Consider the following 51,238-nt stretch of genomic DNA (forward strand, 5'->3'; position numbering starts at 1 on the left):
TCCATGTGGACAATATGATTTCATCGTCTGGAAACTGGCTCCTGGTGGTGGCAATATTAGCCATCATGCCACTGCAAATTTTTCCCTCGTCCAGCACCCGTCCCTGAAAAATGATACTGATATTCTCCATGACTATGCCCTGAGTGAGTTTATTTTTTTTCTGAGCAATTTCACTGCCCTTTTATAGTGTTCTGTTATAGTCACTCCCGGAAATATCATCGCCAGATTATTGAGTAACGCCCAATATTCACCAAAATGCTGAATCCGAAGATAGCGGGTGCTCATATTAAAAAATGACCATAATTCGTTTTTATAATCCTCGTGTTTCGCTGAGACAATAAAAACCATTACCTGGCGGTCCGGTGTTGAATCATCAAGCACCAGCATCTTGATAAGTGTAATCAGATGTTCACGATAAGTATCATATTCTTTATCATTATTCACTTTTACAAAAATAGCATGGGTAGTGCAATGTAGATGGATAGCGAAATTTTTGACCTTCTCCATGTCAAAACCTAATAACAACACCTGAGACTGTTGTTTATTAATGGCCGGAATCCGGGTTTGCTTACCGCCATTCATCCATAACCCGTACTCTTCTTCACTGACACCTTCAACCTTTAACTCCATTTTTTCCCCGGTAATTTTCTGTAAGGCGTACTGTTATGCAACAAGATCACCACCTCTCTCACCGGCATCGGAAAATAGGCCCCTTTATACAGATATTTCAGATAACAGGCAGAGAACCATAAACTGAGTTTGCTGAATACATTTTCTCTGATAAACCAGTCATTATTACTTTTGTAAAATGGCGAACAGAACCAGGAGTGTGATAACTGATTATTAAGAATAAAACTGCCGATCAGGGCACTTTTTTTAGTCGCCGGACTGGCGGAGGAGTTCATTACCCGTAGCAACTGAATCAGCTCATTGGGTGCAATCTCCTCACAAAGAATCAACCGGCTGAAATCATTAATAAACTCACGGGTTTGCGAGAGTTTCACGGTAATTTCTTTGATAACTTTTTTAATCAGCATAAAACGGGACAAACCACTCATCCCCGCCGAGGAGATAGTCTGCAGTAACTGACCACTGGCCCCATATTTTCCGGCAAACTGATAAATACGTTCACGAGCCTGTTCTGCGGTGATTCTGAACAGTGGTTTCTTCGGTAAAAATGGCACCATTTCTAACAGGCAACGGCTCATTCTGTCCCTGCCCTGATAATCTTTTACCGCGACATAGCCGTAATAATGGATCACTGACCGGGCATTCATACTTTGTGTAATGGCCAACGGATTAATCACCGTAGGGATTCCATAATGACTGGCCCGGATTCCCTGTTCAATATCCTCATAGTCATTCCAGAATAGTTGTTCATTTTGAGGACAATGTCGCCAGACTGACTTTTTGCACAGGCTAAGACTGCCGGTCAGGTAGTCATGGCCATACTGACTCCTCGCCGGATGCTGATAGCAGTAGAAAAGCTTACTGATCAGTGCGGTATCCTGTCTGGTTACCGAATGAATATCCAGTTCGCGGGACAGGTCCTGTTCTATCGTATTGAAATCAGAGTATTTCCTCGGCAACACATTGTATTTATCTGCAAAATAGAATGACTGAAAGCCACAAAACGGATAGTAGTCACCGAAACGGCACACAGCATCATAGAAATTTAGCGGCAACATTACCCTGTCATGAATAATACACAGATTGGCGAACCGGGCTGCCTTGGCCAGTACATTTTTCTTTCGGGTAATGTGTACCGGAGGCGCAGTTATCTCCTGGCCTACAATCCGCACCTGGTCAAAATATAAGAATTCCGGGTGTGGATTACCACAGAGTATAATTTCGTACTCAGGCAAATTTAGTTGCAGAATACGTTCAACACAGGCGTTGAGAAATACCGGATCCTCCGGCCCGACCGGGATACAGAAACTCCACTGCTCAAGTCCCTTGTCCTGCTCTGCTGCCAGGGGGTGATGTTTGCTGTAAACTTTGAACCCTTCCGCAGGGGCCATTTCACTGAATGCCTGAGCATAATAATCACGCTCCAGCAGAGTTTTACAGGGAATCTGCTCTTTGATGTAAAGCCGGCATCCCACCGGCATCTGATGGGTGATATCCCAGAGCAGGTGCGCATACAGGGCCGAATCATTCTGTATATTAATCAGCGCAACATGCTGCACATCCGGTAACATAAACCGGGAACTACCGTTGACCACAGCCTCTTTATCCGTAGGACAATCGTGGCAGGTCGAAAAACTGATGATTGTCAGTGCATCGGGATTGTCTTTCAGAGCCAGTTTCGCACTGTAGCTTCGCTCCAACGTACGGATATTGAGTCTCTTGTCATGTCTGTAACGAATAATTCTCATGCTAGTGTGATTCACCTGCCATCCCGAAATTAATGGCCTGGCAATAAACCGGCAGACGACAAAATGCCTGCAGGTCTGCGGGGGTACCCAGCCCGTACATGCCCTCCATCTCACTGCCAATATTGACCATCCCCAGAGGACCACGGCCTGCAGCCAACATATAGTTGTAGACCGGAGCCACGTAGAATTCCCCCTGACTACGGTCGTTATTTCGGATCATCTGTTCTGCAAACCGACAAAAATCACTACCATACCGGTAGTTATAAATACCAACCGTTGCCTGATCAGAAACCACCTGTTTTTCTGTTACCGAGACTACATTTCCGTGACTATCACAGCAGGCATATGACCATTTAGGATCACTGGCTGTCATTGTCATTATCAATCCATTCAGCGAACGGTCTTCCATCTGTTGCAAATAATGATTGATGTTGGTATCCACCCACTGATCTGAATTCGCGATCATCAGCGGCTGAGAGTTATCTATGAATGCTTTTGCCGCCAGCACCGTACAGGCAGCACCTTCTGTAATACCTTCCACAGGGACAATAATCGCTCCCGGTGCAATATGCTGAAGTATCTGTTCCAGCCGGTATTCTCTGACATGAGAGGATTGGCAGATAAAAATAAACCGGTGTGCTGCCGCCGGACGAAGGTTATTAACCACGACCTCAATCATTCTTTTGTCATTCAACATAATTAAGGGTTTAGGGTCGCTGTAACCGGCTGCAGAGAAACGGCTACCTCGCCCGGCCATAGGAATAACAATATTAATCATTATTTCTCTCCCGCAGGATATTTATCTGCACTTGCAGCCGGTAATTTAACCACCACTGTCGTCGTATCTTCCTCTGCAAAAAAGTCAGTCACCTCTCCCGGCTCAAGAGTAATGATATCTCCGGATATAAAATCCCCTGCGGTCATTCTCACTCGCCCTGAGATTATCATCGTGATTTCGGTAGCAATTTTATGATAATGAGCAGCCTCGTAATCACCGGCAGAATAATGCTTCACTGCAACTTCTACCTGGTCAGTCTGAAACACCGCGGGATTAAATGGTCCGATAAACCAACCTCGAATCATCTGCTGTATATTTTCTTTTTTCATAGTTTTACCGGTACCAGGATATTCCTTATCAACATACCCGGAGAGCAGCTAAATATAATTTTATTAGCCCCTAAAAATAGAACCCATCGCTTAAAAATAAGAATATTTCAGATGTAGCTTAGGTTTAAGCTCAGTCTAATTCCTTTTTAATGCTATGTAAAACACATGTGGCAGAATAAAAAACCAATAACTATATAACTAACGATATCAAAATCTAAATACTCCAATACCCTAAGAGTTAATCGCCACTATTTTTTTTAACTTAAAATAAAAGATCGTTTATTTAAATAATCGATAATTTAACGACAGGGTTTAATTAACCAAAATATTCATTGCAAAACCCCTTCCTTTCTCTAAACCTGACACCTTTAAAATCGAATAAAATAATAACTTCCTCTAATCACTAATAATGAAATATTCCGAGTTACATTTATACAGAATAAAATTACCGGTTAATTTTATTGCTAATAACTGATGAATTTTTGCGCTACAGACTAAACCAGACACCGGGGAGGTGAGTGACACTCTGACTGGCTCTGGTCATTTATTCGGCCGGTCAGATGCAATATCAGGTCCCGGCATGCTGGCATAAAATTTTTTAATTATTCCGGAGCCGATATCTGAGTTTGTTGCTTTCTGAAAAGCCGGCATTCCTTGTCCCGGGGTGGCTACCATGAGTCTACGGTCTTCTGATCGCAAAATGTTAGCTCGCCGCCAGCCGATGGCTGCTCATCCCGGTACTCCGGCCGCAATACAGCACTGAACGGCTGTCATCAGAATATTCACTTGTACTTCATCATGTTTTACGCACAATTGTGACTCGTTATCGGTGATCTCCCGGAACTCCCTGTCGGGGATTTTTAATCTGAGCGCCAGGGATCGTTTATTTTCAGGAACAGCATGAGCAACAATCAAAGACAAACCGCACTGACTCAACAAACTGCATTATTTTCATTGATGTTTTTACCGGGGATCAGTTGGTCAAGCTGGGTCAGCCGGACCCCCGCGATGCGGGATATTTTACAGGCTTCAGTTGAAACGATGGGCATGATCCTGTTCGGCTTTTCCTGCGGTTCGATGGCAGGAATTTTGCTGGCGGGTAAACTGATTAACCATTATGGTATCCGCCCGGTGATGACTGGCGGATATTTTCTGCTGCTGAGCGGATTGCTGGTATTAGCGTTAAGTCTGAATCTGCAGAGTGTGGTACTGGCGTTCTCTGCTCTGGCGCTGTTTGGCTTTGGTACAGGAATCGCTGATATCTGTATCAATATCGAAGCATCAGCATTTGAACGACTGCAAAAAAAACCAATAATGACGATTCTGCACGGTTTTTTCAGTTGCGGTACTCTCGTCGGAGCGTTAGCCGGAATGTTGTTGACTCACCTGCAACTTGCTCCTGAATGGCATTTCACCCTGATTTTCGTACTGGCAGGCTTATGTGTATTACCGTTGATAAAGCGGCTCGGCTGGCACAGTGAACAAGAAATCATCAGTAATACACATCATGACAGCTATCTGACGCAGGTTGTCAGTGCACTGCGTGACAAGCGCCTGCTTTTGCTGAGCGTAGTCATCCTGGCCATGGCGCTGGCTGAGGGTGCCGCAAATGACTGGGTGCCCCTTCTGATGACCGATGCATATCATTTCAGTCATTCCAGTGGGGTATTGGTCTATGTCGGTTTTACTGCAGGCATGACCCTCGGACGCTTTATTGGTGGCAGTTTTGTTCGCCGTTTCGGCCGGGTGTTAATGCTGAGATTCAGTGCTCTGTCAGCAATTACCGGTCTGCTGTTAATCGTTTTCTCTGCCAGCCAATGGCTGGCTGCGGTCGCCGTATTGCTATGGGGAATTGGCGCATCACTTGGGTTTCCGCTAACACTGTCGGCCGCCGGGGAAGGCAACAACAGCAATATTCGTGTCACTATCGCTGCGACTGTGGGTTATGTCGCTTTCCTGGCCGGACCGCCGTTGCTGGGGATAACAGGTCAGCATGCCGGCCTGAAAATGGCGATGCTACCGGTTCTGCTGATGGTAACGCTGGCTTTTTTCTGTACCTCTGCAGCCAGCCATCCACCGAAACCCTCCCCCTGAGGTTATGACCTTATTGCCCTGGCGGCCAAAAGCCCCTGTGAATTGTCTCTTTGTGTCATGCCATTGTTAGCTATTCGCAGGCGGCAGAACCGCCCGGCTCAGCCTGAGATCAACCCACTTTTCCGGCCCGGATAATCACCGGCCAGTTGACTGGCCGCAGTGTTTGCGGGTCACCCCATAACATCTCAATATCCCGGCTAAATTGCTGTAAAACCGTAGCTTTCCCCGCTTCGCGTGCCCGGGTCACCGCAGACCAGGTGGAGATATATCCCAGCAGTTGTTGCAGGGTCCACTGATAGCTGATGCGCAACGTCGGAGTGGGAAGTTCATCAAACGGGAAGTAGATGTCGCGGTAGCCGTTATCCACCCGTTGCCTTTCTGGCGGCCAGTAAGGACCGATTTCATCCTGATAAAAACGCAGAAACCGTTCATTTAACAAGGGTTCCAGCTGTAATACACCGTAGCTTATCAGCGCAATCACGGCCTCCGGGGCCGCGACTCGTTTCACTTCCCGGTAAAACTGTTCCAGCTTAAACCAGTGGGCGGCCTGGGCCGCAGTAATCAGGCTGTACTGTTTAGCGTCCTGTGGCAGAGTTTCAGCGGCCGCACAGTGGTAAGTCACCCGCTCATGCAGGACAGCACTGTGAATCTGCGTCTCACTGGGATCGGTGCCGGTAACCGACTCAAAATAGTCGGCCAGCAGACAGGTGAGTTGTCCGTTGCCACAGCCGACATCCAGTGCGGACTGTCTGTCCGGTGCCAGAGTCGCCAGAAAAGCCGCCAGTTCTGCAGGATAACGGGGACGATATTGTGCATAATCACTGCCACCGGCACTGAACCAGTTACGATCACTTACGGTTGATGGCATGTTGTTCTCCTGTGACTGACAATGCTGCACTGGCAAGTGCGATTCTTTCCTGAAAACCCCGGGTTTCAAGGCAATGGACCAGTGTTTCCAGAGAACGCATCACCGGCCATCCTGCATCCTGTTCCAGTGTGGCTATCGCCCCGAAAATGGCCTCCCAGTGACTGAGTAATCTTCTGGTCAGCGCCTCCCCCTCTGGCGTCAGGGTGAGTGCTGAACTTCGGCCATCACTGAGTTGATGGCGGCTAACAATCCCTTCCTGTTCCATCAGAGCTACCGACTGACTGACGGCTCCCTGAGTCAGACGGGTAGCTGCCGTGACGTCCTGAATAGTCACGGCTCCTTCATGCATAGCCCGCAGGACAGGCGTGAACCGTGGCCGATAGCGGATATTCATATTCCGGTAAGTTTCTTCAGAACCTTTATCCACTAATTCAGCCAGATATCGGAGTAACTCTCCCAGGCCGGGTTTGATTTTCATACACTGTTCCTCGCTGATGATGAAAAATACATTAGTGCTAATGTATTTTGATAGCAATAGTCCGTGGTGTTTTTTCATCACCCGCACCAACGTTCTCAGGGAGAATAAGAATTCAGAGGAGAAAAATGGCGCCCCGTATCCGGCGCCATATCGGTGTTACTCGCTGACGCTGTAGCGCTCCAGCCGGTGTGAATAAGGGGCCGGCAGGCTACGGGCTGGCAGATACCCTCTGGTTCATCCAGCGGACGAGATGGCTACTCTCTTCCAGGGCACAACAGGCCCTGGAGTGGCTCAGTCAGCGGATCTGATTACTTCCCAGCTTTTGCCGCTTTTGCGGCAGCCACCAAGCCCTTCAGCCAGTCCTGATGACCATTAATCATCGGGTCAGGTTTAGTATTCGCCAGTTCAACGGCAGGCTTACCATTCTGTGTTTCCTGGGTCAGGATACGTACCCGGTTATCCGGCAGATCTTCCACCAGCCAGGCATGCAGTACGTCCAGACGTTCATCAGTACCTTCTTCACCCGCCCAGCCATGCCATGATACACGGGCAGCTTCACCTGGCGCTGGCGCCACATATTCGGTCACTTTAGATTCCACCGGGAAACCGAACGTTTCGAAGTAAAAACGGACGTCCTGCTCCAGTTCCGGGCCTTTGTTGTCATAAAAGCGGGTATTCGCCGAGTTTTGGTAATACTCAGGCCAGTGTGCCGGGGTAGTGAGTAATGGCCAGATATCTTCCGTCGTCAGACCCGCCACAATCACTTCATTAGAACAGTAGTTATCAGAAAAACCAGGCACGAAACCTTCCGGCCAGTGAATTGCATTCATTTTCATCGTCGGTCTCCATCATAAAAAGCTACGCATTCTGTTAGCGGACAACAAAATTATCTGACTGATGAAGAAATAAGGCCAATCACTATTTTTTATTTCAGATATCACGAAATATAATATCTTAACCCGGCGTTGGTTGTAATTTTATGGCCGGCTGACTGGCTAAATCCTCCGCCGCATGCTTTGATAACCGCTGAATTCTGAGTTTCCTGTCATTCCAGAGAGCTATGAAAACCGATATCCGTACCCTTGATCTTAATCTACTGAAAACACTGGATGCGCTGCTGGATGAGCGCAGTGTGACCCGTGCCGCTGAACGGTTGTCTCTGACACAACCGGCGGTCAGTGGCATGCTGACACGGTTACGTGAGTGTTTTGATGACCCGCTATTTACCCGCAGCCAGCGTGGAATTATTCCAACCCTGCGCGCCCTTGAGCTGGCCCAGCCGGTAAAAGCGATTCTGGCGGAAGTCAGCGAACTGTTGCAACCGAAAGCCTTTGATCCTGCCACCGCAGAAATAACGTTAAAAATAGCGGCCACTGATTACGCCCTGCGGGCGGTGATTGTTCCGTTTATGGCAGCACTGCAGTTACAGGCTCCAGGGATCCGTGTAGCGGTGCTGCCGGTGAATAATGAACAGCTAAATGCTCAGTTCGAGCGCGGGGATATTGATATTGCGCTGGTCACCCCCGACAGTGCTCCCCCGGATCTGCATGCCCGCTCTCTGTACCACGAAGACTATGTCTGTTTAATGCGTGAACAACACCCGCTGGCACAACCGAACGCCCTGACGCTGGATGCATTTTGCGCTGAAGATCATGCTCTGGTGTCGTATAGCGGGGGAAATTTCCGCGGTGTCACTGACGAGGCCCTGGACGCTCTGGGCCGTTCCCGGCGGGTTACCCTGTCGGTATGCAATTTTTTGGTGCTGCCGGAAATTTTACGCGTCAGTAACCTGATCAGTGTGGTTCCACGCCGGCTAACGCTGAATCTGCCAGGCCTGAAAGTGTTACCGCCACCGCTGGCAGTTAAAGGCTTTACCAAAATGGTCGTCTGGCATGACCGCACAGATCGCGATGCCGCCCATCGTTGGTTACGGGAATTGCTGTTTGATATTGCTATCTGATGCCGTTAAAGCGCCTTTTAGAGGCTGGCACTATACTACACAGCTGACCATCACGAGCAGCCCCATTATTCTGTTACTTCCTCCCCCCCACCCGCTAAATTCCCTTACCCGCCAATAGCTTTACCGGCTTGTTCCTCCGGGAGCTTGACCCATTTACCCTACCGATGAATACTGTATATATAAACAGTATTTATCGGTGGGGAAATGACCCTGGTTATCACTATCAATCACAGACTGAGAGACGGATTATCCGCCATTCTCTTGCACAGTTATCCGGCCTGGTATGTTATCCGTCAGTTTATCCGGCTGAGGGAAAAGTACTTCTTTCTGTCACCAACATCACGGAGGGCTTATGTTCGCGCTGGTTGATGTCAATTCATTTTATGCCAGCTGTGAGAGCGTATTCAGGCCGGATCTGCGGGGAAAAGCCGTGATCGTGCTGAGTAATAATGACGGCTGTGTCATTGCCCGAAGTGCCGAAGTGAAAAAACTCAATATTCCGATGGGCGCTCCGTACTTCCAGCTAAAAGATGAGATAAAAAAACATAATATTCATGTCTTTAGCTCTAACTATGCCCTGTATGCCGATATGAGTAATCGCGTAATGTCGATCCTGGAAAGCATGGCCCCTTCGGTAGAAATCTATTCGATCGATGAAGCCTTTATGGATCTGAGTGGCATACGCAATTGTCGGGACCTGGATGAGTTTGGCCATGAAATTCGCCAGAGGGTGAAGCAGGAAGCACACCTGACCGTGGGAGTTGGTATTGCCCCCACCAAAACGCTGGCAAAACTCGCTAATTATGCAGCAAAAAAATGGACAAAAACCGGCGGGGTACTGGATTTATCCAATGCCGAACGTCAGCGTAAACTGATGTCGCTGGTGCCGGTAGAAGAAGTCTGGGGCGTTGGCCGCAGAATTAGCCGCAAACTGAATACCATGGGAATTATCACCGCTAAAGATCTATCTGAGCAAAGCACCTGGATTATCCGCAAACACTTTAATGTGGTACTCGAACGTACTGTCCGTGAATTGCGCGGCGAACCCTGTCTGCAGCTGGAGGAGTTTGCGCCGGTAAAACAGCAAATCATCTGTTCGCGCTCTTTTGGTACCCGTATCACCGAATTCATAGCCATGCGTCAGGCGGTCTGTGCTTATGCCGAACGTGCCGCAGAAAAGTTGCGCGGTGAACGCCAGTACTGCCGGCAGATTACCGTATTTATCCGCACCAGCCCTCACACTGCCGGCGAAACATTTTACGGCAACCAGGCAACAGGAATACTACTCACCCCTTCTAACGATACCCGCGATATTATTCATGTCGCGATGGATATGCTCGAAGGTATCTGGCGCGACGGGCATCGTTATATGAAAGCCGGGGTGGTGCTGGGGGACTTTTTCAGCCAGGGAGTGTCACAACTCAACCTGTTTGATGAACATGCCCCCCGTGCCAACAGTGAAGCGCTGATGCGTGTGGTTGACGGGCTGAACCAGAGTGGTAAAGGCAAATTATGGTTCGCCGGACAGGGGATTCGTAAAAGCTGGGCGATGAAGCGCGATATGCTGTCCCCTGCCTATACCACACGCTATAGCGATCTGCCGGTGGCGAAGTAACCGGTCGTTATCCTGCCCTGCATGGCAAAGGGATATCAGCGAGAGCAGCCATAAAGGATATTCAGCGGCGGGATGGTATTGGAGATAGCAGTAAAGCATGAGAAAAGGCAGCTTTTTTTACGGACTGGCAGCATCCTTCCATAGCGCTGCCACTCCCCCGCCTTACTGGCCGAAGGTTTTTACCACGTGCCTGACGACCCCGAAAATCTCGAACTGATCGGGATCGGTAATGGCAATCTCCGAATACCTGGCATTCATTGGCCGCAGATGCAGGGAAGGACGCAACATCAGCTGTTTTACCGTAAATTCACCGCTGACTGCAGCCACCACAATATCTCCATGCCCGGCAGTGAGTGAACTGTCAACAATCAGCATATCTCCGTCATCAATCCCGCCTTCCGTCATAGAATCTCCACTGACACGGATAAAATAAGTCGCCCCGGGATGATTCACCAGCAGTTGATTCAGATCGATCCTTTGCTCAACATAATCCTGCGCCGGGGACGGGAAACCACAAGGAACACGGCTGATAAAAAAAGGCAGTTCCAGAATTGCGCGGATCTCCGCGGGCTGATAAAACTTCATAACCGGACTCCCGGAAAATTACTGTATATACATACAGTATCTTTAATCTGCAAAACAGATCAAGATTGCAGGATGGGATTTTTGTCAATTCAATGACTACGAAGGGAATTTTCTGGCAATCCCGCCGGGCAGGCCCGCAATATCAGCTACTGGAGCGAACCACCAGCCGCCAGTCCAGAACCAGCCGCTCAGCATCACTGTCCGGGTGCTCAATTTTATTTAGCAATAATCTGACTGCCTGGCGTCCGATGTCTGCCGAGGGTTGTTCAATGGTGGTCAGTTGCGGGGAAACCATTTCAGCCAGCGGAATCCCGTCAAACCCTACCATGGCGATGTCGCCGGGGATAGAGAGCCCGGCGTCCTGAATGGCGCGCATCGCGCCGGCGGCCAGGGTATCGGAAATGGCAAATACAGCATCGGGCCGGGGAGCGGTTTTTAGCAAATTATCCATGGCGGCTTTACCGGCAGCAAAACTCAAGTCGCTGGCATATTCGATAGCGCTATAGTCATTGTCTGCCTGCCGAAGTGCATCAAGATAACCTGCTTCACGAAAACGGGCATACTTATAGTTCAGATCATGATTGATCAATGCGACCCGCCGGTACCCCTGTGACAGCAGGAAGTTGACCACATAACCGGAAGCCTGATGATCATTAATGCCGACACAAGAAATATCTCCCGACTCTGCATGCTCAGCACACTGAACCCAGGGCATCCGGCCAATCAGGGTGCTCAGCTCCGGCAACCGTGAAGTCGCATCCATGGTAATAATACCATCCACCATTTTCCCCGAAAGTAAGGCCAGCCCCGAACGGGATCGCTGCGGATCGGCTCCGGAATTACACAACAGTATCCGGTAACCATTTTTTTCAGCCTGCTCTTCAATACCTTTTACCACATCGGCACAGAAAGGGTTGCCGATATCAGAAACCATCACCAGAATCATGGAGCTGCGCGAGGTTCGCAACTGGCGGGCCAGCAGATTAGGCTGATAATTACATTCACGGATAGCCGCCAGCACCCGTTCACGGTTTTTGGTTTTTACACTGTCGCTGTTATTCAGCACACGGGAAACCGTGGCAACAGATACACCTGCCAGCCTGGCTATTTTTTGTATCGACATAAAAGACCCGCCATCCTGCGATCAATTGACTGATCAGAGGCTAGCATAAGTTTAAGAAAAACAGCTACGGGTTGCCGAAGATTCCTGCCATCAGGCCATCATGTAGAGCAAACCATCGGGTGCCGGGCCTTACCATACAAAGCCCGGCTCTCAATCTGACCAGGAAAAAATCGTTACCGATGCTGACAATCCCACCGGCGCACCGGTGAAACCTCCGTCAGTTTCTCACGATCCGCTGATGAGACCGTCAGTTACCGCGACAGCATCCAGCCGAACCAGAAAACAGACCAGTGTCGAGGTTCCGGTAGATTCCGCTGCCGGTAATTCCCCCTCCTCACTACAGGCCGCATCGCCTTTATACAACGGAGGGCCTGTCATATCGATTTCCCCCTCCATCACATACAGATATTGCGCAAATCCCGGCCGTGACGGGATAGCTACCTTATCCTTATGTTCCAGCCTGATATCATAAATAAATACCTGCTGGCGAATATCCAGAGGCGCGTTTTCCCCTTCGGGGCCGGCCAGTAATGTCCATTCGCCGGTAATCACTCCCTGAGGGCGGTCCATAAACTGCACCCGTGGTGGCAGATTTGCCGCACAAGGGCGGATAAATATCTGCAACAGTTCAGCAGGAACAATAGGTGTAGACTCCTCATGCCAGCAGCCTTCACCGGCATTCATCATCATCAGCTTTTTAGCTGACAGCGGTACGCGGTTACCCTGCTGATCTTCGTGTACCATGGAACCCTGCCAGAGATAACTGAGTATTTCATCATTCTGATGCTGATGCATACTGACCAGGGCACCGGTTTGCAGATTACTGTGATCAATAATACTCAGCGGCCCCAGAGAGGGGTCATCACGCCCGGGAAGGATATGACCAGGACGCATACGACGAATTCTGAAGGCTCCATATTCAAACGCCGTGTCAGGTTCAGCACGTAATAAGTGAAACATAACGATCTCCATCGCTGATCAGGAATTACCACTGACAGCCTTAATTAAATGATATGCTGCTGAGAAATATCCGGTATCCACACCAATAGCGGTCATCCTCTGCAGAGCAGGGATGGCCGGCTCTGTTCCCGAAGGAGATTATCGTGCCACCTGTTCACCACAATAGCCCGGCAGAAGAGACACAGCAATTGGGTGAAGAACTCAGACAGGTAATTAGTACGTTTGTGCGTGAAGTCAGAAAGGCAACCGGAACCCGGCGCAATTCTCAGCACGAGACTCTGGAACTGCTGGAAACTTCCGGCCCGTTGTCTGTGGCTGAACTGGCACGTCTGCGTGGGGTAAAGCATCAGAGTATGCGACTGGTGACTGCCGAACTGGAGCAACAACAGCTGGTGCTCCGCCAGAAAAATCCGGCGGACAGCCGCGCACAGTTGATCAGGTTAACCGACGATGCTCATCGTCAATTAGCGGCTGCCAGAGCCCTGCGCTCTGAATGGATTAGCCGTGAATTGCATCGAAAACTGGATAAAGCATCACAGGAAGATTTACGTCATGGACTGGCTGCACTGCGTAAACTGCTCGATACCGGGCTGCAGCCGCCAGAAGATCAATAGTGATTTTTCGCCGCTAACCTGCGGCTGCCTGTAGCTGACGAATGACTTCCGGTAAATTGTTGAGTCCCCAGTGGGCGATATAGCGTCCGTCGCGAATCTGCACCATATCAAATACCGAAATAACCACCGGCAACCCCGTCGCCTCTACCCCGCCCAGTGTACCGCTGTGATAACCGCGGATGGTTTTGCGTGTTGAGACTATATCGTTTTCGGCCACCAGCAGTTCCAGGCTGACCTCTAACTGAGAAATCGCCGGCCGCAACACCTGGTCAAAGGTATTCCACAGACTCTGCTTATCACTGGCCATCCCCGGTGGGGCGGTATGATTAATAAACTGATCATCCACCAGTTCATCGAATACCTGCCTGTTCCCTTCGGCAATCACCTGCTGGTTAAAGCGCCTGACTACCTGCTTGTTCTGCTCTGACATTGTCTTACCCCTCTCAATATATACAGTTTAACTGTATATATTGATGGAAAAGAATACAAGCAGATTATCAGACTCCCACTGGTTACATATCATTAATCCCGGACAACGTTTACCTGCACCGCTCCCGAAACTTAGCCCGGTCCGGCAACAGCTTCTGAACTTTTCGGCCTATCTGACGGTGTTGCTGGCTGTAGTCAGACAGCAAACGCTGGCCGACAGAAGACTAAAAGATTGTCAAAGTTCACTGTTATCACCCTCTTCGCCCCACCCTGTCTTTGATTATTGCTTTAAATACAACGACTCCCACAAAGATAAGAATTTCTTAGATCAGATCGGCTTTACAAGCCAAAAGGGTATGTATATCGTATACCATAGTTGATAGACAATAAACGAACATCCCGGGCAGGGTGATATTACCCAATGATGCCGACAGGGGATTTCACCCTTTATGCAGTCGCCCGCGTCTGCAAATCGATTAGCGATGTCCGAACAGACATTGGAGGAAATAAGATGAGCGCAAATATCTTTACCGGCACTATCCCTGCCCTTATGACACCGTGTAATGCGGACCGCCAGCCTGACTTTGACGCTCTGGTGGCAAAAGGTCGTGAATTGATTGATATCGGTATGAGTGCAGTAGTGTACTGTGGCTCAATGGGTGACTGGCCACTGCTGACCGAAGCTCAGCGTCAGGAAGGTGTTGCCCGTCTGGTGGCCGCCGGCGTACCTACCATTGTGGGTACCGGAGCCGTCAATACCAAAGAAGCCGTATCCCATGCCGCACATGCGGCCAAAGTTGGTGCTCAGGGTCTGATGGTTATTCCCCGGGTACTGTCACGGGGTTCCTCTCCGGCGGCGCAGAAAGCCCACTTCTCTGCCATTCTGGCTGCGGCACCAAAGCTGCCGGCCGTTATCTATAACAGCCCGTACTATGGCTTTGCCACCCGTGCCGATCTGTTCTTTGAACTGCGCAGCCAGTACCCAAATCTGATTGGCTTTAAAGAGTTTGGTGGTGCAGCCGACATGCGCTATGCCGCAGAAAACATCACCTCTCAGGATGATGACGTTATTCTGATGGCCGGTGTTGATACTCAGGTGTTCCATGGCTTCGTGAACTGTGGTGCGACCGGAGCTATTACAGGCATTGGTAATGCCCTGCCACGCGAAGTTCTGCAACTGATCGATTTAAGCAAGAAAGCGGCTCAGGGTGACGCTACCGCCCGTCGTCAGGCAAAAGAGCTGGAATCAGCGCTGGCTGTGCTGTCATCTTTTGATGAAGGAACCGATCTGGTACTTTACTACAAATATCTGATGGTTCTGAACGGTGATAAAGAATACTCACTGCATTTTAACGAAACCGATGTACTGAGCGATGCGCAACGCCGTTATGCAGAAACCCAGTACACTCTGTTCCGTAACTGGTACAGCAACTGGAGTGCGCAGCTGAATCAGGCATAATTAAGCCATATGACCGCTTGCCGGCCATAGCAACAGCAGCTCCCGTCTGCACAGAGGAGCTGCGATGTCGCCCGACACCAGCCCTCTGTGTATTTTTTGAATATCAGCTCACCGTTACTGCTCAACGCAGCAATAACAGAGGGGCATTTCACGGTTCCGCAGGTCGTTAAGCCTGGTATTCTCCTGTCCTGACACCTGCAACCGGAACCCGTACCGATAATGATAAGCCGGATAACAGGTATCGCGATGACTGTAATGAGCAATGTCCCGACAAATTCCGCTGTACAGGGGCGCAGCCTGGTGGAAGGAAGTACCGAAGGGACGCTAATTTCTGCCAGTATTGGCCTGAGTTTTTGGGGCGGGATCGACCCTTTCAGCGGTGAAGTCATTGACCGCCATCACCCACTGAGCGGTGAAATAATCACTGGTAAGATTCTGGCGATTCCCAGTGGACGCGGCTCCTGCACCGGAAGCAGTGTGATGCTGGAGCTTATCCTGAACGGTCATGCCCCTGCCGGGCTGATCCTGGCCGAACCAGATGAAATACTGACACTCGGCGTATTAGTTGCCGAGGTTATTTTTGGCAAATCCTTTCCTGTACTCTGCATCGGGGCGGGGGCATTTGCTGAATTGCCCGCCAGCGGTACCCTGACCCGTATCGATGGGAGTCATGCCAGCTTCGGCGATCAGGAGCCGGTCACGCCGCTCTCCCAGCCAGAACCCGTCAGCCATACCACACTGAATCTGCAACCCCATGACAGAGAGATGCTGGAGGGATTACACGGTAAAGCCGCTCAGGTCGCCATGCAGCTTATTTCACATATTGCGGCACTACAGGGCGCAACCGAACTTATCAGTATCACCCAGGCCCATATCGACGGATGTATTTATACCGGCCCTGCCAGTCTGCGCTTTGCTGAGCAACTGGTTGCCTGGGGTGGGAAAGTCCGGGTACCGACTACCCTGAACTCCATTTCGGTGGATAAACGCAAATGGCGTGAACTGGGCGTAAGTAAAGATCTGGGGGAACCCGCCAGCGCACTCGGCGATGCTTACCTGAATATGGGGGCCAGAGTCAGTTTTACCTGCGCACCTTATCTGCTCGACAGCAAACCAGCAGAGGGTGACCAGATAGTATGGGCTGAATCTAATGCGGTGGTGTATGCCAATAGTGTGTTGGGTGCCAGAACCTTAAAGTATCCGGACTATCTGGATATTTGTATCGCACTCACCGGGCGGGCACCATTGACCGGCAGCCATTGTGATGACGGGCGACGTGCAACAGTACAGGTTGATGTACAGAAACCGGCCGGTGCTGATGATTCGTTCTATCCTCTGCTGGGATATCATATCGGGTTGCTGGCCGCGACAGAGATCCCTGTCATTCACGGTCTGGAAGATGCAGCACCCGACTCAGACGATCTGAAGGCCTTCGGAGCAGCCTTTGCCACAACATCAGCAGCACCGATGTTTCACATTGCCGGTGTCACGCCGGAAGCCCCGGATACCGCCACTGCCCTGGGCGGAAAGACTCCACACCGGCATCTGACCGTGTCTGCCGATGACCTGGCACGTTCCTGGCTGGAGCTGGACAGTTCTGAAGAACCCGCTGTCCAGTTGATCTCTTTGGGGAATCCTCATTTTTCATTCACCGAATGTGAGCGTCTGGCCGCATTGTGCAAAGGCAGAACCAAACATCCACAAACCGCAATGGTGGTGACGATGGGTCGCGAGGTCAATATTCAGGCAACAGCTGCCGGATATATTGCGGAGCTTGAACGCTTTGGTGCCCTGATTGTGACGGATACCTGCTGGTGCATGCTGGGTGAACCGGTGATCCCGGTGGCGACATCGACGCTGATGACCAACTCCGGTAAATATGCACACTATGCACCAGGGCTGGTCGGGCGTAAGGTCCACTTTGGTAGCCTGGCAAACTGTGTGGAAGCCTCATGCTCAGGCCACTGGTTACGTGGTGTGCCCGAATGGATTCTGGCCGCACAACGTCCACGTTAATGGTTCTCCTTGCTCCTTGCTCGTTGCGCCGGGCATCGCCCGGCGTTTTTTTGCGGCCGGAATAATTACCCCCCGCTTCTTCCAGGGTCTCTCACGACACACTGAACCTCCTCATGTCCGCCATTTTTTCCCTGTCACCACAGACAAAAAAGAACTCAGAGGTCATTCTCCGATCCTGACGTTTGTGAGTCTCTGAGACAGCTTTTATCTCCGGTACCAGACAGACCCCCGCCTCATTGTCATCAGCTTACCCGTGACCGCTTGCGTAGAAAGGATGAGACTGAGATCAGTTATTCACTGGCAGATATTGCTCAGAAAATAAGGCACAGGACAACGAGTCAGCAACAGGAAAAGATTAACGATGTGCGGAACAAAGCTAAAAAACAGTGGCCGGCAGGAACTGCCGGCCTGAGGGGTCAGGCAACGACCGATTTAAGAAACTCCGCTGTTTCCGGGGTCTGAGGATGACCAATCACCTGGTCAGGAGTGCCAATTTCATGCACTATTCCATTACGGAAAAACGCTACCCTGTCAGAGACATCACGAGCGAAACGAATTTCGTGAGTCACCAGTACCATTGTCATACCATCTTCCGCCAGCATACGCATGGTATCCAGCACTTCACCCACCAGTTGGGGATCGAGCGCCGAGGTAGCTTCATCAAATAGCATATAGTCCGGTGACATCGCTAATGCGCGGGCAATGGCCATACGCTGCTGCTGCCCGCCAGATAAGCGCCCGGGGAAGACCTTGAGTTTTTCACCTAAACCTACATGCTTTAATTGCCGGACAGCCATTTCTTCGGCGTCTGATTTGCTTAACCCCAGAACCTTACGTGGTGCCAGCATCACATTTTCAAGTACGGTCAGATGCGGGAAGGCATTCCACTGCTGGAACACAATTCCAATTTTCTGACGTAGCCGGTTCAGGTCAGTGGTTTTATCATGAACTTCAATACCATCAACCCAGATATTACCGCGCTGGATAGGTTCAAGACCGTTAAGACACATCAGTAATGTCGATTTGCCGGATCCCGACCCACCAATAATCGACACGACTTCGCCTTTTTTAACCGTCATGCTGACGCCTTTAATGACTTCCAGATCACCAAACGATTTATGTACATCATTAATTTCAATCATTTTCCTGCCACCTTTTTTCCAGCATAGAACCCAGCCAGGCTAACACCATGCTCATTACGTAATAAATAACCCCGACGATACACAGTACCAACAGGGGCTCCTGAATACGGGTTACAATAATTTGTGAGGCTCTGAGCAACTCGATAATGCCGATCCACATCACCAGTGAGGTATCTTTCATTAACCCCAACAACAGATTCAGCCAGCCGGGAAAAATGACCCGTGCCGCCAGTGGGAACACAATAAACCGCATATCCTGCCAGTAACTCATACCTAAAGAGCGACTGGCCCGTCGCAGGTTAAGTGGCACAGATAACAAACCACCACGCACAATCTCGGTACAAAATGCCGCGGCATACATCCCCAGCACCAGATAACCAATCGTAAAAATGCTCCAGTCGAGATTAAGAATGCTTTTCAGGGCGTTAAACAGCACGAACTGAATCAGCAGGGGCACACTTTTAAAGATGTCCATCAGCAAGGCTATCGGTAGCGTCGCTTTGGGCATCGTAATACGTGCCCAGCCCAGTATCAGACCGATAAAGGTTCCCATAACGATAGAAGCCGCGGTAAGTTCCAGGGTAGTTGCCGCCCCCTGCAGCAGGAAAACAAAGTCCTGCAGAGTAAAACTGGTAGTAAACATGGGTTATTCCTTAATAACGAAACAGTCGCCAGCCCAGACCGCGGGCACCCAGTACAATGACCTTGGCAATCAGGTAATAAAGCACAGCAGCAATAGAGAAGAGTTCGAAGGTACGGAAAGTCAGTACGTTGAAGTTTTGGGTGACTCCGGTCAGATCATTATCCAGACCGACCACTACCCCCAGCGAGGTCATCAGTACCGACCAGACCATCTGGTTAGTCAACGGATGAAAGACCACCCGCAGCAGTTGTGGCACCACAATTGTCCGGTAGGCCATAAATGCCGGCATGCCCAGCGAACGGGCAGCCCGAACCTGGGTAGACGGAATGGCTTTCATACCACCACGGAATATCTCTGCCAGATAGCCGGCATTATTAAATGCGATCCCACCGATCAGCGCCGTCCATGAGCTGATGTTGATATTGAAATTACCCAAACCGAAATAAAGGATATAGATCTGGAATAATGAAGGGGTGTTCCTGGCGACCGAAATCCATGCCATTGCCACTCCACGCAATATTTTACTGCGGGAACTCCGCATGGCCGTCAGTGCAAAGGCGAGCAGGATACCCAGAACCATGGTAATCACGGCGGTTTCAAGGGTGACTAACGACCCTTGTAACATCTGTGGCAGCACATTAAAGGCGCTTCGCCAATGGAAAGTATAATCAAACATAAAGATCACCTTTGTAGGTTTATTATCTTAGTATTTCGTATACGAACTACTTTACATACAAACTTTATGCCAGGTTGTCACTGGCTAACACAATTCGTTTTCGCGACAGGTATCAGAAAAAATAGTGATAATTTTCAGTAAGTCACAGCAGACCTTTCTCCCCGGGGGGGGGAGCGGGAAAACAGCGGACTCGTTTGGCCAGCCATTGCCACATAAAAAGGACAGCCTGTGCTGTATTCAGGCACACCCACACTTGCCGGTGCGCCAAAATGTGGCAACGGCTATCCTGTCATCCGCCCGCGTTATATCCCAATGCCTGCAGGCCAGGTATCGGTCAGAGCATAGCCTTCCGGCCAGGGATCCTGCGGGTCCAGCATATGTTGATGCGTTCCGGTGACCCAGGCACGCCCTGAAATCGCCGGAATAATCCCCTGTCGCCCCCGGATATCCGTTGTCTCCAGAATACGGCAATGAAATTCTGAACCAATAATCGAGCGGCCAATAAAGTGCTGCCCGGGGCTCAGGATCCCTTTGGCATGCAGTACCGCCATTCGGGCAGAACATCCGGTACCGCAGGGGGAACGGTCAATTTTCCCCGGACGAATCACCACCGCGTTCTCGCCGGTGACAATACCGTTTTCAGTGCTGACCGGGGCCGCCAGCTGACAAAAAGAAATGTGGTTCCAGTCAGGATTCAGAGGATGACAGAATCCCAGTTGCTCATTCGCCGCTTTGGTAATTTTTAATCCGGTTTCTACCAGATCTTTCGCTTCATCAGCGGTGATGGAGAAGCCTAATTTCCGCGCATCGGCAATAGCAAAGCTGTCACCACCATAGGCGGTATCTACCTGAATACTGCCGAGTCCGGCAACGTCTATCCATGCATCCAGATGATCAGCGAACGAAGGGACATTATGGATCTCTACCCGTTGCACCTTTCCATCCTTGCATTCAGCCACCGCCTCAATCAATCCGCCTGGTGCTTCAAGTATCAACCGGGTCTCAGGTTCAGTCATCGGTAAAATGCCGGTATCCAGCAGCACGGTAGAGACACAAATAGAATTTGAACCGGACATCGGTGGCACGTCAGCCGGTTCCATAATGATCCAGCCCATCATGGCCCGTGGGTCTTTGGGTGGCACCAACAGATTAACGTGGCGGAATACCCCACCGCGGGGCTCATTCAGTACAAAATTACGTAATACATTATCCCGCTCAATCCAGCGGGACTGCTCCCACAGAGTCTCTCCCGGCGGAGGAGCGACCCCGCCGACTATCACATCCCCGACTTCACCTTCCGCATGACAACTGACTACATGAACAATTTTTGACGATCGCATCAGGAAACTCTCTCCACATCATTTCTGGTGCAAAATTACCCGCCACTGCTGGCGGGCAAAGGCAGGGCAAGTCAGGTATCAGTAATAGACGCCAGGAACGGTCAGATTCACCGGAGTGCCGCCGACCCATTTTTTATACAGTTCAGCATAACGGCCGGTGCGAACCTGCTGGTTCACAAACAGATTGAGGAAGTGAGTCAGCCCATATTGATCACGTTTCACCGCCAGGGAAACGTAGTCGATGGTGTAAGGTGCGTTACCGGCAATTTTCAGACCTTTATATTTGCCCGATTTAATCGCAGATGAAGCCACGGTATTTGTGACTACTGCGGCATCGATATGCCCCTGAGCAACGGCGAGGATAGTATCATTTTGCGACTGATAAGCCCGGAATGAGCCGGTTCCCCAGTCTTTTACGCTTTTCGCCAGAGCAATGGCTTCAAAAGTACCGCTGGTGTCCCCTACCGGACGGCCTTTCAGATCGTCGAAACTATTGATATTTTTATCATCACGGGTCAATACCACCATCTGGAAAGCGAAGTACGGGATGGTCATTGAAACTGTTTTGGCACGTTCCAGGGTATCGGAAGTACTCGCCACAATCACATCCGCACGACCGGACATCAGCGCAGGAATACGATCAGGGAAAGGCGTTTCAACAATCACCGGGGTCACACCCAACACTTTGGCCAAATCCTTACAGTAATCCACATCGAAACCTTCCGGGTTATTTTTATCATCCCGCATTCCCATCGGAGGGAAATCGAGAGTGACGGCACAACGAAGTTTCCCGGAATCAATAATCGTATCTAATTGATCGGCATTTGCTGCATGAAGAGAAGAAACACTGGCCAGGGTAACTAGCGCTAAAGAGATAATCGTTTTTTTCATAAAGCCTCCGGTGACAGATGTTGGATAACGGATATAGAATTTCGTATACCATATCTATTGCACAAATCGTGCCTGTTTTATATTATTATTAATTTTCAATTAGTTACTTAAAAACCTGTAATACAGGAAGCTACAGGGTAGCGAATTTGTCACCTGACAGTGCATTTCCCTGCCCGACAAGCACCGTGACGGGGCGAAAGTTTGTACGGATTCTAAGCCTGTTGCCCTGTAGCGAAAACAGAAACAGTCATGAGGTTATTTTGTGATCTCATCGATAACGCGAGTTCATACAGATAAGATAACCTTCTGTATTAATGATAACTTTTTTGAAATTCGCCTTTTTTGATAAGCAGAATACCGGCAGTAATGGCATTTTATAGAGGTTTTTTTTGCGGATGCAGACGCAGGTTTCGTAAAAAATAATATTAAATTTAGTAAATCAGGTAATTTTCCGTACGACTATCGTGGAAATACCCGGACAATAATTCAGAACACAGGCTGATACCCAAACTGACAGGTACCCCGGCCCCCCGCATATTTAATGCATTTATTGCAGGGATATATTTATGCAACAGACAGCACGTGCACCATTTTTACGTCGTTTATTGATGAAAACCGGCAAAAAGTTTCTGCGCTGGAATAATGATTTTCAGACACGACATTCGCTCATCGCCACCACCCCGAAGATCGATAATTCAGCTTTTGACTGGGTTCCTTTGCTGGAAAACAACTGGCAGGAGATTCGTGCCGAACTGGACGATCTACTGAAAAATCCGGAGAAGATCCCGTCATTCCATCAGATTTCCCCGGATCAGAAACGGATCTCAAAAGGCGATAACTGGAAGACCTTTGGATTTTATGTTTACGGGAACCGGGTGGACGAAAACTGTGCTATTTGCCCGAAAACGGCTGAACTCATTGGCGCCATCCCGAATATGCGCACCGCTATGTTCTCGATACTACAACCGCACTACCATATTGTTCCGCACAAAGGACCAACCCGTGCCGTTGTTCGTGCGCACCTGGGGCTGATTGTGCCAAAAGAAAAGGAAAAACTGTGGATTCGTGTTGATGACCAGAAGCTGCACTGGGAAGAAGGCAAAGTGGTACTGTTTGATGATTCCTACGAGCATGAAGTTCGTAATGATACCGATGAACTGCGAGCCGTACTGTTCCTCGACATCGACCGCCCGATGGACAAAACCGGCACCCTGGTGAATAACCTGCTGTTTACTCTGATTAAAGCCAGCCCCTATATCAAACAGCCACTGAAAAATATCGCTAAATGGAATCAGAATAACCACTAACTTCTGTACTGGTACCGGCAGCGGATCACGGTTAAATCCCGGGTCGCTGCCGGAGCCGGGTGGGACCTTCCCGCAACCGGCACGTCTTAGCCTCCAGGGGAAGTACTGGATTCTGGTGTGCCGTGCTGCCTCTGGCGTATCCGGTTCACCTCTTAACAATTCTCAAAAAAATTGTGGCAAGAGTAGAATTTCGCGACATCGGTATCAATAAAAGTGCTGAAGAGGTTTCAGGGTGCCCCTTGAGAGTAAGTACACCCTTGTGGGGAATGAATCAAAAATGAGGTTACCCGTCACTGAGGTGAAAGGAAAAATGGGCAGCTATCGCCGCCCACCTGCCCACCGATTTTGGTGATTCAGACCCCGACGCCCTTACTGAGGGGTTTCCTTCAACTAATGAGTATCAATTATTGAAAACTTTTCTCTGCCATCCCGTATCAGGTCTGTTCGGTTGGTAATTATCAACAACAGCACGGGGATCTCTGATACTCTCGGGTATAGCTTCTGGAGATAGTCCTTCCGGCGCATAGCCCCAAGGCCATAATACATTTTTCCAGGAACCTGAGATATGGATGTAACGAGGGGGAATTTCGTCAATAATTTTTGGGTCTATCCGGGCTTCCTTGCCAGTTAAAACATCCTCTGAAACTAATAATGCATGTTGATAATATCCTTTCAAATCCTCTGGAATGTTATTTTCATAAAGCATCGCTTCATCAGAGAAAGGACATCCCTGGTTAATCGCGGCCTTCAACATAAGTATCAATGCCACGTACTGTAAATCTCCTGATACATTTCTCCGGCAAACACCCTGATGATAAGGGGCCGGGAGCAGACCGCTGACAACATCGGTGTTTTCCAGCAGAATATTCCACTTACTGTCTGTTCTTAGCTGGGCGATTTCATCGGTCACTTTCTTTATCGAATCACTAACAATTGGAATATCATATTGAGCCTGAGTGACTTCTGAAACTTCATTCTCAAGGCTTGCATAAGAACCGCCAATATCTGAATGAGAACCAGGCAGTTCTAACTCAAAATAACTGCCGCCCACTCTGTTCAAAGGGAAATTGTATCGGCACTCATGCCTGGCCGTTAACTGAAAAACAGTTTTCGCTGCATCCTTACCCAGCACAACCTTCAGGCCATTGGTATCACCGGTATCATGAGGATCCTCCCATAATGTTCCAAGGCGCCAAATGGACGCAACTGTATCATAAAGTCCAAGAAATCTGACTTCCGGGATTTCACTGATTTCATAACCTTTATCCTGAGTAACTTCCGTCAAAATATTCGTTACAGAGGGGTCTAAAGAATTAACCATATTAACGAAGTGTCTGGCAGTGGCCGCTCCGCGACTAAAACCAAACACATCAAAGGTCAGGGTTAAGGTATTTTTTTCCAAACCTGCCTGCGGAAGAAAATTTTTAATTCGCTCAGCAAGTTGCGCGACACCATTACTATATTTAGCAAACACGCCATACCCTGTAGTCACCAGTGGAACATCAACACCCATGGCTTGTACGAGAGTACTATCACCTGCTCCATTTTTGGTTCCTGCACCTTCGATATAAATAGCTAAGTTATCATCATGATTATTTCCGTAGTTTTTATAAAGCCGGTAAATATTTGAGAACCTGCATTCATCTTTTTCCTGAGCTGTCAGCAGATTATTAGCGTTTTGCCCTGTACCATCAAAGAAGACACCAATTGTCAGTTTAAGCAACTGTTTTACCTTAACTTCGCTTGTAATATGTTCCATAGCTAACTCCATTTATCTTTTATCAAAATCTCCGCAAAGCATTTAATTCACCACAGCAAACTTAGTAATAGTGGCATTTCATCATTACTGAGGACTGAGTGGATGACAGGCCCATGAAAATCATGCCTGGAGATATGCTCGCATATGGACTAGCGCACTGTTTTAACGAATAAACCGGTTAAACTATGATGTCGTTGGCAATTAAGGTGAACAGGAAGGGGGGTTGAGGGCACAGGCCATTATGCTGGCAAGCCGCTACAGCTATCCCCCCGGAGATGGAGTAATTTACGCATCCGCGCATTTTCCAGTGTCACACCGCGGCGTACCGGGAATCCTCGTTCTACCACCACAAAACCCTGCTGCCTGAAAAAAGGTTCTGCGGTTTTGCTCACCAGTGCCGTCAGTTCGCTTAACTTAAGCCGGGCGGCTTCTTTATGAATAGCGTTCATTAACAAGCGTCCAACGCCCTGACGCGGGTACTTACCCGAGACAAAGAAATGATCAATGTACCCGTCGGGCTGAACATCGGCATATCCGGCGATATCCCCGGCGATTTCCACCACAAATGGCTGCAGTTGTCTCATCAACGCGACCCAGTGATGAGCATCAATATCCTCTGAGACCCATGCGGCAATTTGCTGTGGCGTATAGTCACGGGCAGCGATATCACGGATTGAGGAACAAAAGACCCGGAATAAGGCAACCTCATCTCCTTCTCTGAATCGTCGTAACTGCATAAAGTCCTTTTGGTGGCATATTGGTGAAGTACTGAGCGTAAAATCTTAGCGAACTTAATGCCCGGTATACCGGGCTGATACGGTAATACCCTGCTTTAGCTCAACGCTTTTAGGGTGAGGCGCGGATAACAGCAATCAGGACAGAGTTAATGCAGATTACATTTTTCTGAAGGCACAGCCCCCTGAGAAAATATACTCCACAGAGGGCTGGTACTCACCAACCTGTCGATAAAACACATTTATACCGGCAGGAGTTATTCCGCCAATACCCAGACACTGACACTGCCTGCATTGCAGAAGAACTGCCCCTGCCCCTGTTCGTCGGTTTCGACAATCTCTTCGCGATTCTCCAGTAAATCACGCCATTTTCGCTGTGCCAACGCTTCCCCGGTATCAATACTCTTCTCTCCGGCCTCACCGTTAGACATCACCACCACACATCCCTGCTGCTCTGCCGTACCACTGCGGCTGAAAGCGATACAGTTAGGATGGTCAAAATAGTCAGTCTGAGCACCCCACGCATAAGTCTGACGTGCACGGATCAGCGTTTCCAGATGCTCAATCACCGGGAGTTCCACCGTACAAGGGTTACCGTCATTACCGTTGTCTTCATAACTGGCGCCCGTCAGATCCGGATAGAAGATGATGGGTACTCCCTGCTCCCGTAATAAGGTCAACGCATAGGCTAAAGGCTTAAACCAGGGTTCCACCGGGGATTCCAGCGCCTGCAGCGGCTGAGTATCGTGGTTGGCCACCAGCGTCACCGCATGCGCGGCATCCGCCGACACCAGCGTATTATCAAAGATTTTGCTGAGATCGAAATCCGAACCACCTTTTGAGGCGTGATGGAAATTCAACTGGAGTGGTGCATCGAACAGCATGGTTTTATAGTCGACCTGTTGCAGATAGTTCTGCAACACATCGACTTCAAATGACCAGTATTCTGCCACCATATACATCGGTTGTTCCGAATGTTCCTGAATGTGGTCAATCCACTCTTTATAGAACCAGGCCGGGATATGTTTAACAGCATCCAGCCGGAAGCCGTTACATTTTGTCTGATCGATAATCCATCGGCCCCAGTATTTCAGCTCTTCATTCACGGCATTGTTACGGAAGTCTACGTTAGCTCCCATCAGGTAATCATAATTACCAAATTCTGAGTCTACCTGGTCATTCCAGCCACCGGCGGTGTAGTCGTTCACAATCTTGAAGATGCCGTTTTCGTCCGGATTTTCAATATGATCAACGCCGCTGAAACAGCGGAAGTCCCAGATAAACTCTGAATACTCTCCGTTTCGGCCCGGAAAAGTAAAACGGGTCCAGGCTTCAGCATCAATGACTTCATCACTGATATCATCGCGATCGTCCATATTCACGCGATTAACCTGCACCTGCTCTTTTTCATCGGCGCCCATCTTATGGTTGAGTACCACATCCATGATCACACTGATCTTATGATGCTGCAGGGCATTTATCGCTGCCAGCAATCCTTCTTTGTCGCCGTACTTAGTCGCCCGGGTGCCCTTTTGATCAAATTCGCCAAGATCAAACAGATCATAGATATCGTAACCCACTGAGCTTCCACCGGAATCACCTTTACAGGCCGGTGGCAGCCAGACTCCGGTGATACCAATTTCTGACAGCCATGCGGCTTTTTCGGCAGCTTCGGGCCAGAGTTTACCTCCGTCCGGGTAATACCAGTGAAAAAACTGAAACAGCGTAGGATTCTGCATAGTCGTTTTCCCCAAACAAGACCGGTGGATGAAGTATGGTGCAGGATGGAAAAAAAAAGCAGCAGAGGTCAGTAAATTGTGTAAAAAACACCCGATACTGGAAAAATCTGTTTCGCGTTTGCATAGTGGCAGCATGACTACGTCCTGCTCACTGATAAGCATTTCACCATTTATCACAGGATGACTCTGTCTGTAAAAAATGCCAACGGTATAAGAGATGCCACGTACTAACTGGTCTGCCAGTGATCCAAATTGCCGGATATTTTCCAATTTCAGTGACGGAAAAGGTCATTTCTTAAGGATTTTTTTAGTATTAAATAACTTATGCCTCACACTTCGTGCCGGATAACAATTTATTACATAATGTTTCAACCCTTACAGGTTTACTTTCGCTGCTATTCGGGATATTTCATATACCCATAGAAATGATATTAATTGTAATTATCATTTAGAATTGAGCGACGGGGAATTCTGGTGTTAGCCACTTTTGTTATCGCACTGCGCGAAGGGCTGGAAGCGGCCCTGATCGTCGGCATTATTGCCGCGTTTTTACGTAAAAACGGGAAAAGCCTGGTGGCCATGTGGGCAGGCGTAGTGCTGGCCGTGATCCTCTCATTACTGGTCGGTGTCGGCCTTAGCCTGACCGAGCGAGCCCTGCCCCAGGCCAGCCAGGAAGCGATGGAAGCTGTAATTGGTCTGGTCGCAGTATTTTTTGTCACCGGCATGGTGATGTGGATGAACAACCATGCCCATGAAATTAAGCGCCAGCTGGAAAGCGAAGCGGCTGTCGCTATCCGACAGTCCAGTGCCATGGCGCTGGCCAGCATGGCTTTTCTGGCCGTTCTTAAAGAAGGTTTTGAAACCAGCGTTTTTTTACTGGCAACCTTCTCTGTTGCACAGTCTGCCGCCTGGGCGGTGGCGGGTGCCGTTCTGGGGCTGGTCATTGCTATTATCATTGGCTGGGGGATCTATATCGGGGGAGTCAGGCTCAATCTGGGTCGTTTCTTCCGCTATACCGGCATGTTCCTGATTCTGGTCGCAGCGGGGCTGATTATCAGTGCCCTGCGTAGCGGCCATGAAGCGGGATGGCTGAATATTGGCCAGCAGCGGGTCGCCAATCTCAGCTGGGCCATTCCTCCCGGGTCGGTACGTTCCGCCCTGATCACCGGGGTACTGGGTATCCCTACCGATCCAAGGTTACTTGAACTGTGCGGCTGGGGCATTTACATCGTGCTGGTGGGTATTCTGGTCTACTGGCCACGCCATTTGCGACCGTCAGTAACCCGCAGCCGCCAGTTACTGTTTAGCTCAGCCGCCGTGCTGGCACTGACCGCACTGGCACTGTTCAGCGCTTATCCCCGGGCCACCCTGCAACTTCCGGCGACCGCCCCATTACAGGGGGGAGGTAGCGCCACACTGCTGAAACCCTCAACCGGAGGTTATCAGTTACAGATTACGACCCCTCAGCAACAGCTTCACTATGAACTGGCCGACGGACAACAAAAAAGTTCGGAGCTGAAAGGCGTGATATTGCAGCAATGGAATATTACCCGCCAGCCGGAAGTGAGTGGACTCCCTGAGACGCTGACTGTGGATCAGGTCATGGCACTGTATGGTCATCGTATTCCGGTTGGGTTGAGTCCGGCGCAGCATCCTGGTCCGTATAATGTCAGCTGGCAGGTCAACTGCTCAGTCGATGCCGAAACGGCAGGCCAGGCCATCTACAGTGCAGCCGCCCACACCACCACCCTGATGACCCTTTCCGGTGGCGGTTTATTGTCTCCACGCACCTATACCGCCCGCAGTTCAGTGCCGCAGGTCGGTTGTGACTGGCAACTGGATGACCGCTGGCAATCTCAGGTAGATGAAGCCATGCAAAACGTAGTTCAGGCACAGTTGCGTCATACCTTCTGGGCTATTCAGTTGCCGCTACTGTTAGGGTTGCTGGCCATTATTTTACTCATTCTGGCATTGCGCCGCCGGGACGATTCCCGTCAGGCATCTGATGCCGGTTATCGTCCTGTTTCTCCTGAAAACAAATAAAGGATCTATATGTTCAAATCCGCTTTTATTAACAAACCCTCCGTTCTCAGTTCAGCGATCGTTTCGGCGTTGTTACTGGTCTCGGTAGATGCCATGGCTGCCGGCGGCGCAGCGCCGGTGAGCAATGGTGCATCTCAGGTGAATGTCACCCTGACCGGCGCAGAAGGCGGAACCTGTATCGTTGACCATAATAGTGCCAAAGCAGGCCCGGTCACCTTCACCGTAGTCAACAAAACTGCTACCGCCATCACTGAAATCGAATTACTGAGTGACAACCGTATTCTGGGTGAAAAGGAAAACCTGGCACCGGGACTGCCGGCCGCTAAGTTCACCCTGACACTGGATGGCGGCAAATATCAGATTTACTGCCCGGGCGCTAAACAGGAACTGATTAACTTTACCGTCACCGGTAAAAGTGCAGCTAAAGCCACCGGCAGTACTGCTGAACTGCTGAAACAAGGCACGGTCGGTTATGCCACCTATGTTAATGGTGTGGTAGACGCGATGGTCGTGGCAGTTAACCAGCTGAAAGCCGATATCGATGCCGGTGATCTGGAAAAAGCTAAAGCGCAGTATGCCAAAGCTCGTCCGTTCTACGAACGTATCGAATCGGATGTCAGCGGTTTCGTACTGCCTGGTTTCAAAGCGACGGATAACGCCGGCAACCTGGATTATCTGATTGATATGCGCGCCTCTAACCTCGACCCTAAAGTAGGCTGGCACGGTTTCCACGCGATTGAGCGCGATCTGTTCGGTCACGGCAAAATCACCGATGACACCAAAAAACTGGCCGCGGAACTGCAGCAGAATGTCACTAAACTGGACAGTCTGACCAAAGCTCTGACTTATAAGCCGGAAGACCTGGCTAACGGTGCGGCAGACCTGCTGGAAGAAGTTCAGAGCAATAAAATCAGTGGCGAAGAAGAAGCCTTCAGTCACATTGACCTGGTAGACTTTGCCGGTAACGTGGAAGGTGCACAGCAGGCGTTTGAATTCCTGAAACCTGGCCTGAGCAAAATCGATCCTGATTTGACCCAACGTGTTGAAACTCAGTTTGCTAACGTCAATAAAATGCTTGATACCTATCGTGATGGTAAAATTGCCGGTGGTTACAAATACTACACTGCAGACCTGAAAGCCGCTGATGCAGCAAAACTGAGTAAAGCCGTGCAGGCGCTGCAGGAACCGTTATCTAAGATTGCAGAGAAAGTGGCGACCGTCGGAGGTGCCTGAGTCATGAAGGACAAACAGTTTGCGAAGCGTGATACCACGAGTGTTTCACGCCGTCATCTGTTGAAAGGAGCAGTGGCCAGTGCGCTGGCCCTGCCCGGCGTTGCGGCTGCTCAGAATGCAGCCGCCGCGAAAGCCGACCCGGAAGATCGGGTCGACCTTTCACAGCAACATGCTTTTTATGGCCATGGCGGTCAGGCCGGAGTGACGACCCCGCCTCAGCGTCATGTCATGTTTATGACCTTTGATATGACCAGCCAGAACCCGCGTGATCTGCAGATTTTGCTGGCGCGCTGGTCGGCGGCTATCGCCCAAATGATGGCCGGTGAGATTATTGGCCAGGTCGAACCCCAAAGAAACAGCGGAATTGGTATGGATACCGGCGAGGCTCTCGATCTTGCTCCGGCGTCACTGACCGTCACCGTCGGGTTAGGGCCGCGTATCTTCAGCGATACTTATGGTCTGCAACAACATAAGCCACCGTTAATGCGGGAGCTGGCCGAACTGCCCAGTGATAACCTGCAACCGGCACTGAGTGGTGGCGATCTTTCCCTGCAAGCCTGTGCCGATGACCCGCAGGTCGCCTATCATGCTATCCGTAATCTGGCGCGAATCGCCAAGGATACCGGAGCGGCAGCTACCCGCTGGTCAGTGCTGGGTTTTGGCCGGGCTTCGGCCGGGAAAAATCAGTCAACGCCACGCAATCTGTTTGGTTTTAAGGATGGTACCCGCAACCTGACTGAGCAAAGTGACTTCAATAAATTTGTCTGGATTAACGACGGCGGCCCCGCCTGGCAACAACAGGGGACCTACCAGGTGGTGCGCAAAATTAAAATGCACATCGAAAACTGGGATACCGACCGCGTCAGCGATCAGAATGCCGTTTTTGGCCGGCATAAAGTCTCCGGGGCTCCGTTAAGTGGCGAAAAAGAGTTCGATACCCCGGATTTTCACAAAAAAGAGAGCGACGGGACTCCGGTCATCCCAATGACGGCACATATCAGCCTGGCCGCCCATGAGAACAACCAGGGAATCCGGATTCTGCGCCGTTCGTATAACTATACCGATGGCATAAATAACCTGGGAATGCTGGATGCCGGTTTACTGTTTATCAGCTATCAGAAAGATCCGGCCCATTTTGAAGCGCTGCAAACCCGACTCGGTGCCGCCGATGCGCTGAATGAATATATCTCGCATATCGGGTCCGGAATTTTCTTTATTCCTCCGGCGCCGTCAGAAGGCGAATATATTGGAGCTCAGCTGTTTGCCTGACTGTCACTCTGGCTGCGAATCACCCTCTACCCCGCCGAACGGTGCAGATTCTCCCCTGCACCGTTTACCCCAGATTTACCGGAATCGTCACCCGGTAATATGGTGCTGTGGCAGACAAAGTCTTACCGGCTTTACTGTCAACATGCAGGAAGTGCAATGACGTAGTGACAGAGCGGAGTGATTCAGGCATTTGTCCTGCCTAAAAACTATCAGCCAGCGGGAAAAGCTTTCTCCATGCAAGTCCGTCACGGGTATTAGTTAATGGCCGGTATTCGCATCCTACCCAACCCTGATACGCGACATCCACCAGCGCATCGAAAATAAAATTCCAGTTGAGCTCGCCACTGCCAGGTTCATTACGGCCAGGTGAATCGGCAATCTGCACATGCCGGATATGCGGAATGAAGCGGCGTAATTTGGCCGTGACATCCCCTTCACTTCTCTGGGTATGGTAAAAATCGAACAGCAATTTTACGTTGGTCGCTCCGGAGTCCTGAATTACAGACAGCGCCTGTTCCTGAGTATGGAGAATAAATTGCGGGTTATCATGGGGGTTCATCGCCTCCAGAACCAGTTCGATATTCTCCCTCGCGGCCAGTACAGCGGCCGTGCTGACATTTTCCACCAGAGTGGCATAGCAAACCTCATCACTGACCCCCGGCTGGCGAATACCAGACTGAAGATGGATGGTCCTGCAACTGAGGCCGGATGCATATTCGATAGCCTTTTCCATATCTGCGATAAACGCAGCCACACTGTCCGGATGACAGGCCTGACCGGAAGCTTTCACTGAACCCGCCGCACCGACCGGGGTATTAATCAGTACCTGCTGTAATCCGCTGTTTGCCAGCAGTCCCCTGAAAAATGAAACAGGGTGTTCATAAGGCCAGGCAAATTCTGCGGCCTTAAAACCGGCCGCTGCCGCAGCATCATAACGCTGCTCAACAGGAAGTTCGGTAAACAGCCATTTCAGGTTAGCGCTAAACTTTAATGAATGAGCCATAAAACACCTTAGTTTGTGAATATATCACCGACAGTTGTCAGTCGCGATGATACACCGCGTATTCAGACACCTGCCGGAATAATCACTTTATATAAGAGCAAAAAGTTCAGCTGGAATTTTTACTCCATGCTACACGCGCGTTTAGGGGGACGAACCATTCACGTCCCTCGTGGTAAAGCCCCGGGTGGACCTTCATCCATGAACAGTATGATCTATATTCGTGGCCTGCCTTCAGACTATGATAACTGGAAAAAACAAGGTTGTGATGACTGGGGCTGGGATAGTGTCCTTCCATGGTTCAAACTTTCAGAAAAGAATTTATTGCCACAGGATTCTGATTTTCATGGTTTTGATGGCGAATTACTGGTTGATAAACCCCGGGACCCGAATCCACCGTCTGAACTGTTTGTTGCCACGGGCAAACGCTCAGGATTAGCTGAAAACAATGATTTTAATGGTAAATCTCTGGCGGGCGTTGGCATCTATAATGTCACACAAAAAGAGGGAAAGCATTTCAAAGAGCTTTTATGAAATTTGATGAAACATCATATCCCGGAATCAAAGCTAAGATGTATAGAGTGAAAGTGATTATCACTTCGACAGAATTTTCCACGGCTGAAAGTTCTTCTGGTTCGTCCGGTCATAATGTCACCTGTTTTGACTATGAGGTGATGATATCACCTCTTTTCAGGTGGCCAAATTCAGTATGCCACTACACTTCCGCCATTCTGTCCTGTAAGCGGGCATCGACCGGCCAGGTAATGTACTGTTCCAGAACATGGACAAATGCATCTACCACGCCATTTGCTGACTGCCGCGAAGGAAGGCTGTAGGTAATCGTCGGATCCAGTATAGAGAAACGCGGGAACACATGTTCTGAATGAAATGACAGTTTGTCTCCCGTAGCCGCTTTCATCACCGAAGCACCGGAGTTCATTTCAGAACCTGTCGCCGCGAGTGTCAGCACACATCCCAGAGGAAGTGCTTCTTTTATTACCTCGCCCTGACTTTCAATAATATCCCAGGCACTCCCCGCATAGCAGGCCGCAGCGGCAATGAATTTTGTGCCATCAATTACCGAACCACCGCCGACAGCCAGAAGATAATCAATGCTTTCACTTTTGACGACCTCAATCGCCCGACACAACGTTTCATAATGGGGATTCGCCTCTATACCACCGAATTCAAATACTGTCACATTTTTCAACGTGTTTCTGACACTGTTCAGGACCCCGTTTTCTTTTACGCTTCCACCACCATAAACAATCATCACGCGCCGACAGGCCGGAATTTCTATGGCAATCTGCTCAATTTGATTCCGACCAAAATAAATACGAACCGGATTATAAAAACTGAAGTTATTCATTGGATGACTGTTCCTTTTATTAAGGCCTGCATGGCAATCTGAATGGTATTCAGAAACCAAGGTGACATACCAGATATGACATTAGTTAATAAATAACGGCAGTACCGTAAAATTTATTTTTTCCACCGGCAGAGGTAATTCGATAATTGGATGATCCAGAATCCGCTGATTTTCTGGCCAACATCTTTGTTAGCGTATCCAGAGTCGATGCTCCGCTGACGCTGACCTCGCCTTTCGGTTTTTGTGTCACAGACTGTTGGACATTATCTGTAGCCATTGCTGGCAGAGACAGGGTAGAGAATAGAGTGGAAAGAATAATAATTTTTCTGAACATATTTATCTTTCAGAGATTTTAAATAAAATGGTCATCTGATAGCGATAATTATAATGGAGGCCTCGGGAAAGATTAATAACGGAAAGTTAATTCCCTTATGAGAGGAAATCAATAATCATCTCTTTATCCGCAAAATGCTCATCAGGAAGAACATTCTGCTGGTAAATAGCATACAGTCATGAATTGAATTAATATAAAAGGGATAACGTGAAAATGAGGCTAAAACAGTATGGATGATCTTCAGGCATTCCTGAGAGTGGCGAGACAACTCAGCTTTACCCGTGCGGCGGCGGATATTGGCGTCACACCTTCGGCTCTGAGTCACACCATCAAGGCACTGGAAGAGAAACTAGGATACCGGGTGCTGACACGAACCACCCGCAGTGTTGCCCTGACTGAGGAAGGCGAAACGCTCTTCAATGCCATCGGGCCGTTGTATGAACAGATCTATTACGAACTGGAGAAAATGAGTGCGCTGCAGGGTAAACCTGCGGGTACCATTCGCCTCACCTGTTCAGATGATGTTGTTGAATACCTTATCCGTCCGGTGTTAACCCAATTTCTGGAAACCTACCCGGATATCCAGATTGAAATCAGTATAGACTATGGTTTTACGGATATTGTCCGCGAACGTATTGATGCCGGCATCCGATTGGGAGAATCAGTAGACAAGGATATGATTGCCGTCAGGATAAGCCCGGACTGGAGGTTATCTGCCGTCGCCACCCCTGCCTATTTTCTGCGAAATCCAGTGCCTAAAATTCCTCAGGATCTTATTCAGCATAACTGTATTAATATACGCCATTCGGCATCTAGCGGAATCTATGCCTGGGAGTTTGAAAAAGGCGATCATCATTTTACTGTGAAGACGACCGGACAATTTACGGCTAACAGCACCATTCATCAGTTGAATGCAGCACTGGATGGTATTGGTATTGCGTACCTTCCTGACTATATGGTCGAACCCCATCTCACCAACGGAGTACTGATGCAAGTGCTGACTGACTGGAGTCCGACCTTCCAGGGCTTCCATCTTTATTATCCCCATCGTAGACAGGGCTCTCCGGCCTTTATGGCTTTTGTGGAGGCCCTTCGTTACAGGGGGAAATGACCAGACGGTTAATCAACTGAGCTGAACAATCTAAGGTTTACTGACTCTCAATCGGTTATCTGTAATTAGTTCAACATTCCCACACGACATCTTTCACCGGACACCAGAGTGGCCCGCCTGCACATTCCGCGAACTCGCCAGAAATGCTTCATAAATCTTTTCGGGGTCCTGATGGTGTCAGGACTTCAACGCATCTGATGTTATCCATCGTTGGAATATGGCCAGGTGTTGTGGGCCGGAGATATCCTGGAAACATCAAGAGTTGCCGTTGGTCGCTCTGCCCTTGTTGACAATCCAGAATGTAGCCAGAATGACATCTATCATTAATGGCATTCATGATACATAACTCCTCGGCCAGCCCAGAGATTAGGCAGTTGGTTGAATAAAAATTACAAGAGTCGATTACCAGGCATAGGCTTGAGGGGCTTCACCGCCAGGGCCCGGCCAGATTTCATCGAGTTTTTCTAACGTATCTTTCGTAAGTTTGACTGAAAGAGCATTAAGATTCTGCTGCAACTGTTCAACAGTGCGCGGCCCGCTAATTGTTGCCGTCACCACCGGGTTGTGTAATAGCCAGGCTAATGCAACATCGGCCGGTGATTGACCCAGCTCGTCACATAATGCCTCGTAAACTTCCAGTTGAGGTCGTAGTTGATTGATCTGTTGCTGTAAGGAAGATGAGGCTCTTCGGCCATTGGCGATTTTACGTAATACTCCGCCAAGTAGCCCCATACCAATCGGACTCCAGGGAATGAGACCAATGCCAAAATGACGCACTGCCGGGATCACTTCAAGCTCAATAGTACGTTGTGTAAGGTTATACAGAGCTCTGCTCTGATGCAATCCCCAGCAGATTGCGCGCTGTGGCGGTGTATTGCGCCGTAGCGATATCCCAGCCAGCGAAGTTACTACTTCCAACATAAGTGATTTTACCCTCACGGATAAGTTGCTCCATCGCTTGCCAAATCTCTTCCCACGGAGTCGAGCGATCAATATGATGCATCTGATAAAGGTCGATGTGGTCAGTGTTTAGTCTTTTCAGGCTGGCTTCACAAGCGCGTTTAATATGGTAGGCAGAAAGATATTTATCGTTAGGACCTGTACCCATCGGCTGGTACACTTTGGTGGCTAACACAATGTTGTCACGTTTTTTGCTTTTAGCCAGCCAACGGCCAATAATTTCTTCAGACGTCCCATAGCCTTTTTCGATATCAGGAGATTGCGGGCCGCCATATACATCGGCTGTGTCGAAGAAATTGACACCGGCATCGATAGCATGATCCATGATGTTAAAGCTCGACTCCTCATCCGTTAATTCTCCGAAATTCATAGTCCCCAGAGCTATGCGGCTAACACGTAGTCCGGTCCGGCCCAAAAATTTATATTGCATTGTATTCTCCTTTATATCCTGAATGATAAGAAAGCCCAAGGTCAGCGGCAAACGAACTAAATAAACTGAAAGAGATAAACATTGAACCAATCAAGAAAACTTCCCCGATAACTATTAAAAAGACTCCCCCGGGCAGTATTTTCACGCAAATAAGAGTATTTTATAATTATACCGACACACTTTAATCATTTAATTAACATACAAATCATGACACGTGAATCTGGTTAAATTTTAATAAGTAACGCAACTAAAAAATTAGCTTAGTAAACAGTAGGAAAAATATAATTTTATTTATCTCAATGCCATATTGAGACGAATTCACAAATGTGAATTGATTTATTCTCCTACCAATATCAGGCTAAATCAGAGAGCCAGAATTTTTCTGGCTTAGAAAAAACCTTTCAACTCCAGGTTATAAAGTTGATGAATTATGCCAGCAATGGTTATATTTACGTCGCCAGTTATTCTTCTCCTGTTAGTAAAAAAATACTGGATGCATGATTTCCCCCGACATTGACTTCGGAGAAAATATCAATATTTCATTACCACCCTGGAGGCCGTATTCATTAGCAGTAATCGTCATTCTATATCTGATACAAATAACCTGACATCATACAGAGAAAGAAATGAGTGATTCCAGAGGTACATGTAATGCCTCATTCGCGGCAAACATTTCCAGCAGGTAATCCACGGTCACTCTTACGCGAGGAGCGATCAAAGCCCGGTGTGGATATTGAAGCACCATTTCATAGTTTCCCGGGTGGTGTTGCTCATGCATAATAACTTTAAGCTTACCAGATAATAAATGCTCAAAAGCGAGATGCACTGCAGCCTGGGCGACACCAATACCATCAAGGGCTGCTCCGACTATAGCTTCAGGTGCAGAGAGCGTCAAAACAGCATTTTCAGCAGGTATCATCGTCGTTATGCTGCCATCATGAGATATAAAGTTCCAGGGATCGACAGCTCCCCCTAAAAAACGACGCGCAATAAATTTATGATGCGCAAGCTCAGGAAGAGTACGAGGCACCCCATACCGGGAAAGGTAATCAGTTGAAGCTACGAGCACCGAGTTGAGACGGCATACAGGGCGTGAAATCAATGCCGAATCGTGGATATGTCCTCCTCGTAATGCAAGGTCATAACCGTTACGAACCAGATCCACCATGCGGTCATCAAAGTCGACGGCAACAGACAGACCTTTATGGCGTGAAAGAAGTCCGCGGATCAGCGGCATAAGCTGTCCTTGTCCAATTGCCACACTGGTTGAAATACGTACCCGACCCTGTGGTTCTGAGCGTTGTGCTGCCACGTTATTCATAGCAGCATCCAGGGCGGTCAATGCTACTCTCGCTTCGCGCAGGAAAGCGGCACCTTCTTCGGTCAACTTAAGTGTCCGGGTGGTTCGGTTAAACAGGCGCACGCCAAGCTCTTTTTCCAGACTGGCAACATTTTTACTCACTGCCGCTGAGGTAATCCCCTGAGTACGCCCTGCCGCTGCAAAACTTCCAGTATCCGCCGCGTTAATAAAGGAATAAATTTTTCTAACCTGATGTGATGAATCCATACGTTCCTCCAGACCATTCTCGTGTTTTGATTATCCATAGAGTTGCCGTTCATTATCAACTTTAAGTTGATATTTGTTCAACCAACCTGCCACTTCCAGTTGATGCTGTACCAGGGCAGAATTGCTTAACTATTCATCATGCAGGAGAAGAAACATGATTGTTTCAATTGTCTACGATAGCGGGTATGGCCATACCAAAAAACAAGCAGAAGCAGTTGCTGAAGGCGTGAGCAGCGTTGCTAACACAGAAGCACGACTAATCGCCGTGGCTGATGGCCTTCTTGATTGGGACCAACTTGCCGAAAGCGATGCAATCATTTTCGGCTCGCCGACCTATAATGGAACAGTCAGTGCTCGCTTTAAGCAATTTATGGAAGACTCAACCAGAACGGCATGGGTTCCGCAGACATGGCGTAATAAGTTTGCAGCCGGGTTTACGAATTCTGGTTCACAGCATGGAGATAAGCTTAATTCACTGGTGACGCTGTCCCTGTTTGCCGCTCAGCATGGCATGATCTGGGCAGGGCTGGATCTTTTCCCCGGTAAAAGTGATGAAGAACTCAACCGTGTAGGCAGCTGGCTAGGTGCAATGGCCTTTTCAAAAGACGAATCCCCGGAACTTTCACCGATTAAGAGCGATCTCAATACAGCTAAGCATTTAGGTAAACGAGTTGCTGAGCTTACTAATCAGTTTGTCGCAGGAAAGAGCTGAGAATATACAGAAGGTTTTTAATATGAAAATTCTTGGTTATGCCGCTCATTCTGCGGAGCAAGATCTGGTCCCCTTTACTTTCGAACGACGTGAACCGCGGCAGGACGATATTGTTCTGGATGTTCTCTATTGTGGTGTCTGCCATACCGATCTTCATATTGCACGAAATCACGGTGGATATACGCGCTATCCAGTTGTGCCCGGACATGAAATTATCGGGAAAGTTGTAAAGGTTGGCGATGCCGTTACGCGGTTTAAACCGGGCGATACTATTGGTGTTGGTTGTATGATTGACTCCTGCCAGCATTGCAATCCATGTCGTCAGGGTTTTGAACAGCACTGTATTGAGGGGGCGACCTTTACCTATAATAGTACCGACCGATATGACCATCATCCTACTTATGGTGGTTACTCAAAACGGATGGTTGTTAAGGAGAAATTTGTACTACGCATTCCGGATGGATTAGATCCGGCAGGAGCTGCACCGCTATTGTGTGCAGGAATCACCACCTGGGAGCCGCTTCAGCAATGGAAGATTAGCCGCGGTAGTCGTGTTGCTGTTGTCGGGCTGGGTGGGCTTGGTCATATGGCTCTGAAGCTTGCTAAAGCACTCGGTGCTGAAGTTTCGCTTTTTACCCGATCGCCTGGTAAGGAGAATGATGCCCGCCAACTTGGTGCAGATCATGTGGTGCTTTCGACTGATCATCAGCAGATGACGTCAGTAGCAGGAAGTTTCGATTTAATTATCGATACCGTTCCGTATGAACATGATGTCAATCCGTACCTGCCAACACTGAATTTTAACGGCACTCTGGTACTGGTTGGGTATATGGGGCCGCTTAATGAAGCTGTTTCTGCAGGATCATTGGTATTTGGACGCAAAGCTATTGCAGGTTCATTTATTGGTGGTCTCGCATCAACGCAGGCAATGCTGAATTTCTGTGGCGAACATGGTGTTACATCAGATGTTGAAGTTATTCAAATCCAGCAGATCAATGAGGCTTATGATCGTATGCTTAAAGGTGATGTGAAATATCGTTTCGTCATTGATATGTCATCGCTTTAGGCCAGCGAAAAATAAGTCACTACTTTTTTTAAATACTCAAGATGATTTTAAGGAGTGAACATGTCTAAGATTGATAATATTTCTCTTGTTCGGCGGCTATACGAATCTGGGGCTGCACCGGAAATCATTGAAGAACTGTTTTCATCGGACATTGTTTGGGATATAGCACCTGGATTCCCGAAGGGTGGCATATATTATGGCCACGACAGTACGATGAAGGATTTCTTTGAACAGTTCATGCCGTTGTTTGCATCCTGGAGTACGGAACCACAGGAATACTTCGGCGATGAGGATAACCATGTGTTTGTCTTTGGCGAATATCACGGTGTTGGCAAAGATGGAAGAAAAGCAGATGTGCGCTTTTCCCACCTTTGGACTGTGAAGGATGGCCAGCTCATCGCTCTTAAACAATGTGCGGATAGTTATCCAGCTCAACAACTGTTGACCAACTGACAGCACTTAACCAGATGGTTTTGCAAAACGTCCATCTGGTATTAAGCAACACATTAGCAAGTGCATAAGTTATATTCTCTCCACTAGCTTTTTGTGTGATTCCCCATTGGTAAATGATGTTGTGTGTATTTAAATTGTTAGTTGGCCATCTCAGCTGAGAAATTATTCATTGAATTATCTCGATTGATTAATTATATCAATGTCCTGTAAAGTGAAATATTCTGGAAATTACTTAAACTCACTATGAGATTGTTCGCTTGAATGTTCGTTAATAAAGTATTTTGAATAATGCTATAAGCACGGTTTGAAGTTTTTTCCAAAGGGGGGATATGATAAAGAGAAACCTGAACGATTTAATTTACTTTATCGCTGTTGCGCGTGAAGGTAATTTTACACGAGCTGCTGCGATGTTAGGAGTAACGCAGTCAGCCTTAAGTAAATCTGTAAGGTCATTGGAGTCTCGTCTACAGATACGGCTCCTTACCCGAACCACCCGGAGTGTCGCACCAACAGCTGAGGGGGAAAAACTTCTTAAGTCTATTGGGCAATATTTTGATAACATCGAGAGTGAGTTGGAAAACCTGACGGAACTAAGGGATAAACCCGCAGGGAAAGTCCGTATTACCTGTAGCGATCACGTTCTGCGTACAATATTATTACCAAAGCTATCGCCACTCATGCATCAATATCCTGACATCAGGATTGAATTTAACATCAATTATGGTTTTACCGATATTGTAACGGAACGGTTTGATGCCGGAGTACGCCTCGGAAACACCATCGAAAAAGATATGATTGCAGTTCCAATTGGACCAATTTCACATATGGCAGTGGTAGCTTCTCCTGAGTATTTTTCTAAAAACCCACTCCCGAAAACCCCTCGTGATTTAACTCATCATAAATGTATAAATCAGAGAATGGTTACCGCAGGTGGGGTTTATAAATGGGAATTTGAAAATGGCGGAAAAAAGATAAATATTCGCGTCGATGGACAGATTGTTTTTAATACATCGGTACATATAGTGGATGCCACTCTCGCCGGACTTGGAATAGCAAGACTCCCTGTGGAAGAATTTTCACCTTATCTGGAAGAAGGAAAATTGACTCACGTGCTTAAAGACTGGTGCCCATCATTTCCAGGGTATTATCTGTATTACCCAACTCGTCGCCAGCCTTCTACGGTGTTCTCAATGGTAGTGGATGCTCTTCGATACAGAGCTCCATCTTTAAAATTCAACTAATCAAATACCTGCCCTGATGTTGACTGGCAGAATCTATAGTGCAGGGGGCTATCTATTGCCATCCTGCCTTACCATTTTTATGTCGCACAATATCTGCCATCACCGATAAAGCGATTTCAGCAGGAGTTTTACTGGCTATTGGTAAACCAATCGGTGCATGAATTCGCTGCAAATCATCATCTGTGAGTTCAGCTATATCGCGTAAACGCTCAAAGCGACGCATGCTATTTTTTATCGAACCCATTGCTCCAATATAAAACGCTGGAGTATGGATAGCTTCCATTATTGTGAGGTCATCCATACGTGGATCGTGTGTTAATGAAACAATAGCAGTATTCGCATGGCAGCTATATTTTTCCAGATAGCTGGCAGGAAACTGTTCAATGACCTTTACATCATTTCCCAGGCTACCGGAAAAATTGGCTAAAGCCTCCGGACGGTTTTCACACACAATCGTCTCAAATCCCAATGAAACAGCATAACCTGCACAAAAACTGGCAACGACGGATAAGCCAGCGATAATCAGTCTGGGTGCGGCAGCCAGTGTCAGGTTGACCTGGTGAGCATCATAATGTGCGATGGTGCTACTCGAATAGCTGCATGGCTGAAGGTGTGTGCAGGGTAAGGGCAACTCAATACTCTTTTTCAGTGTTAAAGCACCACTGATTGCGTTTTTCATTTGTTGAAGATAGGCAAGACTGTTTTCTCCCCGGGGGAGTTTTTCAACCAGAATATCCAGCACCCCACCACATGGAAGGCTTCGGTCAGGCGTTAAACCTCCGTCACCATAACGAACGACCTGTGATGCAAGACTAAACTCTGAAGAAAGAATCCGAATCAGGAAGTCTTCTTCAACACATCCCCCGGATAGTGACCCACATAACTTTCCGTCTTGCCGGATAACCATCATCGTTCCGGGAGGACGAGGGGAAGAACCAAATGTACTCAATACCGTACAAAGCCAAATATCCTGTTCTGTTAGCCAGTTCAATCCTTCATTTAAAACCTGAATATCGAGATTTTGCACTTGATAGTGTCCTGCAAAAAATTAATCAGCCTGCTGACAGCGTCCTAAAAAGACTTTCACTGATGAAAACCCCACCCAAACAAACAGATGACGATTTTCCGGGTTTAATCAAATTCCACCCCTGAACATTATTTATCATGACACTTTTTCACCAACAGATTAATGAATAATACTAACAAGCGCTATTAGCCACTTTCATTTATAAGAAACAAATTTAAATGTTATAGTCATTGTTACTTATCAAAATGATAAACTGGTATCACCACCAAATTCCTACTTTTTTTATTAATTCTCCTGACATATTTCTTATCCATTGCATACAAACAACTTGATTGAAAACCTTTTCCAAGAGGACTTTATGACGATCTCGACGTCCACACCACACCATTCCCATAAACAAATGTGGAGCGCGGTTGGGTCCATGACACTCTGTGTTGCCATGCTTATAGCCTCAGAGTTTATGCCTGTGAGCTTACTGACCCCGATAGCTGATGACCTTCATGCCACTCAGGGCATGGCAGGACAAGCTATCTCCGTGTCAGGATTTTTTGCTGTATTTACCAGTCTCTTAATCGCGTCTTTTTCTGGCCGCTTTGACCGTCGCCACATTTTACTCGCCATGACCCTGTTGATGCTGAGTTCATTAATAATGATTGCGCTGGCACCTAATTTCACCCTGCTGATGGTCGCCCGGGCTTTTTTAGGAATGGCTATTGGTGGATTCTGGTCACTTTCTACGGCCACAGTATTACAGTTAGTGCCAGAAAACCTGGTCCCCAAAGCCCTGGGAATGATCTATATGGGAAATTCTCTGGCTACCGCATTTGCTGCCCCTATTGGTGCATGGCTTGGTGGTGTGCTTGGCTGGAGAGCTGTCTTCTGGGGTTTAGTCCCGTTGGTGATTATCAATATTATCTGGCAATTAGTGAGTCTTCCGGCAATGCCTCCGAAAAAAGCGATTCCGGTCTCCCGGGTATTCGGTTTGCTGAAGCGTCGTAATGTGGGTTTTGGCATGCTGGCCGTAATGTTTAGTTTCGCCGGGGCATTTACAACTTTTACCTATCTTCGCCCGTTTCTTGAAACTAAAACCGGGGCCGGGGCTGACCAACTTTCATTACTGTTGCTGGGATTAGGTGCAGCAGGATTTATGGGTACCTGGGCTGCCGGACGCTTACTCGAAAAAGAACACTTGTATGGCATGTTGCGATGGCTGCCTGTGGTTATGGCTGTTGCAACGCTCGGTATGTTGTTGATGGATAAGTCCGTTACCGGAGTCGCCTGCATGATGGTTCTGTGGGGCGCGGTAAATGCTGCGGTGCCTGTTTGTTGGTCAACCTGGCTGGCTAAGGCGATGAGTGATGAACCTGAAAGCGGCGGCGGATTAATGGTCGCCTGTATTCAGTTGTCGATCATGCTGGGGGGCGCTTTTGGCGGTCTACTGTTGGACCATATCTCCGTCATCGCTTCTTTTACCGGCGGCATTATTTTATTGGTGATTTCCTCACTGGTCATTGGTCGTGGAAATCGGGTTTCCCACGCTTCTACATTGTAATGCCTGACTCTGCCACCATGGATTCGCTGCCCCATCTGACGGGTGAATCCACTTTAATAATAACAAACTCATTATTTACCGGAGAGCTATGGAACTTCTTATCAATAACCGAACCGTTCAGATCGATGCTGAGGGCGATACCCCACTACTATGGGTCATCAGAGATGATCTTGGTATGACGGGTACCAAATATGGTTGTGGTCTTTCACAATGCGGAGCCTGCTCAGTGATGGTAGATGGGCAGCTAATTCGCTCATGTGTAACTCCCATCGACAAGTTGGAGGGCAAACATATTACGACTATTGAGGCGATTGATACAGATGATGTAGGTAAACGTGTCGTTGCTGCGTGGGTAAAGCATCAGGTTCCTCAGTGTGGTTACTGTCAGTCCGGGCAGGTTATCGCAGCAACCGCGCTGTTAAAGCAGGTCGCACACCCAACAGAGGAAGAAATTGCCGCCGCTATGGTCAACCTCTGTCGTTGCGGTACCTATAACGCAATTAGTGCCGCGATTCATGAAGTCGCCAGTGAGGAGGTGAGGAATGAAAAGACTTCCTGAGTTTCTTTCCCGCAAATTAAGCCAGATGGAAGATGGCCAGGCGACCAACCTCTCCCGTCGTCGCTTTCTGCTCGCGTCTGCCGGAACGGCTGTTGGTGCGTTTGTTCTGGGCTTTGGTCTGCCTGTTGGTCAGGCAAGAGCTCAGGGGACTAAGGATCCCCTGCCGCCAGGGACACGAGTCCCCGCATTTCTTGAAATCCGCCCTGATAACAGTATTCGTTTTCTCTGCCCGTTTGTTGAAGGTGGACAAGGTATTTTTACCGCTATGGCACAGATAGTCGGTGAAGAACTGGATGCTGATCCGGCGACCTTCATTGTCGAGAATGCACCCGCAGGTGCTGAATATCAGGTGATGGATATTGGTATTCGTATTACCGGTGGCAGCATGTCGGTACGTATGAGTTACCACACGATGCGTCGCCTGGGGGCGCTGGCTCGTCAAATGTTACTTCAGGCTGCTGCTACAGAATTGAATGCCCCCATAGCATCGCTGACTACTGAGCCCGGTAAAGTGATCGATTCTGCTTCTGGCCGTTCATTAACCTATGGCCAGCTTGCAGGCAAGGCTATGGATATTGAAGTCCCTGATCCTGCAGAGGTTAAACTTAAAGACCCCGGTCAGTTTCGTTGGATTGGTAAACCCATTCCCCGCCTTGATATGCATATCAAATCGACAGGACAAGCTATCTATAGCATCGACTGTAAAGTTGAGGGCATGCTGCAAGCCGCAGTTCAGCATGCACCACGAATCGGTCTGACGGCTGGCGAAATCCGTAACGAAACCCAGGTGACGGCCATGAAGGGCATTCACTCTGTTCATCGTTTACCTGGTGCAGTCGCCGTAGTTGCTGAGCGCTGGTGGCAGGCGAAACGAGCCGCCGAGGCATTACAGGTCAGCTGGAATGAGCCTGCAGAAAATGAGCGTGATCGTTATATGCCAGCAGATTTTTCCTCGGACAAATTTGCCGAACTTCTGGCTAAAGAACCCGGTAATGGAGACGAGGCTGAAGCGAAGGGAGACGTTAATGAAGCAATGGGTAAAGCACACAGTAAGATTGAGGCAACTTATCACTCGCAATATCTCAATCATGCCCAGTTAGAGCCCCCTTCTGCATTGGCCCGTTTTAACGCCGACGGTTCTCTTGAATTGTGGATGCCAAATCAGGCTCCGGAAATGTTTCAGGCTGATGTAGCAAAGCGAACCGGCTTACCTGCCGAAAAGATCTTTATTCATTCTCCACTGCTTGGTGGTTTCTTTGGCAGACATTTTGTTTATGACACAGCCATGGTCTACCCCCAGGCGATACAGTTAGCGAAGGCGGTTGGACGCCCTGTAAAAGTTATCTGGAGTCGCGAGGAGGAGTTTTTACGCGATACCCGTCGCCCAATGGCTGCGGTGCGCTTTAATGCCGGGCTTGATGAAGCAGGTTACCCGGTCGCACTGGACGTTGTGACGATTACTGAAGGCCCTACTGAAGGAATCGCAGGTAAGCGGGGAGAAAAACTGGATGAGACAGCGGTTGAGGGGCTCACTCATAAGCCATATGCCATACCAAACCGACGCATCGCACAAATCTATAAAAAGGGTCCCGTGTTGGTGGGTTACTGGCGATCCGTGGGTAATTCAATGAATGATTTTCTCTATGAAAGCTTCCTTGATGAAATCGCTCATGCTGGCGGTAAAGACCCGTTCGAACTGCGGCTGCATTTATTGCAGGGGAATAAAAGGCTGACCACTCTTCTGAATGCTGTCGTTGACTTGTCAGGGGGATGGAAACCGGGGCCTTTCACTGCTGCGGATGGCTCTCAGCGCGCGCGTGGCATTGCAATGGCTTCTCCCTTTGGTACCGAAGCTGCTGCTATCGCTGAGGTCTCAATCCTCAATGGCAAAGTGAAAGTCCATGACGTCTGGGAGGCCATTGACCCTGGCAGCATCGTCAACCCGGCCATCATTGAGGCGCAGGTGAACAGTGCCGTTGCATTGGGTTTGTCACAGGTGCTTCTGGAAGAAAGTGTTTTTGAACAGGGGCAACCTGTAGCGCGTAATTATGATATGTACCCTATTTTACCTCCGTCTGCGATGGCTAAAGTCCATGTGAAGATTGTTGAAAGTGGAGAGAAGATGGGAGGTATTGGTGAGCCACCACTTCCCGCTGTTCCACCTGCGGTAGCCAACGCGGTGTTCAGGCTAACCGGCAAGCGGGTGCGTAGCATGCCATTGTCCCGCGTTGACTTTACCTGATCCTGACCCGATACGGAGAATAACAAAATGACAAAACGCAGGATTGGTATTGCACTGTTTATTTTGCTGATCGTTATCATTACCTGTGCCGCCTGGGCGTTGCGGGAACCCTCTTCGCCTTTTGCTTCCAGTGATAAGATGGATGCATCAACGGCAGAACTGCTCAAACAAGGAGAATATGTTGCCCGCCTGAGTGATTGTGTTGCCTGCCACAGTATCCCTGGCGGAGCGCCTTTCGCAGGTGGCCTTAAGATGGCCACCCCCGTCGGTAATATCTATACCACCAACATTACCCCGGACACTGCGACAGGTATTGGTTCCTACAGCCTTGCAGATTTTGATCGTGCCGTGAGAAAAGGGGTGGCTAAGGATGGGCACCGGCTATATCCCGCTATGCCCTATCCTTCCTATGTAAAACTGAGTGATGAGGATATCCGCGCACTTTATGCCTGGTTCAGACAGGATGTAAAACCCGTTAACCAGCAAAATAAACCCAGCGATATACCATGGCCATTAAATATGCGCTGGCCACTGGCATTCTGGAATACCGTGTTTACCCCAACCAATTCGTGGCAGCCAAAAGCCGGGAAGGATCCGCAATGGAACCGGGGTGCCTATCTGGTCGAAGGTCCGGGACATTGTGGCAGTTGCCATACCCCCCGTAGCCTGGCTTTCAATGAAAAAGGCCTGGATGACTCCAGTGAACATTTTCTGGCGGGTGCATCACTGGATGGCTGGTACGCCCCCAGCCTGCGAGGTGATGCCAACACCGGTTTAGCACGCTGGAGTGAAGGAGATATATTTACTTTCCTGAAAACCGGACGTAATCAGCACGGTGTTGTTTTCGGCTCAATGGCTGATGTTTTCAATAATTCAACACAGTACATGAGTGATGATGACCTGAAAGCTATCGCTCATTATCTTAAATCCCTCCCGGCAGGTAGCAATAATCAGCAGCAGGAGTGGCATTATGATGATTCTACCATGAGCAAACTGACCGTATCCGAAAGGTTGAGAACGCCAGGTGCTCAGACCTTTATGACGCGTTGCAGCAGTTGTCATGCTGCTGATGGTAAGGGCCAGGCTCCGTGGATCCCCCCTCTGGCAGGGGCGACCTCCATGCTGGTTGATGATTCGTCATCCATAAATGTGACCCTGAATGGTTCAGCCAGGGTTGTTGCTGATGGTATGCCGGACGCTTACCGAATGCCACCATTTCGCAAGCAACTCTCTGATAAAGAAATCGCGGATGTATTAAGCTTTATCAGAACCTCCTGGGGCAATACCGGTACGACCGTGAAACAGGAGTCAGTGAAACAACTTCGTGAACGCACCGATCCTGCAAGCAGTAATGTGATTATTCTGCAAATGCGATAAGCCAGTAACAACAGGCCAGGAGAACAGACGAGCCTCACGGATGAGGCGAGTATATCGAACCTTGTTTAATGAAGGGTTCGGCTTTGCAAAAGCAAAAAAAACGCCTCAAAAATAACAGGACACGTGCGTGTCAGTTTCTGAAACACAACAGATCGTCATGGTATCAGCGCAATGCCAGATGCAATAAAAGACGGAGCAGGAATATTCACATTATTGATTTTTTGATCAAAGCCCGGTGTCGCCATGGCATTTTCCGGACAGCCATTTACGCAATTTCGTAGCGGATTCATATCATTATACCCCCCTCATGCGTTAGCTCAGTATGGCACTTTTTCTTTCAGCTTCTGATGAAAAAACCATGTATAGCAATTTGCTATCATACGGGCTACTATGATTGTATAGCAATTTGCTACCTACAGGAGTAATTATGCCAACTACTGTCCGTAAGTCCGTTCGTGATAAGCAAATCAATATCCGTGCCACGGATGAAGAACGCGCAGTGATCGACTACGCTGCGAGTCTGGTTAATAAAAACCGTACTGATTTCATCATTGAAAGGGCTGTTGATGAGGCCCGGAACATTATTCTGGACCAGCGCGTGTTCGTTCTTGATGATGCCCGTTATCAGGAGTTCATCAGACAGCTCGAAGCCCCTGTGCAGAATGTTGAAGGTCGTCAGCGGCTGATGGATGTAAAACCTGAATGGAAATAAATGTCACTGCGCCTGCTTTACTGACAGAAGAGCATGTCCTTCACTCGTTCGATTGTGGGAATGAGATACTTGATGACTGGCTTCGCCGACGTGCGATGAAGAATCAGCATCTCAATGCTTCCCGTACATTCGTCATCTGTCCTGAAGGCACTACGTGTGTGGTAGGGTATTATTCCATTGCGACAGGCTCAGTGAGTCATGTCGGCTTAAGTCGTAGCCTGCGACAGAATATGCCCGATCCTGTACCCGTTGTTTTGCTGGGCCGACTTGCAGTCGACGTATCTACTCAGGGCAATAACTTCGGGAAATGGTTGCTGAATGATGCCGTGGTACGCGTTTCAAATCTGGCGGCTCAGGTCGGCATCAAGGCTATTATGGTACATGCAATTGATGAGCAGGCTAAAGCGTTCTACGAATACTTTGGCTTTGTGCAGTCACCGATTGCGACTAACACGTTATTCTACAAAATATGATGGTTTCATGCGGGTAGTCATCAGTTGAACACCCGGAGCCGAAACCACATTAACTGCCAGTTTTCCGGTGTTTTTCCTGTCTTTCTTCTGTCACAACGTATTAATCAGGAATGTCACTGTAAAAGGCGGGTTCTTCTAAATGAGTGGTGCCCGGACCCGGACAACTGTGTCAGGAACACAGTTGTATTGTGCGCCAGCGCAACCCCGCAGGGGCGAGCCTCAGGGATGAGGCGAGTATATCGAACCTTGTTCGATGAAGGGTTCGGCTTTCTGAAAGCAANNCCCGTACCCGGACAACTGTGTCAGGAACACAGTTGTATTGTGCGCCAACGCAACCCCGCAGGGGCGAGCCTCAGGGATGAGGCGAGTACATCGAACCTTGTTCGATGACGGGTTCGGCTTTTCAAAAGCAAAAAACCCGCCAGAGGCGGGTTCTTCTAAATAATGGTGCCCGAACCCGGACAACTGTGTCGGGAACACAGTTGTATTGCGCGCCAGCCCAACCCCGCAGGGGCGAGCCTCAGGGATGAGGCGAGTATATCGAACCTTGTTCGATGACGGGTTCGGCTTTCTGAAAGCAAAAAACCCGCC

General features: G+C 48.8%; 47 protein-coding genes and 2 pseudogenes (1 of these 49 running past the window's edge). 22 read left to right on the forward strand and 27 right to left on the reverse strand.

Translation table 11 applies throughout. The features are described 5' to 3' along the window. The 5 genes in view from B3Z23_RS00990 to B3Z23_RS01010 are tightly spaced (at most 2 nt apart) and all read right to left on the reverse strand, a layout consistent with a single transcriptional unit that may run on beyond the window. Positions 1 to 130, reverse strand: partial view of a WavE lipopolysaccharide synthesis family protein gene (locus B3Z23_RS00990; protein ID WP_294900315.1) — the beginning only. Its footprint begins 884 nt before the window's first position; the window shows 130 of its 1,014 coding nt (coding positions 1–130); its start codon is at positions 128 to 130; its stop codon lies beyond the left edge, outside the window. A gap of 2 nt (positions 131 to 132) precedes the next feature. Continuing rightward, positions 133 to 630 (reverse strand): hypothetical protein, encoded by a 498-nt coding sequence (locus B3Z23_RS00995; RefSeq protein ID WP_294900318.1) that lies wholly within the window; start codon positions 628 to 630, stop codon positions 133 to 135. After that, the gene (locus B3Z23_RS01000) at positions 621 to 2,378 is read right to left on the reverse strand and encodes a hypothetical protein (protein WP_294900321.1); all 1,758 of its coding nucleotides are present in this window, start codon (positions 2,376 to 2,378) and stop codon (positions 621 to 623) included. The genes B3Z23_RS00995 and B3Z23_RS01000 overlap by 10 nt, the downstream gene beginning before the upstream one ends. Before the next feature lies 1 nt (position 2,379). Then, positions 2,380 to 3,156: a glycosyltransferase family 2 protein gene (locus B3Z23_RS01005; protein WP_294900324.1), complete on the reverse strand. Its 777-nt coding sequence runs from the start codon at positions 3,154 to 3,156 to the stop codon at positions 2,380 to 2,382. Next, positions 3,156 to 3,485, reverse strand: a complete 330-nt coding sequence (locus B3Z23_RS01010) for a hypothetical protein (RefSeq protein ID WP_294900327.1) — start codon at positions 3,483 to 3,485, stop codon at positions 3,156 to 3,158. Before B3Z23_RS01010 ends, B3Z23_RS01005 begins: the two co-directional genes overlap by 1 nt. 900 nt (positions 3,486 to 4,385) lie before the next feature. On the opposite strand from B3Z23_RS01010, the gene B3Z23_RS01015 reads away from it, so the two are divergent. Beyond that, positions 4,386 to 5,579 carry an MFS transporter gene (locus tag B3Z23_RS01015; RefSeq protein WP_294900330.1) on the forward strand — a complete coding sequence of 398 codons (1,194 nt, stop codon included), beginning with the start codon at positions 4,386 to 4,388 and terminating at the stop codon, positions 5,577 to 5,579. Between the two features lie 109 nt (positions 5,580 to 5,688). Here B3Z23_RS01015 and B3Z23_RS01020 read toward each other — a convergent pair whose 3' ends face one another. From B3Z23_RS01020 to B3Z23_RS01030, 3 genes are all read right to left on the reverse strand, one after another. Next, complete coding sequence (locus B3Z23_RS01020; RefSeq protein WP_294900333.1) at positions 5,689 to 6,447, reverse strand: class I SAM-dependent methyltransferase; 759 nt, start codon at positions 6,445 to 6,447, stop codon at positions 5,689 to 5,691. Then, entirely contained in the window at positions 6,428 to 6,925 is a 498-nt protein-coding gene (locus B3Z23_RS01025; protein WP_294900336.1) for a MarR family winged helix-turn-helix transcriptional regulator, read from the reverse strand. The genes B3Z23_RS01020 and B3Z23_RS01025 overlap by 20 nt, the downstream gene beginning before the upstream one ends. A 308-nt stretch (positions 6,926 to 7,233) precedes the next feature. Then, on the reverse strand, positions 7,234 to 7,755 hold the full coding sequence (locus B3Z23_RS01030; RefSeq protein WP_294900460.1) for an SRPBCC domain-containing protein: 522 nt from the start codon (positions 7,753 to 7,755) through the stop codon (positions 7,234 to 7,236). 230 nt (positions 7,756 to 7,985) lie between these two features. On the opposite strand from B3Z23_RS01030, the gene B3Z23_RS01035 reads away from it, so the two are divergent. Continuing rightward, on the forward strand, positions 7,986 to 8,885 hold the full coding sequence (locus B3Z23_RS01035) for a LysR family transcriptional regulator (RefSeq protein ID WP_294900339.1): 900 nt from the start codon (positions 7,986 to 7,988) through the stop codon (positions 8,883 to 8,885). Between the two features lie 352 nt (positions 8,886 to 9,237). Beyond that, positions 9,238 to 10,500, forward strand: a complete 1,263-nt coding sequence (gene umuC, locus B3Z23_RS01040) for a translesion error-prone DNA polymerase V subunit UmuC (RefSeq protein WP_294900342.1) — start codon at positions 9,238 to 9,240, stop codon at positions 10,498 to 10,500. Between the two features lie 162 nt (positions 10,501 to 10,662). Here umuC and umuD read toward each other — a convergent pair whose 3' ends face one another. The 3 genes from umuD to B3Z23_RS01055 form a co-directional block, all read right to left on the reverse strand. After that, the gene (gene umuD, locus B3Z23_RS01045; protein WP_294900345.1) at positions 10,663 to 11,085 is read right to left on the reverse strand and encodes a translesion error-prone DNA polymerase V autoproteolytic subunit; all 423 of its coding nucleotides are present in this window, start codon (positions 11,083 to 11,085) and stop codon (positions 10,663 to 10,665) included. 142 nt (positions 11,086 to 11,227) lie between these two features. Continuing rightward, complete coding sequence (locus B3Z23_RS01050) at positions 11,228 to 12,208, reverse strand: LacI family DNA-binding transcriptional regulator (protein WP_294900348.1); 981 nt, start codon at positions 12,206 to 12,208, stop codon at positions 11,228 to 11,230. Positions 12,209 to 12,433: 225 nt separating this feature from the next. Next, on the reverse strand, positions 12,434 to 13,168 hold the full coding sequence (locus tag B3Z23_RS01055; RefSeq protein WP_294900351.1) for a pirin family protein: 735 nt from the start codon (positions 13,166 to 13,168) through the stop codon (positions 12,434 to 12,436). A 143-nt stretch (positions 13,169 to 13,311) separates the two neighbouring features. On the opposite strand from B3Z23_RS01055, the gene B3Z23_RS01060 reads away from it, so the two are divergent. Continuing rightward, on the forward strand, positions 13,312 to 13,782 hold the full coding sequence (locus B3Z23_RS01060) for a MarR family winged helix-turn-helix transcriptional regulator (protein ID WP_294900354.1): 471 nt from the start codon (positions 13,312 to 13,314) through the stop codon (positions 13,780 to 13,782). A 13-nt stretch (positions 13,783 to 13,795) separates the two neighbouring features. Here the strand turns inward: B3Z23_RS01060 and B3Z23_RS01065 are convergent, their stop codons facing one another. Beyond that, positions 13,796 to 14,212, reverse strand: coding sequence for an ester cyclase (locus B3Z23_RS01065; protein WP_294900357.1), 417 nt, complete (start codon positions 14,210 to 14,212; stop codon positions 13,796 to 13,798). A 510-nt stretch (positions 14,213 to 14,722) separates the two neighbouring features. On the opposite strand from B3Z23_RS01065, the gene B3Z23_RS01070 reads away from it, so the two are divergent. Next, positions 14,723 to 15,670, forward strand: a complete 948-nt coding sequence (locus B3Z23_RS01070) for a dihydrodipicolinate synthase family protein (RefSeq protein ID WP_294900360.1) — start codon at positions 14,723 to 14,725, stop codon at positions 15,668 to 15,670. 246 nt (positions 15,671 to 15,916) lie between these two features. After that, positions 15,917 to 17,686 (forward strand): aconitase family protein, encoded by a 1,770-nt coding sequence (locus B3Z23_RS01075; protein WP_294900364.1) that lies wholly within the window; start codon positions 15,917 to 15,919, stop codon positions 17,684 to 17,686. Between the two features lie 416 nt (positions 17,687 to 18,102). Here B3Z23_RS01075 and B3Z23_RS01080 read toward each other — a convergent pair whose 3' ends face one another. The 5 genes from B3Z23_RS01080 to B3Z23_RS01100 form a co-directional block, all read right to left on the reverse strand. Continuing rightward, the gene (locus tag B3Z23_RS01080; protein WP_038017858.1) at positions 18,103 to 18,828 is read right to left on the reverse strand and encodes an amino acid ABC transporter ATP-binding protein; all 726 of its coding nucleotides are present in this window, start codon (positions 18,826 to 18,828) and stop codon (positions 18,103 to 18,105) included. Beyond that, positions 18,821 to 19,471: an amino acid ABC transporter permease gene (locus tag B3Z23_RS01085; RefSeq protein ID WP_294900369.1), complete on the reverse strand. Its 651-nt coding sequence runs from the start codon at positions 19,469 to 19,471 to the stop codon at positions 18,821 to 18,823. The genes B3Z23_RS01080 and B3Z23_RS01085 overlap by 8 nt, the downstream gene beginning before the upstream one ends. Before the next feature lie 10 nt (positions 19,472 to 19,481). Further along, the gene (locus tag B3Z23_RS01090; RefSeq protein ID WP_294900372.1) at positions 19,482 to 20,147 is read right to left on the reverse strand and encodes an amino acid ABC transporter permease; all 666 of its coding nucleotides are present in this window, start codon (positions 20,145 to 20,147) and stop codon (positions 19,482 to 19,484) included. A gap of 302 nt (positions 20,148 to 20,449) precedes the next feature. Continuing rightward, positions 20,450 to 21,487 (reverse strand): trans-3-hydroxy-L-proline dehydratase, encoded by a 1,038-nt coding sequence (locus B3Z23_RS01095; protein ID WP_294900375.1) that lies wholly within the window; start codon positions 21,485 to 21,487, stop codon positions 20,450 to 20,452. Positions 21,488 to 21,565: 78 nt separating this feature from the next. Continuing rightward, positions 21,566 to 22,378, reverse strand: a complete 813-nt coding sequence (locus B3Z23_RS01100; RefSeq protein WP_294900378.1) for a transporter substrate-binding domain-containing protein — start codon at positions 22,376 to 22,378, stop codon at positions 21,566 to 21,568. A gap of 566 nt (positions 22,379 to 22,944) precedes the next feature. Between B3Z23_RS01100 and B3Z23_RS01105 the strand changes: the two genes are divergently transcribed. Further along, on the forward strand, positions 22,945 to 23,685 hold the full coding sequence (locus tag B3Z23_RS01105; protein ID WP_294900381.1) for an aspartyl/asparaginyl beta-hydroxylase domain-containing protein: 741 nt from the start codon (positions 22,945 to 22,947) through the stop codon (positions 23,683 to 23,685). A 400-nt stretch (positions 23,686 to 24,085) separates the two neighbouring features. On the opposite strand, the gene B3Z23_RS01110 is transcribed toward B3Z23_RS01105, so the two are convergent. The 3 genes from B3Z23_RS01110 to amyA all read right to left on the reverse strand — a co-directional run bounded on the left by B3Z23_RS01110 (position 24,086) and on the right by amyA (position 27,917). Next, positions 24,086 to 25,444 (reverse strand): T6SS phospholipase effector Tle1-like catalytic domain-containing protein, encoded by a 1,359-nt coding sequence (locus B3Z23_RS01110; protein WP_294900384.1) that lies wholly within the window; start codon positions 25,442 to 25,444, stop codon positions 24,086 to 24,088. Positions 25,445 to 25,683: 239 nt separating this feature from the next. Next, positions 25,684 to 26,181, reverse strand: coding sequence for a GNAT family N-acetyltransferase (locus B3Z23_RS01115; RefSeq protein ID WP_294900387.1), 498 nt, complete (start codon positions 26,179 to 26,181; stop codon positions 25,684 to 25,686). Positions 26,182 to 26,435: 254 nt separating this feature from the next. Next, positions 26,436 to 27,917: an alpha-amylase gene (gene amyA / locus B3Z23_RS01120; protein WP_294900390.1), complete on the reverse strand. Its 1,482-nt coding sequence runs from the start codon at positions 27,915 to 27,917 to the stop codon at positions 26,436 to 26,438. Positions 27,918 to 28,391: 474 nt separating this feature from the next. Between amyA and efeU the strand changes: the two genes are divergently transcribed. From efeU to efeB, 3 genes are read left to right on the forward strand one after another with little or no spacing between them, the layout of a single operon-like run. Next, positions 28,392 to 29,960, forward strand: a complete 1,569-nt coding sequence (gene efeU, locus B3Z23_RS01125) for an iron uptake transporter permease EfeU (protein WP_294900393.1) — start codon at positions 28,392 to 28,394, stop codon at positions 29,958 to 29,960. Between the two features lie 9 nt (positions 29,961 to 29,969). Then, on the forward strand, positions 29,970 to 31,193 hold the full coding sequence (efeO, locus tag B3Z23_RS01130) for an iron uptake system protein EfeO (RefSeq protein ID WP_294900396.1): 1,224 nt from the start codon (positions 29,970 to 29,972) through the stop codon (positions 31,191 to 31,193). A gap of 3 nt (positions 31,194 to 31,196) precedes the next feature. Then, the gene (gene efeB, locus B3Z23_RS01135; RefSeq protein ID WP_294900399.1) at positions 31,197 to 32,462 is read left to right on the forward strand and encodes an iron uptake transporter deferrochelatase/peroxidase subunit; all 1,266 of its coding nucleotides are present in this window, start codon (positions 31,197 to 31,199) and stop codon (positions 32,460 to 32,462) included. A gap of 64 nt (positions 32,463 to 32,526) precedes the next feature. Here the strand turns inward: efeB and B3Z23_RS01140 are convergent, their stop codons facing one another. Together B3Z23_RS01140 and B3Z23_RS01145 are read right to left on the reverse strand one after the other, a co-directional pair. Further along, positions 32,527 to 32,652, reverse strand: coding sequence for a hypothetical protein (locus B3Z23_RS01140; RefSeq protein WP_294900402.1), 126 nt, complete (start codon positions 32,650 to 32,652; stop codon positions 32,527 to 32,529). A 9-nt stretch (positions 32,653 to 32,661) separates the two neighbouring features. Next, complete coding sequence (locus B3Z23_RS01145) at positions 32,662 to 33,465, reverse strand: hydroxypyruvate isomerase family protein (protein ID WP_294900405.1); 804 nt, start codon at positions 33,463 to 33,465, stop codon at positions 32,662 to 32,664. Positions 33,466 to 33,591: 126 nt separating this feature from the next. Here B3Z23_RS01145 and B3Z23_RS01150 point away from each other — a divergent pair, with 126 nt between their 5' ends. Then, the gene (locus tag B3Z23_RS01150) at positions 33,592 to 33,996 is read left to right on the forward strand and encodes a GMC family oxidoreductase N-terminal domain-containing protein (protein WP_349677196.1); all 405 of its coding nucleotides are present in this window, start codon (positions 33,592 to 33,594) and stop codon (positions 33,994 to 33,996) included. Positions 33,997 to 34,183: 187 nt separating this feature from the next. On the opposite strand, the pseudogene B3Z23_RS01155 reads toward B3Z23_RS01150, so the two are convergent. Continuing rightward, positions 34,184 to 34,831 (reverse strand): annotated as a pseudogene (locus B3Z23_RS01155) (iron-containing alcohol dehydrogenase); the annotation flags it as partial. Positions 34,832 to 34,916: 85 nt separating this feature from the next. Further along, positions 34,917 to 35,165, reverse strand: a complete 249-nt coding sequence (locus B3Z23_RS18705; protein ID WP_414716443.1) for a YdgH/BhsA/McbA-like domain containing protein — start codon at positions 35,163 to 35,165, stop codon at positions 34,917 to 34,919. A 229-nt stretch (positions 35,166 to 35,394) separates the two neighbouring features. Here B3Z23_RS18705 and B3Z23_RS01165 point away from each other — a divergent pair, with 229 nt between their 5' ends. After that, positions 35,395 to 36,276 carry a LysR family transcriptional regulator gene (locus B3Z23_RS01165; protein WP_294900411.1) on the forward strand — a complete coding sequence of 294 codons (882 nt, stop codon included), beginning with the start codon at positions 35,395 to 35,397 and terminating at the stop codon, positions 36,274 to 36,276. A 402-nt stretch (positions 36,277 to 36,678) separates the two neighbouring features. On the opposite strand, the pseudogene B3Z23_RS01170 reads toward B3Z23_RS01165, so the two are convergent. Then, a pseudogene (locus B3Z23_RS01170) lies at positions 36,679 to 37,666 on the reverse strand (aldo/keto reductase). Between the two features lie 610 nt (positions 37,667 to 38,276). After that, positions 38,277 to 39,233: a LysR family transcriptional regulator gene (locus B3Z23_RS01175; protein ID WP_294900414.1), complete on the reverse strand. Its 957-nt coding sequence runs from the start codon at positions 39,231 to 39,233 to the stop codon at positions 38,277 to 38,279. A 154-nt stretch (positions 39,234 to 39,387) separates the two neighbouring features. Between B3Z23_RS01175 and B3Z23_RS01180 the strand changes: the two genes are divergently transcribed. From B3Z23_RS01180 to B3Z23_RS01195, 4 genes are all read left to right on the forward strand, one after another. Next, entirely contained in the window at positions 39,388 to 39,945 is a 558-nt protein-coding gene (locus tag B3Z23_RS01180) for a flavodoxin family protein (RefSeq protein ID WP_294900418.1), read from the forward strand. A gap of 22 nt (positions 39,946 to 39,967) precedes the next feature. After that, positions 39,968 to 41,011 carry an NAD(P)-dependent alcohol dehydrogenase gene (locus B3Z23_RS01185; protein ID WP_294900420.1) on the forward strand — a complete coding sequence of 348 codons (1,044 nt, stop codon included), beginning with the start codon at positions 39,968 to 39,970 and terminating at the stop codon, positions 41,009 to 41,011. Between the two features lie 60 nt (positions 41,012 to 41,071). After that, positions 41,072 to 41,464, forward strand: a complete 393-nt coding sequence (locus B3Z23_RS01190; protein WP_294900423.1) for a nuclear transport factor 2 family protein — start codon at positions 41,072 to 41,074, stop codon at positions 41,462 to 41,464. A 332-nt stretch (positions 41,465 to 41,796) separates the two neighbouring features. Continuing rightward, positions 41,797 to 42,705, forward strand: coding sequence for a LysR family transcriptional regulator (locus B3Z23_RS01195; protein ID WP_294900465.1), 909 nt, complete (start codon positions 41,797 to 41,799; stop codon positions 42,703 to 42,705). Positions 42,706 to 42,757: 52 nt separating this feature from the next. Here the strand turns inward: B3Z23_RS01195 and B3Z23_RS01200 are convergent, their stop codons facing one another. Then, positions 42,758 to 43,732 carry an XdhC family protein gene (locus B3Z23_RS01200; RefSeq protein ID WP_294900426.1) on the reverse strand — a complete coding sequence of 325 codons (975 nt, stop codon included), beginning with the start codon at positions 43,730 to 43,732 and terminating at the stop codon, positions 42,758 to 42,760. 358 nt (positions 43,733 to 44,090) lie between these two features. Between B3Z23_RS01200 and B3Z23_RS01205 the strand changes: the two genes are divergently transcribed. The 6 genes from B3Z23_RS01205 (at position 44,091) to B3Z23_RS01230 (ending at position 50,647) form a co-directional block, all read left to right on the forward strand. After that, positions 44,091 to 45,284: an MFS transporter gene (locus tag B3Z23_RS01205; RefSeq protein ID WP_294900429.1), complete on the forward strand. Its 1,194-nt coding sequence runs from the start codon at positions 44,091 to 44,093 to the stop codon at positions 45,282 to 45,284. 88 nt (positions 45,285 to 45,372) lie between these two features. After that, on the forward strand, positions 45,373 to 45,843 hold the full coding sequence (locus tag B3Z23_RS01210; protein ID WP_294900432.1) for a (2Fe-2S)-binding protein: 471 nt from the start codon (positions 45,373 to 45,375) through the stop codon (positions 45,841 to 45,843). Continuing rightward, positions 45,827 to 48,085 carry a xanthine dehydrogenase family protein molybdopterin-binding subunit gene (locus tag B3Z23_RS01215; protein WP_294900435.1) on the forward strand — a complete coding sequence of 753 codons (2,259 nt, stop codon included), beginning with the start codon at positions 45,827 to 45,829 and terminating at the stop codon, positions 48,083 to 48,085. The genes B3Z23_RS01210 and B3Z23_RS01215 overlap by 17 nt, the downstream gene beginning before the upstream one ends. Positions 48,086 to 48,112: 27 nt before the next feature. After that, positions 48,113 to 49,462, forward strand: coding sequence for a c-type cytochrome (locus B3Z23_RS01220; protein ID WP_294900439.1), 1,350 nt, complete (start codon positions 48,113 to 48,115; stop codon positions 49,460 to 49,462). Between the two features lie 427 nt (positions 49,463 to 49,889). Further along, the gene (locus B3Z23_RS01225) at positions 49,890 to 50,174 is read left to right on the forward strand and encodes a DUF1778 domain-containing protein (protein ID WP_294900442.1); all 285 of its coding nucleotides are present in this window, start codon (positions 49,890 to 49,892) and stop codon (positions 50,172 to 50,174) included. Then, complete coding sequence (locus tag B3Z23_RS01230; protein ID WP_294900445.1) at positions 50,165 to 50,647, forward strand: GNAT family N-acetyltransferase; 483 nt, start codon at positions 50,165 to 50,167, stop codon at positions 50,645 to 50,647. The genes B3Z23_RS01225 and B3Z23_RS01230 overlap by 10 nt, the downstream gene beginning before the upstream one ends. Positions 50,648 to 51,238 lie beyond the last annotated feature (591 nt).

The sequence above is a fragment of the Tatumella sp. UBA2305 genome (assembly GCF_002345795.1).
In the GTDB taxonomy this organism is placed as follows: Bacteria; Pseudomonadota; Gammaproteobacteria; order Enterobacterales; family Enterobacteriaceae; genus Tatumella; species Tatumella morbirosei.

Coding starts and splice junctions, on each gene's coding strand:
- B3Z23_RS01140 (WP_294900402.1), bottom strand. CDS start 32,652: ATGCCTGAATCACTCCGCTCTGTCACTACGTCATTGCACTTCCTGCAT.
- B3Z23_RS01105 (WP_294900381.1), top strand. CDS start 22,945: ATGCAACAGACAGCACGTGCACCATTTTTACGTCGTTTATTGATGAAA.
- B3Z23_RS01015 (WP_294900330.1), top strand. CDS start 4,386: ATGAGCAACAATCAAAGACAAACCGCACTGACTCAACAAACTGCATTA.
- B3Z23_RS01030 (WP_294900460.1), bottom strand. CDS start 7,755: ATGAATGCAATTCACTGGCCGGAAGGTTTCGTGCCTGGTTTTTCTGAT.
- B3Z23_RS01185 (WP_294900420.1), top strand. CDS start 39,968: ATGAAAATTCTTGGTTATGCCGCTCATTCTGCGGAGCAAGATCTGGTC.
- B3Z23_RS01065 (WP_294900357.1), bottom strand. CDS start 14,212: ATGTCAGAGCAGAACAAGCAGGTAGTCAGGCGCTTTAACCAGCAGGTG.
- umuD (WP_294900345.1), bottom strand. CDS start 11,085: ATGAAGTTTTATCAGCCCGCGGAGATCCGCGCAATTCTGGAACTGCCT.
- B3Z23_RS01165 (WP_294900411.1), top strand. CDS start 35,395: ATGGATGATCTTCAGGCATTCCTGAGAGTGGCGAGACAACTCAGCTTT.
- B3Z23_RS01005 (WP_294900324.1), bottom strand. CDS start 3,156: ATGATTAATATTGTTATTCCTATGGCCGGGCGAGGTAGCCGTTTCTCT.
- B3Z23_RS01010 (WP_294900327.1), bottom strand. CDS start 3,485: ATGAAAAAAGAAAATATACAGCAGATGATTCGAGGTTGGTTTATCGGA.
- B3Z23_RS01145 (WP_294900405.1), bottom strand. CDS start 33,465: ATGGCTCATTCATTAAAGTTTAGCGCTAACCTGAAATGGCTGTTTACC.
- efeB (WP_294900399.1), top strand. CDS start 31,197: ATGAAGGACAAACAGTTTGCGAAGCGTGATACCACGAGTGTTTCACGC.
- B3Z23_RS01225 (WP_294900442.1), top strand. CDS start 49,890: ATGCCAACTACTGTCCGTAAGTCCGTTCGTGATAAGCAAATCAATATC.
- B3Z23_RS01215 (WP_294900435.1), top strand. CDS start 45,827: ATGAAAAGACTTCCTGAGTTTCTTTCCCGCAAATTAAGCCAGATGGAA.
- B3Z23_RS01050 (WP_294900348.1), bottom strand. CDS start 12,208: ATGTCGATACAAAAAATAGCCAGGCTGGCAGGTGTATCTGTTGCCACG.
- B3Z23_RS01180 (WP_294900418.1), top strand. CDS start 39,388: ATGATTGTTTCAATTGTCTACGATAGCGGGTATGGCCATACCAAAAAA.
- amyA (WP_294900390.1), bottom strand. CDS start 27,917: ATGCAGAATCCTACGCTGTTTCAGTTTTTTCACTGGTATTACCCGGAC.
- B3Z23_RS01070 (WP_294900360.1), top strand. CDS start 14,723: ATGAGCGCAAATATCTTTACCGGCACTATCCCTGCCCTTATGACACCG.
- efeO (WP_294900396.1), top strand. CDS start 29,970: ATGTTCAAATCCGCTTTTATTAACAAACCCTCCGTTCTCAGTTCAGCG.
- B3Z23_RS01115 (WP_294900387.1), bottom strand. CDS start 26,181: ATGCAGTTACGACGATTCAGAGAAGGAGATGAGGTTGCCTTATTCCGG.
- B3Z23_RS01150 (WP_349677196.1), top strand. CDS start 33,592: ATGCTACACGCGCGTTTAGGGGGACGAACCATTCACGTCCCTCGTGGT.
- B3Z23_RS18705 (WP_414716443.1), bottom strand. CDS start 35,165: ATGTTCAGAAAAATTATTATTCTTTCCACTCTATTCTCTACCCTGTCT.
- B3Z23_RS01000 (WP_294900321.1), bottom strand. CDS start 2,378: ATGAGAATTATTCGTTACAGACATGACAAGAGACTCAATATCCGTACG.
- B3Z23_RS01080 (WP_038017858.1), bottom strand. CDS start 18,828: ATGATTGAAATTAATGATGTACATAAATCGTTTGGTGATCTGGAAGTC.
- B3Z23_RS01055 (WP_294900351.1), bottom strand. CDS start 13,168: ATGTTTCACTTATTACGTGCTGAACCTGACACGGCGTTTGAATATGGA.
- B3Z23_RS01025 (WP_294900336.1), bottom strand. CDS start 6,925: ATGAAAATCAAACCCGGCCTGGGAGAGTTACTCCGATATCTGGCTGAA.
- umuC (WP_294900342.1), top strand. CDS start 9,238: ATGTTCGCGCTGGTTGATGTCAATTCATTTTATGCCAGCTGTGAGAGC.
- B3Z23_RS00995 (WP_294900318.1), bottom strand. CDS start 630: ATGGAGTTAAAGGTTGAAGGTGTCAGTGAAGAAGAGTACGGGTTATGG.
- B3Z23_RS01210 (WP_294900432.1), top strand. CDS start 45,373: ATGGAACTTCTTATCAATAACCGAACCGTTCAGATCGATGCTGAGGGC.
- B3Z23_RS01175 (WP_294900414.1), bottom strand. CDS start 39,233: ATGGATTCATCACATCAGGTTAGAAAAATTTATTCCTTTATTAACGCG.
- B3Z23_RS01020 (WP_294900333.1), bottom strand. CDS start 6,447: ATGCCATCAACCGTAAGTGATCGTAACTGGTTCAGTGCCGGTGGCAGT.
- B3Z23_RS01085 (WP_294900369.1), bottom strand. CDS start 19,471: ATGTTTACTACCAGTTTTACTCTGCAGGACTTTGTTTTCCTGCTGCAG.
- B3Z23_RS01095 (WP_294900375.1), bottom strand. CDS start 21,487: ATGCGATCGTCAAAAATTGTTCATGTAGTCAGTTGTCATGCGGAAGGT.
- B3Z23_RS01230 (WP_294900445.1), top strand. CDS start 50,165: ATGGAAATAAATGTCACTGCGCCTGCTTTACTGACAGAAGAGCATGTC.
- B3Z23_RS01220 (WP_294900439.1), top strand. CDS start 48,113: ATGACAAAACGCAGGATTGGTATTGCACTGTTTATTTTGCTGATCGTT.
- B3Z23_RS01100 (WP_294900378.1), bottom strand. CDS start 22,378: ATGAAAAAAACGATTATCTCTTTAGCGCTAGTTACCCTGGCCAGTGTT.
- B3Z23_RS01035 (WP_294900339.1), top strand. CDS start 7,986: ATGAAAACCGATATCCGTACCCTTGATCTTAATCTACTGAAAACACTG.
- B3Z23_RS01110 (WP_294900384.1), bottom strand. CDS start 25,444: ATGGAACATATTACAAGCGAAGTTAAGGTAAAACAGTTGCTTAAACTG.
- B3Z23_RS01205 (WP_294900429.1), top strand. CDS start 44,091: ATGACGATCTCGACGTCCACACCACACCATTCCCATAAACAAATGTGG.
- B3Z23_RS01075 (WP_294900364.1), top strand. CDS start 15,917: ATGACTGTAATGAGCAATGTCCCGACAAATTCCGCTGTACAGGGGCGC.
- B3Z23_RS01090 (WP_294900372.1), bottom strand. CDS start 20,147: ATGTTTGATTATACTTTCCATTGGCGAAGCGCCTTTAATGTGCTGCCA.
- B3Z23_RS01190 (WP_294900423.1), top strand. CDS start 41,072: ATGTCTAAGATTGATAATATTTCTCTTGTTCGGCGGCTATACGAATCT.